Below are 56,883 nucleotides of genomic sequence, written 5' to 3' on the forward strand. Positions count from 1 at the left end.
GAAGTGCTGCATCACACCAGGCAGGTCGCAGAAGCGGACGTCAACGAACTTGACGTCGTTCTCCTCGATGTACTGCTTCACTTCGTCGGCGTTCTTGAACATCCAACTCCTCCTACTCCCGGTCCCGGGGCAGGGACGGGCTTTATAGCTCGTGGTGCGTCAGTGCGGTGCCGCACGCTGACCCGACCATAAGCAGACGGGATTTCCCAAGCATGACCCATTTGTTTCGCACAAGTTAACCAGGGTCCGGTCCAGGTCCCGTGGAGGAGCACCGGTACCGTGGTGGAGTGGACAACAGGCAAGCAATCGGTTCCTGGCTCTCCGGCCCGCGCGCGGCCGCCGAGGAGATGGGCGTCGACTTCGGTTATCCGGGCCAGCGGCTCGGTCTGCCCCAGTCGGGACCCGGCTCCGTGGCCCGCTTCGGACGCCGGCTGGGCGCCGTCCTCATCGACTGGATCGGCTGCCAGCTGATCGCGTACGGGCTCATCACCCACGGCGATCTGGCCGCCGCCGGGAACTGGACGCTCGCCCTCTTCCTCTCCCTGACCCTGCTGACCGTGGGCACCGTGGGATTCACCCCCGGCAAGCGGATGCTCGGCCTCCGGGTGATCGGGCAGGACGGCGGCCGCCTGGGCATCCCCCGCGTGATGCTGCGGACCCTGCTGCTGGCCCTGGTCGTCCCGGCCCTGATCTGGGACCGCGACGGGCGCGGACTGCACGACCGCCTCGCGGGCGCGGTCCAGGTCCGGATCTAGGTCCGGACCTGGATCCGGATCCAGCGGCACACCACCGGTACGCCACCGCCGGCGCGTAGGGGCGTACGCGTGCGGCGGCCGTGGCCGGAACGCACCGCTCGTATACACACAGGGGCGCCCCCGAGCCATCCGGCTCCGGGGGCGCCCCTGTGTGTACGAGGAGTTCGGTCAGCGCATCTTTCCGCCGCGCGGCATGCGCATGCCCTTGGGCATCGGGCCCTTCGGGACGGGCATGTTGCTCATGAGGTCGCCCATGGCCCGGAGCTTGTCGTTGACCTGCGTGATCTGCGGGCCGGACAGGACGCGCGGCAGCTTCAGCAGCGTGGTGCGGACCTTCTTGAGCGGCACCTCGCCCTCGCCGGTGCCCACGATGAAGTCGTGGACCGGGATGTCGGGCATGATCCGGGCCAGCTTCTTCTTCTCGGCCGCGAGCAGGGACTTGACCCGGTTCGGGTTGCCCTCCGCGATCAGGACCACGCCCGCCTTGCCGACGGCCCGGTGGACGATGTCCTGGTTCCGGTTCATCGCGACGGCCGGGGTGGTCGTCCAGCCCCGTCCCACGTTGTCCAGTACGGCCGCGGCAGCGCCCGGCTGCCCCTCCATCTGCCCGAAGGCAGCCCGCTCGGCCCGCCGCCCGAAGACGATCGCCATCGCGAGGAACGCCACCAGGAATCCCAGGATGCCCAGGTAGACCGGGTGGCCGATCAGGAAGCCGATCGCAAGGAAGACACCGAAGGTGACGATTCCCACGCCCGCGACGATCAGACCGACCTTCGGGTCGGCCTTCCGCGTCATCTTGTACGTCAGGGCGATCTGCTTCAGTCGCCCGGGGTTCGCAGCAGTCTCTGCGTTTGACTTCCTCGCCATAAGGCGAAGTTTACGTGTCCTGCGGGGTCCGGGTCGCCGCGGCCTCGAGTACGTGCTCGGTTTCCACGCGGTCCTTCGCCCGGCGGCGGTCCTCCAGGACGGCGGCCCAGGCGTTGCGCCGGGCACCGCTCATGAGCAGCGATTCCAGGCCGCGGAAGGCCTCGGTGAAGGACGGGATGGCGATGGCGCGGACTGGCGCGGCCTGCATGATGTCGACCCCTACTCTCGCTGCTCGCATCGTCGGCGTGTGCGGTGTGTGGATCCAGCGTCACTGACTGGTGTTACCAGGGCATGACCGGTCGGTCAAATGTGATCGACACGTTGCAAACACAGACGCGACCCGCCGGGCTCCTCACACGAAAAGAGCCTAGGGGCCGCGTCGATGCGGTGTTACCGATTGGTAGTTTTTGTGCGTGAGTTCACACTCACGCACAGTCAGGCAGCCGCCGGATCAGATGGCGGCGCCGTTCTCTGCGCCCGCGGTCGAGCTCCGCTTCTCCATCGCCTGGTTGTAGAGGCGGCCGGCGCGGTAGGAGGACCGGACCAGCGGGCCCGACATCACACCGGAGAAGCCGATCTCCTCGGCCTCCTTCGCCAGCTCCACGAACTCGGCCGGCTTCACCCAGCGCTCCACGGGGTGGTGCCGCGGCGAGGGCCGCAGGTACTGGGTGATGGTGATGAGCTCGCAGCCGGCCTCGTGCAGGTCGCGCAGCGCCTCGCTGACCTCTTCGCGCTCCTCGCCCATGCCCAGGATCAGGTTGGACTTGGTGACCAGGCCGTACGCGCGGGCCTGCGTGATCACGTCGAGGGAGCGCTCGTAGCGGAAGCCCGGGCGGATGCGCTTGAAGATGCGCGGCACGGTCTCGACGTTGTGCGCGAAGACCTCGGGGCGGGAGGCGAAGACCTCCTCCAGCAGCTCCGGGACCGCGTTGAAGTCGGGGGCCAGCAGCTCGACCTTGGTGTGGCCGCCCTCGCGGCCGGCCGTCTGCTGGTGGATCTGGCGCACGGTCTCCGCGTACAGCCACGCGCCGCCGTCCGCCAGGTCGTCGCGGGCGACGCCGGTGATGGTGGCGTAGTTCAGGTCCATGGTGACCACGGACTCGCCGACGCGGCGCGGCTCGTCCCGGTCCAGGGCCTCGGGCTTGCCCGTGTCGATCTGGCAGAAGTCACAGCGCCGGGTGCACTGGTCGCCACCGATGAGGAAGGTGGCCTCGCGGTCCTCCCAGCATTCGTAGATGTTCGGACAGCCGGCTTCCTGGCACACCGTGTGCAGTCCTTCGCCCTTCACCAGGGCCTGCATCTTGGTGTACTCGGGACCCATCTTCGCCCGGGTCTTGATCCACTCGGGCTTGCGCTCGATGGGGGTCTGGCTGTTACGGACCTCCAGGCGCAGCATCTTGCGTCCGTCGGGTGCGACTGCGGACACGACCGGCTCCCTGTGACTTCGATTCTTCGGCGCCCACCAGGGTACGCCCGTAAATTCGTACGCTCTTACGTCCGCCAACCGGGGGCCGCCCGGACGCATTCCCCCGAGCCGCTAGCCGGCCGCCGGCTCGATCTCGCGCGCCTTCAGCTCGGCGTGCTCCAGCACGTCCTTCAGGTGCCGTTCGACGACCGGCAGCACCTCGGCGATGGTGACCTCGCGGCCCAGTTCGTACGAGAGCGAGGTCACACCGGCGTCGCGGATGCCGCAGGGGATGATCCGGTCGAACCAGGTGCTGTCCGGGTTCACGTTCAGGGAGAAGCCGTGCATCGTGACGCCCTTGGCGACGCGGATGCCGATGGCGGCGAGCTTGCGGTCCTCGCGGCGCTGGCCGGCGTTGGACGGGGCGTACTCGGGACCGTGGAGCCGGGCGTCGAACTCGTCGTCACCCGTGCGCGCGTCCGTGGCGGGCACCGTGAAGTCCAGGGAGAGGCCGCCTATCCTCGGGCGCTCCTCCACGGGGTCGCCGAGCACCCAGACCCCGGAGCGGCCCTCGACCCGGGTGGTCTCCAGGCCGAATTCGGCGGCGGTGCGGATGAGGGCCTCCTCCAGCCGGCGCACGTGGGCGACCACGTCGACGGGGCGGGGCAGCTTCATGATCGGGTAGCCGACCAGCTGGCCCGGGCCGTGCCAGGTGATCTTGCCGCCGCGGTCCACGTCGATGACCGGGGTCCCGTCCAGGGGGCGCTCGCTGGGGTCGGTGCGGCGGCCGGCGGTGTAGACCGGCTCGTGCTCCACCATCAGGCAGGTGTCGTCGATCTCGTCCGCGAAGCGGGCCGCGTGCACCCGGCGCTGCTCTTCCCAGGCCTCGGTGTACTCGACGGATTCCGACCCGAAGCCCAGATGGACAAACCGAAGCTCAGTCACCGCAGCGCCTCCTCGTTGAACCTGCTGTGTGCACGTATCGCACTCCGGTCAAGAGTACGGCGAGCCGTGCGGGCCCCTTCAGGCCCCCGGCCCGGTCCCCGGCGGCGGGGCGGCCGGCAGCCGGCGGGGGCGCCTGCGGCCCGCGGGCGGGCGGTCCGGGTCCTCGTCGGCCCTCGGCAGTCTGCGGTGGCCCTCGGAGTGGTCGTTGACCCAGCCGCACACCCCGCACGCGTAACGCCCGTCCAGTCCCGCGATGAGGGTGCCGCAGCGGCGGCACTCGGCCTCGGTGATCTCGGGGGCGGGCAGCGGGGCGGTGGATTCCGCGGGCGGTTCGGGGAGGTACGCCCCGTGGGGACGGCGGGTCATGTGGCGCAGAGTACGCGGACCGAGTGGGTCGGTCCGTAAAGAGCCCTACCCATTCTGCACACGATCGGATGAATGTGGGGCAGAGAGGGCGGTGTGAGCGGAGTTGGCCGCTACATTCACGCCGTTCACAGGGCCGGGACTCCGGTCCGTCACGTACGGAAACCGTGGAGCCGATGACCGAACGACCTGCCCAGCGTGTCCCCAACCGGCAGCTCGCGGCACTGATCGCGGAAGCCGGGTTCTCCAACGCCGGGCTCGCCCGCCGTGTCGACCAGCTCGGTCTGGAACACGGTCTGGACCTGCGGTACGACAAAACCTCCGTGACCCGCTGGCTACGCGGCCAGCAGCCCCGCGGCACCACCCCGGCGCTGATCGCGGAGGTCTTCACGCGGCGGCTCGGGCGGCGGCTGTCCGCGCAGGATCTGGGCCTGGACGCGTGCGCTCCCGTGTACGCCGGGCTGGAGTTCGCGGCCACCCCGGAGGAGGCCGTGGACATCGCGAGCGGGCTGTGGCGCAAGGACTCCGGCTCGCACGCCGAGCTGCGCAAGATCGCCTTCACCCCGGCCGGACTGGTGGTGCCGAGCCGGGACTGGCTCATCGGGCGGGCCGACGAACGCGTCGGCCGCGGCGCCGACCCCGCCACGCACCGGGTCCCCGCCCAGGGCCGCACCTCGGTGCCCCGGCAGCGGCAGATCGACCGGGGGCCCGGACAGCGGGTGACCAGCGGGGACATCGCGGCGCTGCGCTCGGTCAGCGAGCTGTTCCGCACCCTGGACCACACCTACGGCGGCGGCCACGCCCGGCAGGCCCTGGTGCGGTACCTGGAGCACGAGGCCGAGCCGATGCTGCGCGGTACCTACGGGGAGACCACCGGGCGCCGGCTGTTCGCCGCGGCCGCCGACCTGACCCGGCTCGCGGGCTGGACCTCGTACGACATCGCCGCGCACGGGCTGGCCCAGCGGTACTTCGTCCAGGCGCTGCGGCTGGCGCAGGCCGCCGGGGACCGGCCGTACGGGTCCTACGTACTGATCACCATGAGCCGTCAGGCGGTCTACCTGGGGCACGGCCGGGAGGCGGTGCAGCTGGCCCGGGTCGCCCAGCAGGGCGTGGGCTCGGGCCCGCCGCCGGTGGTGCAGTCGCTGCTGCACGCCTCGGAGGCGCGGGGGCACGCGGTGCTGGGCGAGGTGCGGGCGGCGACGGCCTCGCTGGTGCGGGCGGAACGGGCGCTGGGCGCGGCCCGGCCGGGGGACGACGTCCCGCACTGGGCGCGGCTGTTCGACGAAGGGCAGCTGGCGGACGAGTTCGGGCACTGCCACCGCGACCTCCAGCAGTACCGGGCCTCGGCCCAGCACGCGGAGCGCTCGCTCCAGCTGCGGGCGCCGGGCTTCGCGCGCTCGCGGCTGTTCTGCCGGGTGGTGCTGGCCACGGCGCGGCTGGGGCTGGGCGAGCTGGACCAGGCGTGCGCGCTGGGGGCGGAGGCGGCGCAGCAGGCGATGGAGATGCGGTCGGTGCGCGCGGTGGAGTACGTACGGGACTTCGAGCGGCGGCTGGAGCCATACCGGGACGCGGCGGCGGTGCGGACGTACCGGGACCGGGTGTCGGCACTGAACTGACCCGCGGGCCCGGCCCCGCGGGGAGCCGGGCCCTTGGCCGGTGGTTCTCAGGCGGCCGCCGGGAGGGCGGGCTCCGGCCGGGCGGGCAGCGGGATCCCGAAGTCGCGCAGCAGGGCGGTCGAGGCGCGGCGGGCGGAGTGCAGGGCGCCCTGGACGGTGTTGGAGTCGCGGTGGTCGCCGCAGACGTAGAGCCCGGCCAGGACCCTGACGGGCCGTTGCCTGTCGTGGGGCGGGGGCATCGCCGGGACGGCCTCCGGGGTGTGGTGGACGGCCAGCAGCTCCCAGTCCCGCGTCCGGGTCTCGTACAGCCGGGCCAGCCGGGCGGCGACCGTCCGGGCGGGCGGCGGCGGGCCGTGCACGGTGGTGGTGACCAGGCTGCGGCCGGCGGGTGCCCGGGTGGGGTCGACGGCGCTCATCACGGTGGTGTGGGCGAGCGGCCACTTGGGGTCGGCGTCCAGGAGCAGGGAGCCGTCCCAGGGCAGGGGTTCGGGGGTGGCGTGGTGGATGACGGTGACCTCGTGGAAGGCCGGCACGCGCAGCCCCGGGAGGAGTTCGGCAGCGGCCCGGGCGCCGGTGGCGAGCAGTACGGCGCGACAGCCGAAGTCGCCGTGCTCCTCGGTGGTGACGAGGTTGGTCGCCACCGACCGCACCCGGATCCCGGTGCGGACCGTCCCGGGCGGCAGGGCGGCCGCGAGCATGCCGGGCAGGGTGGCGGCGCCGCCCTCGGGCACGGCGAGGCGGCCTCTGGCGAAGGTGCGCAGCGCGAGGTCGGCGACGCGGCTGGAGGTGGTCAGCTCCGGGTCGCGGAGCAGGGTGGACAGCAGGGGGCGCAGGACGCCGGTCACTGTGCGCGGGGGCAGGCCGCGGGAGCCGAGGGCGGCGAGGGCGGTGCGTTCGGGCCGGGCGAGGACGCGTTCCAGGGGCAGCGCCGCGAGCCGGCCGAGCGCGGCGCTGAAGCGGGCCTGGTCGAGGGAGCCGCTGGCGAGCGCGCGGGCGGGGGTCAGGGCCCCGGCCCGCTGCTGCCTGCCGTCGGCGCCGTGCACCAGGACGCCGGGGGCGAAGGGACGCAGGACCAGCCCGGTGAGGCCGGGGGTGCGGGCGGGTTCGGTGTAGGCGGTGTTGAGGAGCTGGCCGACCCGGTCGAGCCGGAACCCGTCGGCCGATTCGGTGGCCATGCGGCCGCCGGGGTCGTCGGCGGTCTCCAGGACGCTGACGGCGACCCCTGCCGCGATCAGGTGGTGCGCGGCCGCGAGTCCTGAGACTCCGGCTCCTACGATGACGACGTCCGCGTGATGTGCGGCATGGTGTGAGCTGCTGAGCACGTGCCCCTCCCCGAGGTCGGCGCGGCTGTGTGGGGATCCTCCTTCCCCCAACGAGCTCCAGGAGAACCCGAGTCCGGCTGGGGATTGCGCACAACTCCGGTCGCACGACGGTCGCACACGGGTCACGAACGGTCGCACACGATCACGCCCCTGCTCCCGCCTTTACCCGTTCATGGCCGCCCTGATCGACTCCTCGATGCCGGGGTACGTGAACACGAACCCGGACTCCATCAGCCGGGCGGGGCGCGCCCGCTGACTGCCCAGCACGTCCTGCGAGAGCTCCCCGAGCACGAGGCGCAGGGCGGGGGCGGGGACCGCGAAGAGGGCCGGGCGGCGCAGTACGCGGCCCATGGCGGAGGTGACCTCGCGGTTGGTCAGGGGCTGCGGGGCGGTGAGGTTGAAGGGCCCGGACAGCCCGGGCGTCTCCATCAGGAACCGCAGGGCGGCGACCTCGTCGTGCAGGGAGATGAACGACCAGTACTGGCGGCCGCTGCCGAGCCGTCCGCCGAGGCCGGCCTTGAAGACCGGGAACATCCGCCCCCAGGCCCCGCCCCCGCCGGCGACCACCAGCCCGGTGCGGGCGAACACGGTCCGGATCCCGGCCTCTTGGGCGGGGGCGGCGGCGGCCTCCCACTCGACGCAGACGGAGGGCAGGAACCCCTGCCCCGCGGGGGCGGACTCGTCCACGGCCCTGTCCCCCGTGTCCCCGTAGTACCCGACCGCCGACCCGCACACGAACACGCCCGGCGGGTCGTCGAGCGCCGCCACGGCCCGGGCGACGGCGGCGGTCCCCAGCACCCGGCTGTCGCGGATCTCCCTCTTGTACGCGTCCGTCCACCGGTGGTCCCCGACCCCGGCCCCGGCCAGGTGCACGACGGCGTCACACCCGCGCAGCCCGTCGGGGTCGACGTACCCGCTACGGGGATCCCACCGCGCCTCCCCCTCCCGCGCGGGGTCGCGCCGCACGAAGCGGACGGTGTCGTGGCCGTCGGCGTGCAGGGAGCGGACGAGGGCCCTGCCGATGAGTCCGGAGGCTCCGGTGATGGCGATGCGCATGGGCCCAGTGTTCCTTTTCTTGACGCGCCGCTCGCACCGCGTTCCTTTTCTTGACGCGCCACTCGCACCGCTCAGCGCTGGCGCGCTTCCCGGGCTTCGCGCCGCTGCGCCGGACTCCGTCCGGCGGACCCGGGGCGGGGTCGGTTGGTTGGTGGCTGGGGCCGGTGGGTCGTGTGCGGGTGGTTGGCCGCTGCGCGGGGCCGGCCCCTCCCCGCCCTTCACCCTCCCCCAGACTCCGTCCGGGGGACCCCCAGGCCTCAGGCGCCGGCGCGGCTGGAAAGGCTCCGGGGCTCCGCCCCGCCCCGGGCGCGGGGCGGCTTGAGGGGATCCGGCGCTCCGCGCCGGTGCGGGTCACTGCACGGCGCCACCGCGCCCGCGCCTCAAACTGGCTCGGCCGAATCCAGCCCCGCCGGCGTTTGAGGCGCGGGGGTCCGGGGCGGAGCCCCGGGGAACGGGCGAAGGGCGGGGTCGGGGACGGCCCCGCGCAGCGGCACCCGCACACCCGAAGGGGCTCAGGCCGACCCCAGCCAGGTGCCCACCGCGTACGTGACGCCCATCGCCAGGGCCCCGCCCACCACGTTGCGCAGGACCGCCCTCGGAACGGCGGCCCCGCCCAGCCGCGCGCTCGTCACCCCGCACAGCACCAGCGCCCCCAGCACCGCCACCACCGTCACCGGCACCCGCCACGACGCCTCCGGCAGGACCACCGCCAGCAGCGGCAGCACCGCCCCCACCGTGAAGGCGGCCAGGCTGGCGAAGGCGGCGTGCCACGGGTTCGCCAGCTCGTCCGGCTCGATCCCCAGCTCCACCCGGGCGTGCGCCCGCAGCGCGTCCCGTTCCGTCAGCTGCTCGGCGGCCTCCCGCGCCAGCTCCCGGCTCAGGCCCCGCGCGGCCAGCAGCTCCGTCAGCTCGTCCAGCTCCGCTTCCGGCTCTTCCGCGAGCTCCTGCCGCTCCAGGTCCAGCGCCGCCCGTTCGGAGTCCCGCTGCGAGCTGACCGACACGTACTCCCCCGCCGCCATCGACAGCGAGCCCGCGAGCAGCCCGGCCACGCCCGCCGTGAGGATCGCGGTGCGCGAGGTGGTGGCGCCGGCGACGCCGACGACCAGGCCCGCGGTGGAGATGATCCCGTCGTTGGCGCCGAGCACCCCCGCCCGAAGCCAGTTCAGCCGGGTGCTGATCGCCGCGCTCTGCGTTTCCGTCACGCCACCACTGTCGCGGCCCGCTCCCGGCAGGGCCACCCGGCGTGCGCGGCCCGGGCCGCGGTACCAGGGTGGAGGGGTGAGACGCGGACGGGAGGAGCCGGGCTGGCTGCAGGGGGCACCGCCGCCGCGCTGGGCCCGGATCGCGCCCGCGGTGGCTCTGGTCGGGCTCTGCCTCACCCAGTGGACCACCCGTGCGGCGGAGCTGGGCTACTTCCTGGCGGCCCTGCCCGCCGTGGCCGCCTTCGCGTACGGGCCCGGCGGCACCGCCGTCTTCGCCGCGCTCGTGCTGCTCCTGCTCGGCGTCCCCGAGCTCAGGGTGGGCCACGCCCGCGGCGCCGACCTGGCCACCGTGGCCACCGTCGGGCTGCTCAGCATGATCATCGCCTGGGTGCGGCAGCTCCGGGACACCCAGCTGGTCAGCGTGCGCACGGTCGCCGAGGCGGCCCAGCTGGCGGTGCTGCCGCCGGTGCCGGAGCGGGTGGGCCGGGTGCGCTGCGCCGGGCTGTACCGGGCCGCGCAGCGGGGCACGCTGGTCGGCGGCGACCTGTTCGACGTGCGGGCCGGGCCGTACGGCGTGCGGGCGGTGGTCGCGGACGTACAGGGGCACGGGCTGGCGGCCGTCGGAACGGTGGCCTCGCTGCTCGGCGCGTTCCGCGAGGCGGTCCTGGACGACCGGGAGCTCGCCGCGGTCGCGGCCCGGCTGGACCGGCGGCTGTCGGCGGACGCGGCCGCGGACTCCGTGGCGCACCCGGAGCTGTTCGCGACGGCGCTGCTGCTGGAGTTCCCGCCCGGGCTGGACCTCGTACGGATCGTGTCGTGCGGGCATCCGCCGGCGCTGCTGCTGCGGCGGTCCACGGTCACGGAGGTGGCCGTGGAGCCGGGGCCCCCGCTGGGCCTGGGACTGACCGGGCCGGCCCTCCCGGCGGTGGCCGAACTGGCGCTGCTGCCGGGCGACCGGCTGCTCGCGCACACGGACGGGGTCACCGAGGCCCGCGACGCGGCCGGGCACTTCTACCCGCTGGCCGTCCGGGTCCCGGTGCTGGCGAACGACCCGGCGGGCCTGGTCCCGGCGGTGTGGCGGGACCTCGCGGCCTTCACCGGCGGCGGACCGCGCGACGACGTGGCGCTGCTGCTGCTGTCACCGCACGCAACCGACTGACGCGTAGGGAGTCACCATGTCCATGCTGATCATCAAGGGCACGTTCAAGGCGAAAGACCTCCAGCCGGACGGCGACACCATCGCCTTCACCCCGGACGACGTGACGGACTGGAGGCGCGTACCCGGCGCCCACCAGGTCCTGCCGAAGCCCGACGGCCGTGTCTCCATCAGGCTGGAGGGCATCGACGCCCTGGAGACCCACTACGGGGACGACGCGTCGGGGGTCCGGCACCAGCCCCTGCCGCTGGCGCACAAGGCCGCGGGCGAGCTGCTGAAGTGGCTCGGCTTCAAGGACGTCCACCGTGACGACAGCGCGCCGAAGGAGACGGACCGGGAAACCGTCGTCGTCTCCGTCCCCGAGACCGTGCCCGGGTACATCCTCACCCGCGGGACCGACGTCTACGGCCGGTGCGTGGCCCTGGTGGGCCGCGGGAGGCCGCCCACCCTCAACGGCTACGAGATCGACGTCGACGTCGAGCAGCTGAAGAAGACGGCCAACCACCACATGGTGGCGCAGGGCCTGGCCTACCCGACCTTCTACACCGGCTTCCCCGACCACCTGCGCAACGCGCTGGCCGTCGCCGCCGAGGCGGCGCGGACGGCCCTGCCCAAGCAGGGCGTATGGGCCCTGGACGTGACCACCGACGGGTTCAAGGTCGCCGACATGGACTCGATCACGGCCGAGGACGGGGCCGTGATCCTCCCCAAGCTGTTCCGCCGGCTGAAGGACTACCTGGACCTGGACCTGCCCGGCGCGCCCCTGGCCTGCCTCCCCGCCTTCCTCGCCGGCTGCGCCGACAGGTACTACCTCCGGGGGACGGCCGACCAGCTGACCGGCCTGCAGCACGTGGTGCTCACGAACGGCGAGACCGTGAGGATGACGCGCCCGGTCGAGGAGATCACCTTCGACGAGGCGTGAGCGGCGGCCGGCCGGCGCACCGTGCGTCCGGCCGGCCCGTGCCTCAGCCGCCGTTGGCCACGATGAAGGCCCGGACCATCCGGCAGGTGACGTTCGACGGACGGCGGATCCCCACCCGGACCGCCATCGTGCGTATCTTGCGGTTGGTCGCGCGCTTGGCGTCGTACGTCCCCGAGTCGAGCAGGGAGATCGCGAGCCTCATCGCCTTCAGACGGCGGTTGTGGTTCTCGTACCACTCGCGGGGCAGGCCCGCCGGCAGCGGCTTCTTCTTGGGCATCGAAATGATCGCGGCAGCGGCCATCTACAGCCTCCCAAACGGTAGTTGGCTTCCTGTCGTTCTCCTTCGATTTTACCGGGGGGCACTGACAAAAGCGCTGGCCGGACGGAGTCTGACTACCCTTGCGGGCATGGAGATCTGGATCAATCCCGCCTGTTCGAAGTGCCGGAGCGCGCTGACCCTGCTGGACGCGGAGGGCGCCGACTACACGGTGCGCCGCTACTTGGAGGACGTGCCCTCCGAGGAGGAGATCCGCGAGGTGCTGGTCCGCCTCGGACTGGAGCCGTGGGACATCACGCGCACGTCCGACGCCCTCGCGAAGGAGACCGGCGTACGGGACCTGCCGCGCGAGGAGACCGACGAGGCGCGGGCCCGCTGGATCGCCCACCTCGCCGCCCACCCGAAGCTGATCCAGCGCCCGATCATCACCGCCGAGGACGGCACGGCGGTGGTCGCCCGCTCGGAGGAGGCCGTCCGTGACGCCCTCTCCCGCTCCGGCACCGGCCACGGATGAGCACCCAGAACTGAACAAATCCGGCAAATTCTGCCTGTTCTGCAACCGGACGGTACGTTCTCCCATCAGGACTGACAGGGAGATACCGCCGCTCGCCCGCCTGGGCAGCCCCGACCGCTCGGAGTGAAGTTCGTTGCAGCAGCAGTACCCGCAGACATCGCCGTACGGGCAGCAGTCGTACGGGCACCCTCCCATGGGCCACGGTCCCGGCACCGGCCCCGGCACCCAGGAGCTCTGCGTGCACTGCGGTCAGCCGCCGTTCGGCCCGCGCCGCCCGAAGCGCTCCAGGGCCAAGATCTGGGTCGGCGCGGCCGTGATCGCCGCGCTGCTCGCCGGCGGAGGCGGCTGGGCGTACTGGGGGACGGACTGGTTCGACGGCAACGGCGAGGACGTCACCTTCGCCAAGCCGAAGCCGCCCGCCAAGGAGGCCGCCTCCGGCGGCGCAGCCGCGACCGGACCCGACCCGGACGTATCGCTGCCGGCCGGCCCCGCCGCACAGTTCAAGCAGACGACCAAGCTCGACGACGGCACCCGAATATCCAAGACCCGCCTCAAGGGCGCCAAGTCCGGCTTCGAGGGCGACGTCTGGGTGTGGACGCCCAAGGAGTACGACGAACCGAAGTACGCCAACAGCGCCTTCCCCGTGATGATCGCCCTGCCCGGCGGCAACGGCTACCCCGACAACTACTGGGCGACCATGCCCAACATCGGCCTCCAGAAGGCGATAGCGGAGGCCTCCGCCAAGGGCACGGGCCTGCCCTTCATCCTGGTCATGCCGCTCCTCAACCCCGACAACAAGAACTACTACGACGGCTCCGACATACCCGGGCAGCCGAAAATGGGCACCTGGATCGCCGAGGACGTCCCCGACCTGGCCAAGGCTAACTTCCGTACGTACAAGTCCCGCGACGGCTGGGCCATCATGGGCAACTCCTCCGGCGCCTTCGTGGGCCTCAAGCAGGTCATGCAGCACCCGGAGAAGTTCCGCGGCGTGATCGCGAACGGCGGCGAGACGGCCCCCGACTCCCCCCTGTGGAAGAACAACAAGGCGGAGATGGACGCGAACGACCCCGCCAAGCTGGCCCAGAAGCTGATCCAGTCGAAGGGGCCGGAGGTGTACGTCAACTTCCAGTACGGGACGAAGGAGGGCGGCCGGGAACGGCTGGAGAAGTTCCAGCGCGAGAACGGCAAGGGCCCCGTCAAGATCGACCTCTACGAGATCAAGGGCGGCGACCACAACGGCTGGGACTACGTCCGCGGAATGAAGGAACAGGGCCTGGAGGCCCTCAGCAAGGTCATGAAGGGCCCGAAGCCGAACGCCGGCTGACGTCCAGGAGCCGGGCGACCTCCTGGGCTGCCGTCAGCGGCAGCGCGTGGTGCGAGACGCCGGGGAGTACGCCGACCCGCGCGGCCGGCAGCGCCCGGCGCGCGGCGTCGGCGGCCCGGCGGGCGTCGTGGCAGCGGGCCCGCCCGGCGAAGAGGACCTCCACCGGCAGCTCCCCGAGCCCGGCCAGGTCGGGGCGCGGGCCGGTGACCGGCCGCACGGTGGGGAAGGCGGCCGCCTCCTCCTGGACCCGCGTCCAGGCGGGGTCGAGCGCCGCCCCGCCGGCCTCCCAGGCCAGGAAGGACCGGATCCGCGCCGGGGTGGGCCGCACCAGCATGGGCAGCGCCCGCAGCACGTAGCCGGGACGCAGCCCGGCGAAGACCCGGGTCGGGTCGAGCAGGACGAGCCGGTCGATCCGGTCGGGCCGCCGCGCGGCGGCGTGGGCGGCGATCCAGGCCCCGTAGGAATGCCCGGCCAGCGTCACGGGCCCGCCGCCGAGGCCGCCGAGGCCGCCGAGCAGCGCGTCGAACCAGGCGGTGAGGTCCCCGACGCGGCGCAGCGCACGCCCGGGCGCCGGAACACTGAGCCCGGGTTCCCCCACCAGGTCGACGGCGTACACCCGCCGGCTCCGGCCCAGCCCGGCCGCGACGCAGGCCCCCCACGCGGTGGAGGTGGCCCCGCCACCGGGCAGCAGCACCAGCGGCGGGGCGCCGGCGGGCCCACAGCTGTTCACGCGGGTGACCCCGTAGGGGGTGGGCACGTCGACGGCCTCGACGGGGCCGGGCCACCGGGCGAGGGCCTCGTCGTAGGCGGCGCGGAAGGGCGTACGGGACATGGCCTGCTCCGATCCCTCGATGGGCGATAATCTCGCTCAGCGAGAGATATTAGGCGGAGGCACGGTGGGCGACAAGGACGGCATGGACGACAACCTGGAACTGGTGCACCTGCTGCGCGCGGTGACCGTCGAATTCGGTCTCCGCCAGGCGGAGTTCGCCGCCGCCAACGGCATGCACCCCACCGACGTACGGGCCCTGATCTGCCTGCTGGACGCGGCCCGAGCCGCCGAGCCCGCCACCCCGGGCCTCCTGGGCACCCGCCTCGGGCTCAACTCGGCCGGCACCACAGCGGTGGTGGACCGCCTGGAGCGCCTGGGCCACGTGGAACGCGTCCGCGACCTGGGTGATCGCCGCCGCGTGCTGGTACGCGTCACCCCGGCGGCGATCGAGCTCGGCCGGGCCTTCTTCGGCCCGATGCTGAACGGCGTCCTGGAGGCCCTGACCCCCCTCTCCCCCGCCGAGCGGGAGACGATCCGCGCGTTCCTGACGGCCGCGAGGGCGGCGTTCACCCCCTGAGGGCGCACTCCGCCAAGAAAGGTGACGGGCGGCCCTGAGCCGGCGGTGGCCCCCACCACCTGGGACACCTTCCTGGACGGGATCACGGCGGGCGGCTGACCCCGGACCGGATCAGAGCCGGTTCGGGGGTTTCCCGTCAGTCCCATCGTCCTTCCGTGTCGTGCCGGCCCGTCAAGGGCGCTCCCTTCGGTCGCGTCACTTCGTGATCGCCTTCGGCGACCCTTGACAGCCCGTCCCGCCCCGGAAAGCCGAAAGACTGACGGGAAGCCCCCAAAAGAACGGTCACGGGGCAGGAGAGGAGGGGCGGGTCCGTCAGCGACGAGGCGAGGGGCCGGGCGTTGGCCGGCCGGGCATCCGGGCCCTCAGAAGTCGGGATTCCGGGCCGGGGGCGCGGCTATGCGCACGAGAGGCTGATCAGAGCGACCTCCGGAGCCCCCGGACGCAGCAAATCGCTACGCGCTCCTGTCGTCTCAGCGTCCGACGACCGCCCGGGGCTGATACCCGCACCAGAGAGTGATCAGAGCAGTGTGGGAAGCGCAGGGGCGCGCCAGATCGCTACGCGCTCCTGTCGTCTCGGCGTCCGGCGACCGCCTTGGGCTGATACCCGCACCAGAGGGTGAACAGAGCGGCCTGGGGAGCCGACGGGCGCAGCAGATCGCTACGCGCTCCTCTCGTCTCGGCGGGCCGGCGGCCGTCCGGGGCTAGTCAGGCGGCACGGTTGATGAGGTACTCGTAGAGCACCTGGTGGCCTCCGGTGGTGGGGTGGATGCCGTCGGTGAGGAGATCCGCCCGCTTCCTGAGCGGCTCCCACATGTCGACGAAGTCGACGTGGTTCTCCTCGCACCAGGCTCGCAGGGACTGCCGGAGGGACAGCGCCCGCTCCTGGGTGAAGCACAGGCCCTCGTAGTCGCCGGTGCGCTCCTCGTCCAGCCAGATGGGGCCCAGGACCACGAGGCGCGCGTTGTGCGCGTGGGCTGTGGTCGCCAGCGCGTCCAGACCGGCCGTGATGTCCGCGAGCCCATCGACGTCCGGGGTCGCGAGGGGCACGGCGGAGTCGTTGATCCCGGCGGCCAGAAGGATGGTGTCGGGCAAGCGAGGAGCCAACAGGGAGGGCGTCTGGTCGCTGACGGCGGCCAGGGTGCTGCCCGGGATGGCGAGGTTGAAGACCCGGTGCGCCGCCTCGTTCTCGGCTATGTGAGAGGTCGCCAGGCGGGCGGCCCAGCCACCCTGCGGGTCGCAACGCCCGTAGGCGATGCTGTCGCCCACGATCACGATCCGCGCCGCCGGCCGGAGCGGCTTGGCGTCCAGGTAGGCCCAGGCGCTCTCCCCGGAGGAGAGGACCACCCGTCGTCGCGCGTAGTCGTCAACCTCGTAGTCATCAGCCGCAGCCAGCTGCTCATCCGTCAGCTCAAGGACGACGCCCTCGACCACGCTGCCGATCCTGCGTTCCAGGATCAGGTGTACGTCGAGACCACTCGCGGCGATCACGTCCGGATCGGTGATCTTCAGCGACCTGGTCGCGTACCCGGCCAGCGACGCGGGACGACTGGGCACGACCTGGCCGAAGAGGGCCGTCTGGACCTTCGGGTCCATCAGCGTGCCAAACGAAAAGAGGATGTGGGGGCGCGAATCGCTCACGATGAGGCTTTCTTCAGAAATCGATCAGCTGTGTGGATCAAGGTACCCACTCCCTCCTTCTGCGCGGATACCAGCCCGAGACGGCCGTCGGCCGCCGAAATCCGAGGAGCGCGTAGCGATCTCACGCGCCTGTCCGCTCCCTGAGCTGCTCTGATCACTCTCTGGTGCGGGTATCAGCCCCGGGCGGTCGCCAGACGCTGAGACGACAGGAGCGCGTAGCGATTTGCTGCGTCCGGGGGCTCCGGAGGTCGCTCTGATCAACCTCTCGTGCGCCTAGTCGCACCCCCGGCCCGGGACCAGGGATCAAGGGCCCGGACGCCCGGCCGGCCAAGGCGCGACCCCTCGCCTCGTCCCTGAGGGACCCGCTCCCCTCCCCCTGCCCGGTGACCGTTCATTTGGGGGCTTCCCGGCAGTCTTTCGGCTTTCCGGGGCGGGACGGCCTGTCAAGGGTCGCCGAAGGCGATCACGAAGTGACGCGACCGAAGGGAGCGCCCTTGACGGGCCGGCCCGACACGGAAGGACGATGGGACTGACGGGAAACCCCCAAACCGGCTGTGAGACCGCCCGAGGGGACCCCGCACCCCACCCCCACCCCCGCCCGCCTTCACACCGGCCCCACGCCCCTCCCCACTAGGGTGACCCGAGGAGTAAATGCACCCAAACCGCACCAAAGGACCGCCGTTGTGACCGAGCAGCCCACCCCGGCCGACACCCCGACCCCCCAGCACGCCACCCCGCCCCGCCGGGGGGCCGACTGGATGTTCGGCGGGGTGTACGGGACCGTGCTGGCCAGTGCGCTGTTGGCCGCGCTGGACGAGCGGGGCGGGGAGTACACCCCGCTCGCCGACGCCGCCTGGATCCTGGTCACCGCCGCCACCGGTGCCCTCGCACACGGGTACTCGCACCACATGGCCGACCACCGGGCCGGCTCCGCCACGCACCGGTGGCGGTGGCTGGCCCGGGCCCTGTGGAACGAGTGGCCGATGGTCGCGGCCACCCTCCCCACCCTCCTCCTGCTCCTGCTCGCCGAGATCGCGCACTGGGAGCCGTACGGGGTGACGGCGGTCGGGCTCGGCCTGAACACCGCGCTGCTGTTCGCCTGGGGGGCCTTCGTGGCGCTGCGGGTCGGCTACCGGATCACCTCGGCGCTGCTCATCGGCCTGGCCGACGGCGCGATCGGGCTGGCGATCATCGTCGCCAACGCCCTCATCAAGTAGCCAGCTGCCCCTCCGCCTCCGCCAGGATCTCCGTCAGCCGGGCCCCGAACTCCGCCCCGCGCGGATCCGCCACCCCGGTCCGGGCGGCGTCGAGCAGCGCGTCCAGGGCGCGCCCGTAGGCGCCCGGTACGTCGCTCCAGTCCGGCAGCGCGAAGACGCCCTCGGCCCCCCGCAGTTCCAGCCCCACCCCGGCGGCCGCCCTCGGCGCGCCCAGGCTGAGCACGGCGGTGCTGGCGGCCCCGGAGGCGTGCCGCAGGGCCAGCTGGACCACGTCGGACGGGCCCCTGGTGGCGGAGACGGCGGTGACCTCGCCGAGCACCGGGATCAGGACGGACAGGGCGTGCGGGCCGACGTCCCACAGGCCGCCCCTGGCCTTGCGCCAGGGCGAGTCGGCGTACGCGCTGGGCTCGCCGTCGGGCGGGAAGACGGCGCCGAGCCAGTGCGCGGAGGCGGTGAACCACCCGGAGCGCCCGGCCTGTTCGCGGACCCACCCGGCGGTGGGCTCGGCGAAGCGCAGCGTCAGGAAGACGACGGAGGCGACGCCGTGGGCCGCGGCGGCGTCGGCGACGGCACGGGCGTCCTCCACGGTCGTGGCGACGGGCTTGTCGAGCAGCAGGTGGCAGCCGGCGGCTGCCGCGCGCACGGCGAGCGGGGCCTGGACGTCGGGCGGCAGGGCGAAGGCCGCGACGTCGCAGTCGGCGAACAGCGCGTCGGGGTCTTCGTACACCTTCACCCCGTACGCGTCGGCGAGCTCGGCCGCGGCTTCGGGGCGCCGGCCCCAGACTCCGGCGAACTCGGAGCCGGTGTGCGCGGCGAGGGCGGGGGCGTGGGTGCGGCGGGCCCAGGGGCCGGTGCCGAGCAGGCCGACGCGGGGGCGGGGACGGTGGGGGCGGTCGCCCGGACCGTCTCCGGCAGAGTTCAAATCGTACGAAATGCTCACCTGCTCAGTGTGCCGCACCCGGACGGATGTACGGTGACCGACTCGATCAAGCCACCCGACCTGCGGCGTAAACCCCGGTAACACGGGGTTCACACATGGGCAACGGATGAGAAATCGCCACGGGGCACGCTGCGGTCAACACCGCAGCGTCCCGCAGCGCCCGCAGAGTCAGCACCCGCAGAGTCAGGATGGCCCCGTGAGCTACAAGGCTGAGTACATCTGGATCGACGGCACCGAGCCGACGGCGAAGCTCCGCTCCAAGACGAAGATCCTCGCGGACGGGGCGGAGCTGCCGGTCTGGGGCTTCGACGGTTCGAGCACGAACCAGGCCGAGGGCCACGCCTCGGACCGGGTCCTCCAGCCGGTGTTCTCCTGCCCGGACCCGATCCGCGGCGGGAACGACATCCTCGTCCTGTGCGAGGTCCTCAACATCGACATGACCCCGCACGAGTCGAACACCCGCGCGCTGCTGCGTCCGGTCGCGGAGAAGTTCGCCTCGCAGGAGGCCATCTTCGGCATCGAGCAGGAGTACACCTTCTTCGACGGCACCCGCCCGCTCGGCTTCCCGGTGGGCGGCTTCCCGGCGGCGCAGGGCGGCTACTACTGCGGTGTCGGCGCGGACGAGATCTTCGGCCGCGACATCGTCGAGAAGCACCTGGACCACTGCCTCGCCGCCGGCCTGGAGATCTCCGGCATCAACGCCGAGGTCATGCCCGGCCAGTGGGAGTTCCAGGTCGGCCCGCTGGGCCCGCTGGAGGTCTCCGACCAGCTGTGGATCGCGCGCTGGCTGCTGTACCGCACGGCCGAGGACTTCAACGTGTCGGCGACGCTGAACCCGAAGCCGGTGAAGGGCGACTGGAACGGCGCGGGCGCGCACACCAACTTCTCCACGAAGGCGATGCGCGAGGACTACCGCGCGATCATCTCGGCGTGCGAGGCGCTGGGCGAGGGCAGCAAGCCCCTGGACCACGTCAAGAACTACGGCGCGGGCATCGACGAGCGCCTGACGGGTCTGCACGAGACGGCCCCGTGGAACGAGTTCAGCTACGGCGTCTCGGACCGCGGCGCGTCGGTCCGCATCCCGTGGCAGGTGGAGAAGGACGGCAAGGGCTACATCGAGGACCGCCGCCCGAACGCGAACGTGGACCCGTACGTGGTGACCCGCCTGATCACGGACACCTGCTGCACGGGCCTGGAGAAGGACGGCCTGGTCTGACCGGCCACCCCCGAACGGACCACCCCTGAACCGGCCGCACACGACAGCGGTGCCGGCGGCGCCCGCCTCCCCTCCCGGAGGCGGGCGCCGCCGTTGTCAGTGGCGCCTGTCACCGTGTCCTCATGAACACCGAGCACACCGGAGACACCGGGCACGCCGACGACGCGATCCACCCGGTCAGGGTCCACACCGAACCCGGCCGCCACCACGACCTCTCCGGCCCCGGGAGCCGCGAGCCGCTGTCCGCGCTCGTGGCGGGGATAGGCGGGGACGGCGACCGGTTCCTCGTCGTGAACCGGGTCCCGGACGACCCCGACGTCTACGTGCAGGTCTGGCACGAGACCGGCGGTGACTACCAGTTGGAGCACCGGTCGGGCGCGCCCGACCGGCACTTCCAGGCGTTCGTGGACAGCGCGGAGGAGGTGGTGGAGGTGATGCTCCGCTGGGCGGCCCGGGAGAAGGACTGGGACCGCGGGCCGGCCTGGGAGCGGCTGGACTTTCCGGTCGAGGAGGTGGCTCCGCTGGACCCGGGGGTGGAGGAGGAGCTGACCGGGGCCGTGCGGGGCTGGCTGCGCTGCGGGTACGACGACCGGGCGGTGCTGACGGAGAACGCCGAGGAGTACCTGGTGTCCGGCGACGACCGGCCGGTGTCCCGGGCGCAGGCGGCGGACCTGGTGGACCGGCTGTGGCGGGAGCGGGTCGCGGAGCAGGCCGGCTGGGTGGGCGAGACCGACCCGGAGCGGCTGGCCCGGGCGTTCGGGGCGCTCGACGCGAGCGGGATCACCGCGCGGGAGAACTTCACCTGCTGCCGTACCTGCGGCCTCGGCGAGATCCATGCCGAAGGCGAGGAGGACGCGCGCGGCTTCGTCTTCTTCCACTCCCAGTGCACGGAGGGGGCGGCCGACGGCGGGGACCTGTACCTCCTCTACGGGGGCTTCGAGTCCGGCGAGGAGCTGACCGCCTCCGTGGGGCGGGAGGTCGTCGCGGCGCTGGACGGCGTGGGGCTGTCGTGGACGTGGGACGGATCGGCCCACGATGCGATACGCGTGACGGGGCTGGACTGGCGGAAGCGACTTTCGGGCTGACGGTATGTCGGGATTGTGACGGCCCGACGACGACGTAACGACGGAATATGAGATTCCGCTCCATCAGGTGAGACGCATCCTGCCCCGGGCCCCGTGTTTCTGCTTCAATGGCGCGCATGGCCAGCCATTCGTACTTCCCGACAGGTCGCAGCGACCTCGAGCCGTTCTGGCCGTCCCGTCAGGATCACGACTTCGACCGGGTGTGTTGCCGCGCCGAGAACGCGCCGGCCCTCTAAAGCCTCCGGGACCCTCTCACCAGACCCGCCCCGGGGCCTTCGGTCTGCGCGGTACGCAACGACTACGTGCTCTCGCACATGCACACGTACGTCTTCTGCCGATCACTCCGCGTGAAAGAGCTGACCACTCATGACGAACACCCGTTCCTTCGCTTCTGCCGCCTCCGCTGCGACCTCCGCCCCCCTGCCCTTCCCGCCCAGTCCCCGCCACCGGCTGCGCGCCGTGGACCGGGACGAGGTGGCCCGGGTGGTGGACCTGCTCCCGCCGGGCGCCACCTGGCTGCCCGCGCCCCAGCACGCCGTTCCCACACTGCCGGGCCAGCCCCCGATGGTCGGCTACCTGGTCCTCGTACCGGCCGACCAGCAGCAGATCGCCTTCGCCCCGCAGTCCGTTCCCATGTCCGTGCCCGTCGCCGGGCCGGTCCCGCACGCCCAGCCTGCGTCCGAGCCGTCGACGACCACCGGAGACGCGCTCGTGCGGATCGACTCCGCGCAGCGCACGGCCGAGGTCGACGGCGAACAGCTGGACCTGACCTACCTGGAGTTCGAGCTGCTCGCCCACCTGGTGGCCCACCCTCACCGGGTGCACAGCCGGGACCAGCTGGTCACCACGGTCTGGGGCTACGGGCACGTCGGCGACGGCCGGACCGTCGACGTCCACATCGCCCGGCTGCGCCGCAAGCTGGGCGCGGCGCACCGCGGCGCGATCCAGACCGTCCGCCGCGTGGGGTACAAGTACGCGCCCTGAAGCCCGGCATGACGGTGGGCCCGTACGCGTTCGCACGCGTACGGGCCCACCGCCGTTCAGGCCTCCGTCACGCGGCGGCCTTCGCCCCCCGACGGCGCGCGGCGAGGCCGACGGCGAGGTCGATCACGAGGAAGGCCACCAGGCTGATCCCCAGCAGCGGGACGAACCAGCCGACGACCGCCGTCGCGCAGGCGAAGGGCAGCAGTACGGTCACCGGCAGCTTGCGCCAGGCGCCGCGCGGCTGGGCACGGCCGACCGAGCGGCGGTCCTCCTTGGTGGGGCGGCGCATCCACCACATCCGGTAGCCCCAGACGACGAGGAACATCACCGCGACGGCGAGGGCGGCCAGCGCGATCTGGTTGGCGAGGCCGAAGGTCAGGCCCATGTGCAGGTCGATGCCGAAGCGGGTCAGCTGGGCCAGCAGCGGGTAGTCGGCGAAGCGCAGCGTGTCCATGACCCGGCCGTCAGCGGGGTCGACCGCGACGGAGTCCAGGTGCACCGGCAGCGTCTTGTCGTTCTCCTTGACGACGTAGCCCTTGCCCTTGGCGGGCAGGGTGACGCGCAGGCTCTCGGTGACTCCGGCGGCCCGGGCGGCGTCCACCGCCTTGTCGATGCCGATGTCGGTGACGGGGGCCGGCGGGGGCATCTCCATGCCGTCGGTCATGACGTGCCCCGCGTGCTCGTCGCCGCCGTCGGCGCCCGCGCCCGCTGCCGCGCCCGCGCCGGGCTTCAGCTTGGCGGAGACGGAGGGGGTGGCTCCGCCGAGCTGGTCCTGGAGCCGGCCGATGTTCTCGCCGGCGTAGTTCGACCAGGTCAGGCCGGTCGCGGAGAGGCCGACGAGCCCGACGGTGGCCCACAGGCCGACGGTGCCGTGCCAGGAGAGGGTCTTGCGGCGGCCGGTGGCCTTGCGGTCGGGCAGGACGAGGTCGGCCTTGCGGGCGCGGCGGCGGCCGACCCAGAGGGCGAGGCCGCCGAGGGCGACCACCCAGAGCCAGCTGGCGGCGAGTTCGCTGTAGTTGCGGCCGAACTCCCCGAGCTGGAGGCTCGCGTGGAACTCGCTCAGCCAGGCCCGCAGCGGCAGCGCGTCACCGGAGGTGGTCAGCTGTCCGCGCACGTCGGTGGTGTAGGGGTCGACGAAGACGGTGAGGGTCTCGCCCTCTCCGAGACCCGGCTTCTCCATGATGACCCGGGTGGTCGCGTCCGCTTCGGGCGCGGGCCACACGCCGAGCACCTTGCCCTCGGGGGCGGCGGCCCGCGCGGCCTTCACCTGGGTGCTGAGCGGCACGGCGCGTTCGCCGACGCTGTCGACGGTCAGCTCGTGGGAGTAGAGGATGCGCTCGGCCTGCCAGGAGCCGGCGTACAGCAGTCCGGTGGCGGCGGCGAGGAAGAGGAACGGGGCTATCAGCAGTCCCGCGTAGAAGTGCATGCGCAGGAGCAGCGGCCGCAGTGCGGCCCAGCCCGTGCCCGTGCCCGTGCCGGTGCCGGTGGGGCGGGGGGACTTGGCCGGGGTTTCGGCCGCTTCGGCCGCTTCGGCCGCTTCGGCGGCCCGCGCGGGGCCGCCCTGAAGTTCGTCAAGGGACATGTCGGTCCTAGGGTTCGGCGAAACAGGGGGACCGGCCCCGGGTTCCGCTCCCGCCAACGCCCGGGAGCGCGCCGTCAGGCGCGCGCGGGGTGCGGAACGGGTGTCGCCGGTGCGGCTCCGGCCGGTGCGTGCGCGTGCGAAGGGGCGCACCGGCGGCCCGCGGCGACGCGGTGTGCGTACGCGGCGGGGCTCTGGCGACACGGCCTCGGGGCCGTGCTGTGGGTGTCTCGCCACCCGGGCGGGCCGCGGCGGACCGCGGTGTGGGCGTGTACGGCTCCGCGCAGCCGGCGCGGGCGTTCGTACGCGGGGCGGTGCGCGGGCGGGGCCGGCGCGGGGGCCGGCCGGGTCCGCAGCAGCGCGAGTACGCGGGCGAGCGGCCGGGCGGCGAGCAGCGCGGTGGCGCCGAGGGCTCCGGCGAGCCGGAAGACGGCGGCCTCGCCCCAGGCGAGCCAGGCGGCGCAGAAGAGCCCGGCGAGGACGTGCGCGGCGATCATCCCGAGACCGCCGTGCCCCGCCATGCCGGCCATGTCGGCCATGTCGCCGCCCAGGCTGTCGGCCATGTCGCCCGTGCCCGCAATGCCGTCCGCCACCGCGGCGGTGCCCGCGGGGGCGTCCATCCGCATGCCGGGTACGTGGTGGTGTCCGGGCATCAGCTCGGGCACGTGGCCCGGCACCGGCGCGGGGGCGTGGGCGGGGTGCCCGTGTCCCGAGGCCTGGCCGGCGGAGAAGGCGAGGTGCAGGGCCCCTTGTGCGGCGAGCAGGGCGGCGGTGATCCCGGCCGGTCCGCAGCGCCGTCCGGCGGCGGCCCAGGCGAGGGCCCCGGTCACGGCGAAAGCGGCCAGCAGGCTGCCGAGGGGGACATTCATCCCGGACATGTACGAATGCCCCACCGCACCCAATGCCACGCACACGGCCGCGAACATCGCGGCCCGCGTACCGCGCATCGGCGCACGGGGTGGGGATTCAGTCATGTTCCGGTCATGGTCTCACGGGGCCCGCCGCCGCCCGCAAGAGGGCCGTATCCGATCATGGACCGGTGAATCCATTGCCATGGTCATGGTCATTGCCGCTGGGAGCGGCCTACGCGGGCGGCGTCCAGCTCGGCGCCCACGCCCTGGAAAGGCTGGATCCGACCGAGCGGGAGCGGGTGCTGCGCGGCTGCTCGACGAACGTCGACAACCTCGACACCGGCCGCTGGGAGACCCTGCTGAGCAGCGCCTTCGTGGTCGAGGAACCCATGCCGCTGCCGTACGCCCTGCTGCTGGTCGCGGTCCTGGGCTACGCGGAGTACGCGTACGGGGCGTGGTGGACGGCCGCGGTCTTCCTCTTCGGGCACACCACGGCGACCCTCCTCGTCTACGGCGTCCTGCGCCGCACCGCCGACCGGCGGACCCGTCGGGCCCTGGACGTCGGCACGAGTTACGGGTTCAACGCCGTCCTGGGCGCCCTGACCTCGGCGCTGCCGCGCGGGGCGGTGCGCAACGCGGCCCGGGCGGGCCTGCTGGCCGTCGCCGCGCAGCCGGTGCTGCGGCGCGGGCGGACCTTCACCGACGCCGGCCACCTCGTGGCACTGGGCGTGGGGATAGGGCTGTCGGTCGCCGTCGATTGTCTTTCCGGATCAAACCGTCGGAAAATCGCACATACCTAACAACATGAACGAGCAGTACCGGGCGCCACCCGCATCCGCACCACGCCCTGACACGCCACGCCCGGACACGCCACGCCCGGACACGTCACGCCCGGACACGTCACGCCCGAACGAGCCTCACCGCTGGAGCCGCCACGATGACCGCCACCCCTTCCACCACCGTCGCCAACCTCCGCGACCTCGGTGGCACCCCGCTCGCCGGCGGCCGCACCGTCCGCCCCGGCCTCCTCCTGCGCGCGGGCGCCCTCGACCGGCTCGACCTCGACGCCGACCCGGCGGTGGCGGCACTGGGACTGCGGACCGTCATAGACCTGCGCAGTGACGCCGAGCGGGCCGACCACCCCGACCGGATACCCGACGGGGTCCGGCTGCTGGTGCGCGACGTGCTGGCCGACAAGATGAGCGACCACCGCATGCCGGCCGCCACCCAGCTCAAGGACCTCCTCGGCGACCCCGCGGTGGCCGAGGAGCACCTCGGCGGCGGCAAGGCCCAGGCCCTGTTCGGCTCCGTGTACCGCTCCTTCGTCAGCACCGGGTCCGCGCACGCGGCGTACCGCACGCTGCTCACCGAGGCCGCCGACCCCGACGCGGGCCCGCTGCTCTTCCACTGCACCGCCGGCAAGGACCGTACGGGCTGGGGCGCGACGCTCGTCCTGTCGCTGCTCGGCGCCGACGACGACACCCTGATGGCCGAGTACCTGTCGGTGAACCCGGCGGTCAAGCAGGCCTTCGCCCCCATGATCGAGGGCTTCACCGCCGCGGGCGGGGACCCGGACATCGCCCTGGCGCTGATCGGGGTGTTCCCCTCCTACCTGGAGGCGGGCCTGGACGAGGTCCGCGTCCGCTACGGCTCGATGGAGAAGTACGTGCACGAGGGCCTCGGCGTCTCCGAGGAGACGGTGGCGGCGCTGCGCGCGAGGCTCGTCGCCTGAGCGGTCCCGCCGACGGGCCGGGCCGGGTCAGGCCGGGCCGCGCCGCGCCTTACCGACTGAAACCCCGGCAACCCACCGCGTACACCTCGAAACCCGGAATTCGCCCGAACGGGTAAGCGAAGACGGGTGACCATCCGACGATTCGCTCGTTCTGCTGAACGTGACTGCGCCGGATACCGCCACCCGCCCCCTGCCCCCCGACGTCGAGCAGGCCGAGGCCGCCATCGTCGAGCACTACCCGCGGCTGGTGCGGCTGGCCTACCTGGTGCTGCCGCCCTCCCTCGGCCGCAACCGGCGGGTGCTCACCGCCCACTCGCTGACCCAGCGGGCACTGCCGCGCGGGCGGCGGGGCGCCGACCCGGCGGCCGTGCAGGGCGGGGTCCCGGCGCAGCGCGGCGGGCTGGGCGGTCCCGAGTCCGGATACGCGTACGTCCGGCTGCGCGTGCTGCGCTCCGCCCTGGAGGCGGGGATCCCGCTGACCTTCAAGGCGCTCCCGCTGCGCGGGCAGCTGCCCGCGCTGCTGCCGCAGGTGTGGGGGCTGCGGCTGTTCCCGCGCGCGGGCGGGGCCGAGGAGCTGGCGCTGGACCAGTGGCTGGCCACCCTGAACGGCCCGGGCCGCGCGGCCTGCGTACTGCGGGCGCTGGAGGGGCTGGACGGGCCGGAGGTGCTCCGGGTGCTCGCGGAGGCCGGGGTCGCCGACCCGGCGGCGGCGGTCGCGGAGTCCGGGGATCCGGCGCACGACGGCCTGTTCGCCTCCCCCGAGTTCGACCCGTGCGTGCTCCAGGCCCGGCCCACCGACCTGCTGCGGCGGCGCCGGCTCGCGCGGGCCGGGCTGGCCGCGGCGGCCGCGCTCGCGGTGTGCGGGGCGCTGCTGGCACTGCCGGGCGGCGGCTGGGGCTCGGACGGGCCCGCCGCCCCGCTGTACGCGCGCAACGCGGCGGCCGAACAGGCCCTGGACCCGGCGCAGCTGCTGCGGGCGGCGCCCACGGTGTGGCGTACGTCCTCCCGTACGGACTACTCCGCCTGGCCGGCGCGCGGCGACCGCGCGCAGGACGCCGAGCTGCTGCGCCGGGCGCTCGCGGTGTGGGCCCGGCCCGGCAAGGAGGTGGTGGTCTCGGCGACCCCGGGCACCCCGTCGGGGCCGCCGATGGGCCCGCCCCAGCTGCTCTTCGCGGGCACGGTCGACCAGGCCGTGGTGGTCCTGCTGCACGACGGGCTGCGCGTGGTCCGGTACGCCGAGCCGCGCAACGGGACGGCGGGCGCCGCCCTCGACTTCGCCCGGACCGACGGGGCGACGGCGGACACGGCGACGGCGCTCGTACTGAGCCGGGTCGACGGCAACGTCCGCTACCTGACGGCCCCCTGGGTGACCGGGGCCTCCCTGCGCGACCTGCTCAAGCCCGGGGAGGAACCGACCGCGCTGAAGCTCACCCCGGACGGGGTCACCCCGCCGGTGCTGGGCCCCGCCCCGAACGGCGAATGCACCAGCTGGACCGCGCTGTCCCTGACCGGCGACGGCGCCACCCGGCTGGTGACCGACCTGGGCGAGCTGACCCCGGTCCGGCTGACCTCGGGCGCGCCGGGCGCCGCGCGGGACGTGACGGAGGCGGCGGAGCTCGGCGAGTGGTCGAAGACGGCTTGTCTGCTGCCGTCGGTCCGCTCGCACGGGGTGCGTTCCGTCAACGCCTGGACGTACGCGAAGCAGCCGCTGCCCGAGGGCGACGGGACGGCCACCTGGCTGTGCAGCCGGGCCGAGACCTGGCGGGGCACGGCGGACCGGGTGCAGGCCCAGTTCCTGGCCCCGGGCGCGCCGCTGGCGGCCCAGGCGGCCAAGGCGGAGGGCTCCCCGGCGTGCGGGCCGCGGGAGCCGCGGGTGCTGGCCGGGGTGCTCTGGAAGTCCCGCGCGGGGCAGTGGTACGTACTGGCGGCGGGCAGCGCGCAGTTCGCCTCGCTGTCGGCGTCGGGCGCGGGGGTGAGCGGGAGCGCGAACGGCAACCGGCTCGCGGTGAAGGCTCCGGAGGGGGCGCAGGTGGACCTGTCGGGGAAGCTGACGGACGGCAGCAAGGCCGGGGCGCTCCGGTAGGGCCGGGTACACCAGCAGCCGAAGCCCCCCGGACCGAGGTGCGGTCAGCCTCAGCGGGACGTGCGGAGGGAGCGGGTGGATGCGACGTGCCGCGGTCCGGCGGTTGCGGAGGTGGCGGGCTCCGCAGCCGGGGCCGGGGCGTCTGCCCTGCATGCGGTCAGCGGCTGGGCGCTGCTCTTCCCGAAGCGGCAGGCGGTGGCCGTCAGCTGGATGGTGATGAACTCGGCGATCTGGCCCCCGTACTCGATGCGTCGGCCGCCGATGGTGATGTCCCCGACGGTGTACCCCTTGTCGAGCGGGACCTCGTAGACGGCGCGGACCGGATGTCCGGCGTCGCCGCGTACGTACTTCCAGTAACTCTTGGGGTCGGATCCGTCCGGTGTTTCCCAGCCGTCGGTGGCGAGGTCGCCGAGATAGAGGCCCACCGGGTCGGTCAGGGTGATGTCGGCCCCTTGACGTGCCAGGGAGTTGACGCCCGCGCCGATGAGCGGGTCGCTGTTTCGGCTCGCATCGCCGTATTTGCTGCACTTGATCAGTTCGTCCTCGGCGGTGTACTCCCTGCCGTCGATCACCCGCCGGATGGTGGCTGCCGCCGCCAGTTGGATCTCGGCTTCGATGGTGTTGCTCTTCTGGATCAGGTGCATCGCGCCGCGGCTGGTCGAGTTGTTCCACACATTACGGGGGTCGTATGTCTCACCGTCGGGAAACAGTTCTCGTTCCGTGACGTCAGGACTGATGTGCGTCCGGTAGAGCTCCAGGAGCTTGGCGCGGTTGTTCTCGGCGATCGACACCCAGTACTCCGGGCCCTCGCAGGTGAAGGTGACGCGGGTGATCTTCCCTTCGGCGTTGCGGCTGACGCTCCACTCGCAGTACTCGTCCTGGACGTCGCGGGTGGAGTCGGCGAGTTCCCAGGCCTGCGTGTCGGAGACGGAGGCATCCGCGACGGCTCGGGGGAAGGCGGTCCACCTGACCGACACGTCCTGGGCGTCGTCGGATGTGGCGGTCTTGGTCGCGTTGTAGAACTGGGGCCGGGGACCGTCATGGAGCACCCCGTCGGCCGGGCCGGGCCCTTCGATGGCCTCGTCAACGAATTGACTGATCTTTGCGTGCCATTTCTTTCGGCCGTCTTCATCGAGGTCTGCCAGGTTTCCCGGGGGGTTGTACAGGTCGAGTGTGGCCATGGTGACTCCTCGGTCGGGGCGCGTGCTTCCGTGCTCACTGATTCGGTGGGGCGAGTTCCCTGACGGTGCCGTCTTCGCACATCGCCAGGAGTGGAGCATTGCCGGGGATGTTGGTGTGCGGCGTCGTCAGGCAGAATTCGTGAAGTTTCATGCTGCGGAACTGCCTGCGCCGGGATTCAGCGAGCCGTACGTAGTCGTCGAAACCGGCTTGCGTCCGGATGCGCTCCGCAACCACTTTCAGGTAGGCATCCACGCGCCGGGTGAAGCCGGTCGGCCATTCCTCATCAGAAAGGCGCCAGTGGGCGGCGAATTCGCCTTCCGGGCTCTCGGCGGGAAGATTCTTCTCCTTGACGGCCTCCGTGATCGATTCCGCGATCCGCTGACCGAGACCGGACCCGTCAGTGGGACTGCTGGGAACGTACTTCATGAGCTGTTCCCGGGAGGGGCTGAAGACGGGGTTCGGGAAATCGACCATGAGCATACATGCAGCGAACTTGGCCGAAAGCAGTCCAGTGCTCACCATCTGATTGATTACTTCGTTGTCCTCGAATGAGGCCTCGGGTACCACGAAGGCGAAGAAGGCGTCGCCCGGTTGCCGGAAGTCGCCTTCTCTGAGATGCAGGCCGAATCGGTCCAGGCTGTCGACGTATTTGTCAGCCGGCATGCGGGGCGGTGCGGCAGTCACGCGCAGGGGCAGGTTGTCGAGGAGGGCCTCGGCGTTCAACCAGAATCCCATCGGGAGGACCAAGGGCGGGTCGGTCGGGGTGACGGCCCCGCTCTGGCTGTCGGTGGACGCGAGGTTGACGGTGGTGGTCGTCAGCAGCTGTCGCAGCAGGTGGTGCGGCGACATGACGACGCCGGTGGCGGTGACCTTGGCCAGGCGTGCCCTGGTCCACCGCCGCACCAGCGCCTTGACGGTCTTCTCCAGTTTCTCCGCACCGTCCACGCGGCCGTAGAGCGGGTCGCCCCTCAGCGGATCGGCGGGGTCCACCTGGATGGTCGCCCGCTGGGACTGCCAGTTCATCCAGGGTTCCTTCAGCTCCTTCATCACGACGCTGCCGTTCACGTGACTGTCGAAGCAGCTCTTTCCGCGGGAGTCCGGCTCCAGCGCGTCCCAGGAGTTGCCTGCCCACAACCAGGTGGGCCCGATCCGCATGTAGTAATTGAAGACTTCTTTCCGGCTGTCCCAGGAAACGACCTGCAAGAACGCCTGTCCGGGGTCACCCGTCGCCTGCGTGGCGACCAGCAGGTCCACTTCCCTCTCGCGCACCCTGTCAGTGATGACGAAGCGCATGTCTCGGTGCAGACCCGGCGCGGAGGCGGGTGCGATTTGACCCGCCTCGCTCACCAGGTACACCTGGCGTGCCGGGGGATCCCTTTCGGGAAATTTCGAGAGCAGCTCCTGGACCGTGAGAGGGAAGACACCGGCGCGGAAGAGATCGGCCATCGGGTCCCCGAACCCGGCCAGTTCCTCTGCGCTCAGGATGCGCGCCTGGCGGTCCCTTCCCGCGACTCTGGCGTACAGCCGGCCCGGCTCCAAGGCGATGCCGCCGGCATCGCAGCCCTCCTCCGTCGCAGCAGCGTCCAGGCCGGCCTCCCCCGTACCGCCGCGCGGCTTCCCGTCCGCTGTCGGCCGCCTCCACGCAGTGGCCCTGCGAGCCTGGTGAGGAGGTTCCTCCTGCATGACAGTCCCCTTCTGACGGCGAGCTGTTCGCGCTTTCCCATCCCCCGTCACGGAGCCCCCGTCACGGCGACCGCACGCCCGTCACCCCGATGGCCCGGCTCCTGCCGCCGTGTGGGCCAGGGGGTGGCCCGGGGCCGCGGCGGGGCCGAGGTGACCCTGATAATTGTCGACGGCGGAGGGGTTTTCCTGACGGTGACCCGTCAGTACATTGACACCATGTCTAATAGGCCGCCCGCCCCCGCCCCCGTGGCGTCGGAACACATAGACCTCGAACCCCGCAACGTGTCCTTCTCCTGGGAGGACACCCCGCTGCACTGGCTGCCCGGCGAGCCCTTCGCCGGGCACACCATCAACGTGCTGCACCTGTTGCTGCCCGCCGGTGAGCGCTGGTTCGTGCACGTGTACAAGCAGGCCCTCCCGCACATCACGGACGAGCGGCTGCGGGCGGACGTCATCGGCTTCATCGGGCAGGAGGCGATGCACGCCGCCGCGCACGACGACGTGCTCCCCCACCTCAAGCGCCTCGGGCTGGACCCGACCCCCTACACCGCCCAGGTCGACTGGATGTTCGAGAAGCTCCTCGGCGACCGGACCCTCCCCCCGGGCCGGGCCCGCAGGTGGTGGCTCATGGAGCGGGTCGCGATGATCGCCGCGATCGAGCACTACACCGCCTTCCTCGGCGACTGGGTGCTCAACGCGAAGGAACTGGACCGGCGCGGCGCCGACCCGATGATGCTGGACCTGCTGCGCTGGCACGGCGCGGAGGAGGTCGAGCACCGCTCGGTGGCCTTCGACCTCTTCATGCACCTGGACGGCAGCTACCGCCGCCGGGTGCGGACCTGGGCCAGCGCCTTCGCCGCCCTGCTCTTCCTCTGGCAGCGCGGCGCCCGCTTCTTCGTGGAGAACGACCCCCAGCGGCCCGGCGCCAAGGCCTCCTACGGGCAGTTCCTGCGGGCCGGCCGCAAGGGCGTCCTGCCCTCGGCCGGGGCGATGGCGCGGTCCATCCCGACCTACCTCTCCCGCACCTACCACCCCTCCCAGGAGGGCTCCACCGCCCAGGCGGTCGCCTACCTCGCCTCCTCGCCCGGCGCCAACGGCGGGGTGCGGCCGTGAGGCGGGCCCTGGCCGTCACGGCGGTGGCGGGGGCCGCCCTCCTGACCCGGCGCGCGCTGCTCAAGCGGATCGGCCGCTCCCCCCTGTGGCCGCTGCCCGCGCTGGAGAACCCGGTGTCCGGGTACTCGCCGCGCCGGACCCTGCACGCCCGGATCACCTCCCGCACCGAGTCGGCCGAGGGGGTGCTGCGGCTCGTGCTGGAGTCCGACGAGCTGCCGGCCTGGACCCCGGGCGCGCACGTGGACCTGACCCTGCCCTCGGGCCTGGTGCGCCAGTACTCGCTGTGCGGCGACCCGGCCGAGGCGGGGCGCTGGACGATCGCGGTCCGGCTCGTCGCCGACGGCCGCGGCGGCTCCCGCGAGGCACACGAACGGCTGGTGGAAGGCACCGAGCTGCGGGTGCGGCCGCCGCGCAACCGGTTCGAGCTGGAGCCCGCGGCCTCGTACGCCTTCGTCGCGGGCGGCATCGGCATCACCCCGGTCCTGCCGATGCTCCGCGCGGCGACCGCGGCCGGCGCCGACTGGACCCTGCTGTACGGGGGCCGCTCGCGCGCCTCGATGCCCTTCCTCCCCGAACTCGCCGCCTACGGGGACCGGGTGACGGTCGCCGCGGAGGACGAGACGGGCCTGCCCGACCTGGCCCCCCTGTCCGGGATCCGGCCGGGCACCCTGGTCTACTGCTGCGGCCCCGAACCCCTGATGCGGGCGGTCACCGAGGCCGTCCCGGACCCGGACGCGGTCCGGCTGGAGCGCTTCGCGGCGGCGGCCCCCGCCGAGGCGAAGCCCTTCACGGTGGAACTCGCCCGCACCGGCGCCGCGGTGGAGGTCGCGGCGGACGAGTCCGCGCTGACGGCGGTGCGCCGGGTGCTGCCCGACACCCCGTACTCCTGCGGGCAGGGCTTCTGCGGGACCTGCCGGCACCGGGTGCTCTCGGGCCGGGTGGACCACCGCGACGAGCTCCTCACGGACGGGGAGCGCGCGGACTCGATGCTGCTGTGCGTCTCCCGCGCGGACTCGGACCGGCTCGTACTGGACCTGTAGCGGCGGGCCTTCACCCGTACGGCCCACCCCCGCCCGGGAAGTAGGGTGTCGGCATGACAACCGGGGTGCGGCGCAGGATGGGTGTCGAGGAGCGGCGGCAACAGCTGATCGGGGTGGCCCTGGAGCTGTTCAGCCACCGCTCCCCCGACGACGTGTCGATCGACGAGATCGCGGCGGCCGCCGGGATATCCCGCCCGCTCGTCTACCACTACTTCCCGGGCAAGCTCAGCCTGTACGAGGCCGCGCTGCGCCGGGCCGCCGACGAGCTGGCGGCACGGTTCGTGGAGCCTCAGGAGGGCCCGCTGGGGCCCCGGCTGCTGCGGGTGATGGGCCGGTACTTCGCCTTCGTCGACGAACACGGGCCCGGCTTCTCGGCGTTGCTGCGCGGCGGTCCGGCCGCCGGGAGCAGCCGGGCCAACGCGATGATCGACGAGGTCCGGCAGGCCGCGTACGAGCAGATCCTCGTGCACATCGGCGTGCAGGACCCGCCGGCCCGGCTGGAGCTCGTCGTGCGCTCCTGGGTGTCGCTGGCCGAGTCCACCGCGCTGCTGTGGCTGGACGGGCGGCGGATCCCGCGGGCCGAGCTGGAACTCCAGCTGGTGCACGACTTCGCGGCGCTGGCGGCGGTGAGCGCCGCGTACGACGCGGAGATGGCGGGGATCCTCGTACGGATCCTGGCGGACGAGCCGGCGGACGGGCCCTTCGGGGAACTGGTCGGGCGGCTGGCGGTCCTCGTCCCGGGGACCGGGCAGGGAGACTGAGCGGTCGCTCGGCTGGCGATAATGCCCGCGTGATCATTGACGACGGGATGTTGTTCCGGGCGGCCGGGGAGAAGGACGCCGCCACGCTGGTGAAGCTGTACGACCAGGCCGCCCGGTGGATGCTCGGCCAGGGGATCGACCAGTGGAAGCCGGGCGACAAGGACGCCGAGCACTTCCGCGCGCGGATGCGCGACGGTGAGGTCTGGCTCGCCGAGGACGCCGACGGGCGGCTCGTGGGGGCGTACGAGCTCTGGTGGTCCGACGAGGAGGCCTGGGGCGTGCAGCCGCCGGTGGCGGGGTACGTGCACCGGCTGATGGTGGAGCGGAAGGCCGCGCCGCCCGGGGCGGGCATGCGGATCCTGGAGCACGCCGAGTACCGGATCGCCCGGACGGGGCGGGAGCGGGCGCGGCTGGACTGCGTGTCCACCAACCCGAAGCTTCTGGCGTACTACCGGAGCGCCGGCTACCGGGTGGTCGGCGAGTTCCCCTCGAAGGAGGGCAAGGACGGCCGGGTGTACGGGGTGATCCTGCTGGAGCGGCGCCTCGACGTCTGAGCGGCGGTGCCGGAGTTGCTCCGGCACCGCCGCTCAGCGCGGCCGGGTGGCGGTCAGCCGCGCTTGAACACCGCGACCGTGCGCGCCGGGGCGGTGAACTCCCCCGTCGCCGGGTCGTACACGGACCGCTTCACCACCGGGTCCGCACCCGCCGCCTGCACGGGGTGCAGGGCGTAGCCGGTGCCGGCGAGGGCGGGGACGCGCTGGCGCTGGTCGGCGGGGGTGGCGTTGAAGACCACCACCAGGTCGCCGAGGGCCATGGTGAGGACGCCCGGGGTCTCCTCGGGCCCGGACAGCGGGAAGGACAGCCGCTGCTGTACGGCCTCGGCCGTGGTGAGGGCGAAGGCGGGCTCCGTCGTACGGATCCGCAGCAGGTCGCGGTAGGCGGCGGAGGCCGCGGTGATCTCCGGGCAGCCGGGGGCCGGGCCGGTCAGCAGGGGCTTCGCGTAGGGCCACTTGGCGCGGTTGTCGGCGGCGGGCGGCAGGCCCCGGCCGAAGCCGTTGCCCTCGCGGCAGTCCCAGTGCAGGGCGTTGAACCAGTCGCCGCTGTCGAAGGAGTTGCGGTCCAGCGACTTCGAGCGGAGCAGGTCGGTGCCCGCCTGGGAGAGGGCCGGGCCCTGGGAGAGGGCGGCGGTGGCCATGGCGAGGACCTGCATGCGGGCCCGGTCGGCGGTGGGCGTGCCGGCGGGCAGCTTGTAGGCCAGGGCGTCGTACAGGGACTCGTTGTCGTGGGCGTCGGCGTAGGCGAGGGCGTCGCCGGGGGCGGCCGCGTAGCCGGCCGGGGCGCCGTTGTAGTCCACCCCGGCGCCCGTGGTGCGGCGGCCGGCGGAGTCGGTGAAGGCGTACCCGGCGAGGTTGCCGGAGAGGCCGACCTTGAGGAGGTCCTGGGCGTGCAGCAGGCGGGCGCGCTGCTCGGCGGGGGTGCCGTTGGCCTGGGATCCGTTGGGGTCGGTGAACAGGCCGGAGGCGAAGCCCTGGACGCGGGGGTCCTCGTCGAAGGGGCCGCCGCCTCGGACGGCGTCACGGGCGCGGTCGGAGAAGGTGGCGATGCCGGTGCCGGCCATGTTCTTCTGCGTGGCCTGCACGAAGCGGGCGTCGTCGGCGACCTCGCCGAAGTTCCAGCCCTCCCCGTAGAGGACGATCTTCTTGCCGTCGACCCCGTCCTTGGCGACGGTCAGCCCGTCGAGGGCCTTGCGGACGGCGAGGACGTTGGCCTTCGGGTGGTGGCCCATCAGGTCGAAGCGGAAGCCGTCGACCTTGTACTGCTTGGCCCAGGTGACGACGGAGTCCACGACGAGGCGGCCCATCATCGCGTTCTCCGGCGCGGTGTTGGAGCAGCAGGTGGAGGTGGCGACGGAGCCGTCGGCGAGGAGCCGCTGGTAGTAGCCGGGGACGATGCGGTCGAGGACCGACTTGTCCGACTGCCCGGAGGCGACGGTGTGGTTGTAGACCACGTCCATGACGGTGCGCAGGCCGGCGCCGTTCAGCGACTGGACCATCCTGCGGAACTCGACCGTGCGGGCGGTGCCGTTCGGGTCGCTCGCGTACGAGCCCTCGGGGACGGTGTAGTGCAGCGGGTCGTAGCCCCAGTTGAAGCCGTCCTTCGCGGCGGCCGCGGCCGTACAGGCCTGCTGCTCCTCGGAGTCGGGGGCGTACGCCTTGAGGTCGCAGGCGGGTTCGGTGCGGGCCTTCGGGGCCTCCGGGACGGTCCCGAAGTCGAAGGCGGGCAGGAGGTGGACGTAGGAGGTGCCGGCGGCGGCCAGCTCGCTCAGGTGCCGCATGCCGGCGGAGCCGGTGTCGGTGAAGGCCAGGTACTGGCCGGGGTGCTTGGTGGTGGCGTCCGCGATGGAGAAGTCGCGGATGTGCAGCTCCTGGATCTGGGCGCTGGTGAAGGGGACGGGCGCGGGCTTGCGCAGCTCCTTCCAGCCGGGCGGGGCGAGCTCGGGGTCGGCCAGGTCGACGGCGAGGCTGCGGGTGGAGTCGGTGGTCAGGGCGGTGGAGTAGGGGTCGGTGACCAGGTTGCGGACGATCTGGCGGGTGCTGGGAGCCCAGACGGTGACGGCGTAGCGGTAGGGCTTGCCGGTCCAGGAGCGTTCGCCGCGCACCGACCAGACGCCGGTGGTGTCGTCGCGGCGCATGGGGACGGTGCGGCCGTCGATCTCGAGGGCGACCTGCTGGGCGGTGGGGGCCCAGACGGAGAGGGTGGGGCGGCCGTCCTTGAAGACGGGGCCGAGGGGGCTGTCGTTCGCGTACAGGTCGTCGAGGACGCCGGCGAGCTGGACGCCGGTGGCGGCGAGGACGGCCCCGTTCGCGGCGCGGGCGCTCGCGACGAGCTGGCCGCGCAGGGCCTCGCGTACGCGGTCGCGGTCGCGGGGGTCGACGGTGAAGGCGCCGTACGCGGCCAGGTGCGGGAACTTCTGCTTCTGGGCGGGGGTGAGCGCGGAGCGGTTCAGCCGCAGCCACTGGGCGCCGGCTTCGTGCAGGACGCCGTTCCCGGTGGTGATGCCGCCCTCGCGGGAGGCGAGGAGCTGGAGGGAGGCGGCGGTCTGCGGGGCGTTCCAGGCGAGGGTGTCGCGGTCGATCCAGACGGCCTCGGCCTTGGTGAGGTCCAGGGCGGCGGAGGAGCCGGCGGGCTGCGGGAGGAGGTACTTCTCGCGGCCGCCGAGCATCCACACCTCGTGACCGGTGGCCTTCAGGTCGAGGGACTGGTCGGCGGGGAGGTCCTTCTGGTCGCCGTTGTGGAGGATGTAGCTGAGGGAGGTGGCGCCGGGGGCGAGGGGGACCTCGTAGACGGCGCCGTAGGAGTCGGTGCGGGTGGGCAGGAGCGGCTTGGACCAGTCGGTGGGCGTGGCGGCGCCGGTCCACACGTGCAGGCCCCAGCCGTCGTGGGCGCCGTCGGGGCGCTGGTAGTGCAGGACGGCCTTGGCCTGGTCCTGCGGCGGGTAGGCGGGGCGGTCGGCGCGGGCGGGCTCCTTGCCCTGTTCGAGCCAGATCTCGCCGGTCCTGGTCAGGTCGAGGGTGCGGTCGGCGGCGACGTCCTTGTTGCCGTCCTTGTCGATGACGAGGTAGCCGAGGGAGGAGGCGCCGGGCTTGAGGCGGACGTGGGCGAAGGCGCCGTAGGCGTCGCGGCCGGTGAAGGGGTGTCCCTCGGGCCAGGGGGTGGCTTCGCCCTCGGCGAGGTCGCCCCAGGCGTACAGGCGCCAGTTCGTGTAGTCGCCGTCGGGGCGGTTGTAGTGGACGACGGCGTAGTCGCGCTGGGTGGCGGTGGGGGGTGCGGTCGGCGGGGTCTGCCCGGTGGTGGAGGCGGCGAGCGCGGACGCGGTGCGGCCGGCGGAGTCGACGGCGACGGCCTTGTAGCGCAGGGGCGTACCTGACGGGGTCGCCGGGTCGACGGGCTGGGTGATCCTGTAGGGGGCGTGGTCGGCGGAGCCGAGGACCTGCCACTTGCCGGTGCCGGTCTGCGCGGCGAAGACGACCCGGGTGAGGGCGCCGGGGCCGGCGCCGCCCGTGACCTCGGCGGACAGCTCGACGGTGCCGGTGGCGCCGGGGGCGGGGGCCTTGAGGGTGAGGGCGGGCCCGGCCGCGGGGGCGGGCAGGGGTGCGGTGGCCTGGAGGACGACGGTGCCGAGGGCGGGCAGGTCCAGGGTGAGCTTGCCGGCCGGGGAGGCGGTGACGGGGGCGGGGGCCGCGTAGGGGGTGCCGCCGGGGCCGGTGGCCCCGTACAGGGGGCGGTAGGAGGCGCCGGGCGGGGCGTCGACCTCGACGGTACGGGCGGTGCCGCTGTTGTTGGCGGCGACCAGGTACTCGGTACGGGTCTTGGGGTCGGTGCGGGCGAAGGCGTACGCGGAGCCGTCGGCGAGGCGCTCGCTCTGGATGCCGTCGCGCAGGGCCGGGTGGGCCTTGGCCAGCTTCGAGAGAGCACTGATCTGCATGTAGAGCGGGTGCTCCGGATCGTATGCATCGCTCTCGTGCGTGCGCGCCGTTCCGAGCTGGTCGTCGTCCAGGTAGTCGGCGACCTTGGTGGCGAAGAGGGGCGCACGCGCGTCCTTGTCGCCGCCGGAGCCGGTGAAGCCCTGTTCGTCACCGGAGTAGATCACCGGGTTGCCCCGGGAGAGGAACATCAGCTCGTTGGCCAGCCGGTACCGGTCGAGCAGCTCCCGCTCCCCCGCCCCGGGCCGGTCCTGCTTCAGGAAGGAGGCGAAGCGGCCCATGTCGTGGTTGCCGAGGAAGGTCACCTGCTCGTAGGCGTTGGCCTTGTCGGAGCCGTACTTGTAGTCGTCGGCGAGTACGGCGCCCAGCCGGCCGGCGGGCGCGCCCTGGGAGGCGTACGCGCGGATGGCGTCCTGGAGCGGGAAGTCGAGGGTGGCGTCGAGGCGGCCGCGGGTGACGTAGGGGGAGGTGACGGCCGTGTCGGCGGAGTACACCTCGCCGAACATGAAGAAGTCCGGACGGCCGCGCCGGGCGGCGTACTTGTCGAGGGCGGTCGCCCACTGGGTCCAGAAGCCGGTGTTGACGTGCTTGACCGTGTCGATGCGGAAGCCGTCGATGTCGTAGTCCTCGACCCACTTCTCGTAGATCTTCTCCATCCCGCTGACGACCTCGGGACGCTCGGTCCACAGGTCGTCGAGGCCGGAGAAGTCGCCCTGCTCGGAGGACTCCCCGGCGAAGGTGGAGTCGCCCCGGTTGTGGTACATCGCCGGGTCGTTGAGCCAGGCGGGGACCTTGAGGTCCTTCTTCCCCTCGGGCACGAAGGGCGTGCGGGGGAAGGACCGGGCGGCGTCGACGGCGGGGAACTTCCCCTTCCCGCCGGCACCGCCGCCGTATGCGGAGTCGTCGAAGGGGACCCCGTCCTTGGTCAGGTAGGGGAAGGCCCCCTTCGACAGGTACTCGTGCGAGCCCTCGCGGTAGTCGACGACGTCGGCGGTGTGGTTGGTGATGACGTCGAAGAAGACCTTCATCCCCTTCCGGTGCGCCTTGTCGATGAGCCGCTCCAGGTCGGCGTTGGTGCCGAAGTGCGGGTCGACCTGGGTGAAGTCGGTGATCCAGTAGCCGTGGTAGCCGGCCGAGGCTTCCGCGCCCTTGCCCTGCACGGGCTGGTTCTTGAAGATCGGCGCCAGCCAGATGGCGGTGGTGCCGAGCCCCTTGATGTAGTCGAGCCGGTCGGTGAGCCCCTTGAGGTCCCCGCCCTGGTAGAAGCCCTTGTCCGTCGGGTCGAAGCCGGTCTCCGGGCGGCCGCCGGCCAGCCCGCCCCGGTCGTTGCGCGGGTCGCCGTTGGCGAACCGGTCCGGGAGCACGAAGTAGAACTGCTCGCGGGTCAGGTCGTGCCGGGCGGGCTCGGCGGCCAGTTTCGCGTCCGACGGCGGTGCCGGGGCCTGCGCGGCGGCCGCCGCGGGGAGGGCGGGCAGGAGCGTCACGGCCAGGGCGGCGGCGACCGCTCCCGCGGCGGGGCGTATCAAGGGGTCTCTCCTCGGAGTCGGGCTGCGCGGTCGGGGGTCAGTTGCGCCAGGTGTCGGTCAGCGTGACCTCGCCGTTGGCGGGGACGGTGGCGCTGCGGTTGGCCCCGCTCTCCCAGGCGACGTTCCCGGAGGCGTCCTTGCGGACGTACTTGTAGGCGAAGGAGGTCCCGGCCGGGAGGGTGACGTCGAGCTTCCACACGGGGTAGGCGGCCGGGTCGAGCTTGAGGGCGGCGGCGGTGTTCCAGCCGCCGAGCTCGGGGCGGTCGCCGGTGACGTAGACGTCCTGGCCGGGGGCGGTGGCGGCGTTCACGGCGAACGAGGCCCCGGCGGCGGTCGCGTCGCACGTACGGGCGCCGACGTGCAGGGCGAGGGCGGTCTGCGGCTGGAGCGTGGCGGTGAACCGGCCGCCGGAGTCCACGCTCACGGTGCGGCCGCTCTGCACGTCGCAGTAGCTCCCGGAGGGCAGGGAGGTCTGGAAGGTCCGGGTCAGCGCGGAGCCCTCGTGGTTGACGGCGACGTACGCCTTGGCCCCGCGTCCGAAGGCGATCTGGTCACCGCCGTTGTCCCACCAGTCGGTGACCCCCTGGCCGCGTGCGGCATTGCGGAATCCGACCATGGAGGAGATCTGCGGCCAGGCGTGCTGGCACTTCCACCCGTCGGAGTAGCAGGCGTTCACGGTGCCGCCGTTGGGCGGGCCGGCGTCCTTGTCGGTCCACTCGTACCCGGAGTGCACGTCGGGTGAGCCGTAGGGCCAGGCCAGCATGAACACGCTGGCGAGGGTGTAGTCCGAGCCGTTCTTGTAGGTGAGGGTCTCGCCGTTGCGCTCGGTGTCGTGGTTGTCGACGAACACCCCGGACTTGCCGGAGGCCATGTACCCCCACGCCTCCCCGAAGTTCTTCAGGTAGGCGAGGTTCTCGTTCTGGAAGACCCGCTTCAGGTCCCGGGCGTACCGGAACTCCTGCACGTCGCCGGAGCCGAGGTACTCGGCCGGGCTCACCGCCTCCCCGGCCCCGTATATCGCCTCCTGCTTCCAGTACACGGAGGGGTTGCTCAGCCGGGACTTGATGTTGGCGAGGTCGGCGGCGGGCATGTGCTTGGCGGCGTCGATCCGGAACCCGTCGACGCCGAGGGAGAGCAGGTCGTTGAGGTACCCGGCGATCCGCCCGCGCACGTACTCCTCGCCGGTGTCGAGGTCGGCGAGCTTGACGAGCTCGCAGTTCTGGACGTTGGCCTTGTCCTGGTAGTTCGAGATCTCGGCCCGGCAGTCGTCCATGTCGGCGCCGGAGTAGAGCCCGGGGTAGGAGTACTTGCTGTACGCCGACCCGCCGGTCCCGGAGAGGACGGCGCCGGGGTCGTCCGGTCCGGCCATGTGGTTGATGACGGAGTCGGCGACGACCTTCACCCCGGCGGCGTGACAGGCGTCGACCATGCCCTTGAAGGCGGCCCGGTCCCCGAGCCGCCCGGCGATCTTGTAGCTGACGGGCTGGTACGAGGTCCACCACTGGGACCCCTGGACGTGCTCCTGCGGCGGCGACACCTGCACGTACCCGTACCCGGCGGGCCCGAGGCTGTCGGCGCACGCCCTGGCGACGTCGGCGAACCGCCACTCGAACAGCACGGCGGTGACGTCCTTCTCCCCGGGCGGAGCCGCCGAAGCCTGCGGCGCCTGGGCGGTGAGGGAGGCGGCGGCGAGAGCCGCCGTCGCCAGCGCGGCTCTGCCGGCGCGCGCGGATACGGATCGAGCCATGTGGGGGTCCTCCTGGCGGGAAGGTGTGGGGGGTTGCACGCGACCGTAGGGGGCGCCCAGGAGTGTTGCAAGAGTTTGCGCAAGAGATTGCAGAATTGTTTCCGATCACGCGCGGCCAGCGGGCGAGACGGGCACCATGCCCGTGATCAGCCGCGGCGGGGCATTCCCCGCCGGCGCCACACCCCCCGGCGCCACGCCCCGAGAGCCGTGTCCCGAGAGCCGCGTCCCCCTGGGCGGTCTCACAGTCGGTTTGGGGGTTTCCCGGCAGTCTTTCGGCTTTCCGGTTCGGGCCGGTCCCTCAAGGGCGCTCCCTTCGGTCGCGTCACTTCGTGATGGCCTTCGGCCACCCTTGACCGACCGACCCGCCCCGGAAAGCCGAAAGACTGCCGGGAAACCCCCAAAAGAACGGTCACGGGGCAGGAGGAGAGGGGCGGGTCCGTCAGCGATGAGGCGAGGGGCCGGGCCTCGGCCAGCCGGGCATCCGGGCCCCTGGATGCCGGATTCGGGGCCGGGGACGCGACTAGGCGCACGAGAGGTCGACCAGAGCGACCTCCGGAGCCCCCAGGCGCGCCAGATCGCTACGCGCTCCTGTCATCTCAGCGTCCGGCGGCCGTCTGTGGCTGATACCCGCACCAAATGACGACAAGAGCAGCGCGGGAAGCGCAGGGGCGCGCCAGATCGCTACGCGCTCCTGTCGTCTCAGCGTCCGACGACCGCCCGGGGCTGATACCCGCACCAGAGGTCGATCAGAGCAGTGTGGGAAGCGCAGGGGCGCGACGGATCGCTACGCGCTTCTGTCGTCTCGGCGTCCGACGACCGTCCGGGGCTGATACGGACCGGTCAGCCGGTGACTTCGGGCCTGACAGCCGGCAGGGCGACCGCCTTCTCAGGATCGACGACGGAGTCCTCCGTGGCGGTCACCCTGCCAGACGCCGGTTCTACCGGGCGAGGAACGTTCCCAGCTGCCCGGCGAGTTCCTCCGGCGCGTCGAGCGCGATGAGGTGGGCGGCGGTGGGGAATTCGACCAGGGTCGCGCCGGGGATCTCCGAGGCGTAGCGCCGGGCGATGTCCTGGAAGTCGGCGACGTCGAGCTTGCCGACCCCGACGAGCGTGGGAACGGAAACGGCGGCGAGGTCACCCCTCCCCGGCCCCGCCCCGTGCTCGTCACGGACGGCCATGTTCACCAAGGAGGTCCGCATCGGCTCACGAACCCGGTCGGCCAGACCGACAGCCACGTCCGCCCACTCTCGCGCCGGTCCTCGCAGCCACATGTCCAGGTTGATCTGCGTGGCGGCGTCCACGTCACCCACGGCCAGAGCGGCCGTCTCCGCCCCGTCGTAGGCGTGCATCTCGGCGGACCAGTCGTAGCCCGGCCAGGGCGCGGCGAACAGGGCCAGGGAGTGCACCCGGCCGGGGTGGGCGAGGGTGAAGTCCACGGCCACGCGGCCGCCCCAGGAGGCTCCGACGAGGCGGACGCGGTCGTACCCGAGGTGGTCCAGGAGGCGCCGCAGATCGTCGGCGTCGCTGTACGGGCCGGTCGGCGGGGCGGATTCACCGAAGCCGCGCAGGTCGTAGCGGACAACCGTGTAGTGCTCCGCCAGGCCGGGCACGACGGCGTCCCACATCTGGTGGTCGGCGACGCCGGCGTGCACGAGTACGACGGGCGGCCCGTCACCTGCGACGACGTACGAAAGGTGGCCGAGATCATCGGCAAGTGTGATCATCCGCAGATGCTTGCACGCGCCACCCGACCAGCGGAACCGCACCAAGGCGAAACGATACAGCTGCGGGCATTGGAGTGAACGGCCGTTCCCAGCCCCGCTCGCGGACGGTTGGACCGGCCGACGCGCGGACCGACCGGCGCGTCCGTCCATTGATCCTTAGGGGAGTCATGCGCATTCGTTCCGCTGTCACCGCGTCCGTCCTGGCTGCCGGCATCCTCCTGGGCGGGGCCGGTGCCGCCCTGGCCAACGACGGAGTCGAGATCGACTACTTCGACGGTGGCCGCAAGGGCTACTCGTCGAACTGCACCTCCTTCGCCGCGGTGCCCCACAACCTCCCGGCCTTCGCCGGCCCGGTCTACCACTCCAGCTGCGTCAAGGAAGGCGAGAAGGAGTGGGCGGAGGGCTCCCACCTGGGCGCCTGACCCGGAGCGGCCCGCGGGGGCGGCCCGACGGCAACGTCGGCCGCCCCCGCGGCGTTCTACACCGCGTCGAGACGCAACGTGAGCTGCTTCCCCCGCTCCCGAGGCGTCCAGCCGTGACGGTCCAACGCCCGGCGAACGACCACCTCAACGAGCCCCGGCGCGATCACCGTCCCGTGCTCGACCCACGTCACCATCCGCTGCCCGTCCGCCTCCCCGTGCTCGACCACGATCCCCAGCCCGGGCTCGTCATCGGGCGCGACCACCCACCGGTACCGCTCGCCGTCCACGACGATCGTCCGCGTGCCCTTCTTCGCGATGCCCATGCCGCGCAGGCTCTCACAGCAGACGAAGCGGGACGGTAGCCGTCTCAGGCTGCGCCGGTACCGGCTCCAGCGTGCTTCCCGGCCGGTCTGTTCGTCCTCTGGTGCGGGTATCAGCCCAAGGCGGTCGCCGGACGCCGAGATATGAGGAGCGCGTAGCGATCTGGCGCGTCTGGGTGCTCCGCAGGTCGCTCTGATCAACCTCTCGTGCGCATAGCCGCGCCCCCGGCCCCGAATCCGGCATCCAGAGGCCCGGATGCCCGGCCGGCCAAGGCCCGGCTCCGTCGCCTCATCCCTGACGGACCCGTCCCTCCAACCATGGACCGTGCCGTTCTTTTGGGGGCTTCCCGGCAGTCCTTTGTCTTTCCGGGGCGGGCCGGTCGGTCAAGGGTGGCCGAAGGCCATCGCGAAGCGACGCGACCGAAGGGAGCGCCCTTGAGGGACCGGCCCGAACCGGAAGGACGATGGACTGCCGGGAAACCCCCAAACCAGCTGCGAGACCGCCCGAGGGGGTACGGCCCCAGCCCACCGGCCCGCACCCGGGGAGGCGGGTGGGCAAACACCGCCCGGCCCCCACCCCTCGCGGGGGAGATGGCGGGCCCGAACCGCAGGGCGACGCACCGCGAGCCGCACCGCGAGCCAACGCACCGCGAGCCAACGCCGCCCCCGCCCCACCGCGCCCCCTACCCCCGGGCCATTCCCGTCGAGCCCCGTACCACCAGCTCCGGCTGGAAGACGTACTCCGTGCGCTGGACCGGGGTCCCGGCCACCGCCTCCAGCAGGGCTCCCACCGCCGCCGTGGCCATCGCGCGGACCGGCTGGCGGACCGTCGTCAGCGGGGGATCCGTGAAGGCGATGAGCGGGGAGTCGTCGAAGCCGACCACCGAGACGTCCTCCGGGACGCGCAGGCCCCGCTCGCGGGCGGCGCGGATGACGCCGAGGGCCATCATGTCGCTGGCGCAGACCACGCCCGTGCAGCCCCGGTCCAGCAGGGCGCCGCCCGCCGCGTGGCCGCCCTCGACGGTGAACAGGGTGCGCTGGACCAGCCCTTCCTCCGCCGCCCCCGGCCGCGCGGCCAGGAACCCCTGCTCCTTGCGCGCCGAGGGGACGTACCGCGTCGGCCCGATGGCGAGCCCGATGCGCCGGTGGCCGAGCTCCTCCAGGTGCCGTACGGCCATCTCGGCGGCCGCGCGGTCGTCCGGGGAGACGAAGGGGGCGCTGATGGCCTCGTTGAAGCCGTTGATCAGCACGAACGGCAGCCCGCGCGCGGACAGCCGCTGGTAGCGCGCGGGATCGGCCGACGCGTCCGCGTGCAGCCCGGACAGGAAGACGATCCCGGTGACCCCCCGCTCCTCCAGCTGCTCGACCAGTTCGTCCTCCGTCGCGCCGCCCGGGGTCTGGGTGCACAGCACCGGCGTGTACCCCTGCCCGGCCAGTGCCTGCTCTATGACCTGGGCGAACGCCGGAAAGATGGGATTGGTCAGCTCCGGGATCAGCAGCCCCACCAGCCCGTTGCTGCGCCGCTTCAGCCGCACCGGCCGTTCGTAGCCGAGCAGGTCCATGGCGGCCAGTACCCGGTGCCGGGTGCCGGCGGCCACGCCCGCCTTGCCGTTGAGTACGCGGCTGACGGTCGCCTCGCTGACCTGTGCCTGCGAGGCGATGTCCGTCAGCCGCAGCGGGGAACTCACCCCTGCCACCACACCGCCGTGTCACCCGGCAGGACGTCGGGGTCGGCGAGCGGCCCGCTCGCCAGCAGCACGGAACCGGCACCGGCACCGGCACCCGCACCGGATATCCGCACCGCGGTCCCCGTCGTGTTGGCCGCGCACACGAGGCCGCCGCGGCGGAACATCAGCACGCCTTCCGGCGCCTCCAGCCACTCCACGGCGTCGCCCGCGCCCAGGTCCGGGTGCTCGCGCCGGATCCGCAGGGCGGTGCGGTACAGCTCCAGCGTGGAGTCCGGGTCCCCGGTCTGCGCTTCGACGCTCAGCCCGGCCCACTCCGCCGGCTGCGGGAGCCAGCTGCCGCCCGTCCCGAAGCCGTACGGGGCGGCGTCGCCCGACCACGGGAGCGGGACGCGGCAGCCGTCGCGCAGCCCGTCCTGGCCGTTCGCCTTGAAGAACGAGGGGTCCTGGCGCACCTCGTCCGGGAGGTCGGTGACCTCGGGCAGTCCGAGCTCCTCGCCCTGGTAGACGTACGCGGACCCGGGCAGGGCCAGCATGAGCAGCGCGGCCGCGCGCGCCCGGTCGAGGCTCCCGAAGCGGGTCCGGTGGCGGACCACGTCGTGGTTGGACAGCACCCAGGTCGTCGGGGCGCCGACCGGCCGCATGGCGTCCAGCGACGCGTCGATGGTGGCGCGCAGCGCGGCCGCGTCCCAGCCGGTCGTCAGGTAGTGGAAGTTGAACGCCTGGTGCAGTTCGTCGTGGCGTACGTAGAGGGCGGTGCGCTCGACGTTGGGGGCCCAGGCCTCGGCGACGCCGATCCGGTCGCCCGCGTACTCGTCGAGGACGGTCCGCCACGCCCGGTAGATCTCGTGGACGCCGTCCTGGTCGAAGAAGGGCAGCACCTGGTTGCCCAGCAGCTTGAGCTGTTCGTCCCTGCCCAGGTCCGGCAGTCCGGCCGCCTTGACCAGGCCGTGCGCGACGTCGATCCGGAAGCCGTCGACGCCCAGGTCGAGCCAGAACCGCAGTACGGACCGGAACTCGTCCTGGACGGCGGGGTGTTCCCAGTTGAAGTCGGGCTGCTCGGGCGCGAACAGGTGCAGGTACCACTCCCCGTCGGCGACCCGGGTCCACGCGGGGCCGCCGAAGATGGACTCCCAGTCGTTCGGCGGCTGCTCGCCCGCCTCGCCCTTCCCCGGCCGGAAGTGGAAGCGTTCGCGCAGGGTGCTGCCGGGGCCTTCCCGGAGCGCCTGCTTGAACCATTCGTGCTGGTCGGAGCAGTGGTTGGGGACGAGGTCGACGATGATCCGCATGCCCAGCGCGTGCGCTTCGCGGATCACGGCGTCGGCGTCGTGCAGGGTGCCGAACATGGGGTCGATGGCCCGGTAGTCGGCGACGTCGTAGCCGGCGTCGGCCTGCGGGGAGGCGTAGAAGGGGCTGAGCCACACGGCGTCGACACCCAGGTCGCGCAGGTAGGGCAGCCGGCTGCGGATGCCTTCCAGGTCCCCCATGCCGTCCCCGTCGGAGTCGGCGAAGCTGCGCGGATAGACCTGGTAGATCACCGCGTCTCTCCACCAGCCGGGCTGGGTCCCGGTCTGGGTGGGGAGCGCGTCGGCGAGGTGCTGGGTCATGGTGTCCTTGAGAGATCGGGCCGGTAACACGAAGAGGGGAGCGCCGGGTGGTCAGCCCTTGGTGGCGCCCGCCGTCATACCGGCGACGAGGTGACGCTGGGCGAAGAGGAAGAAGACCGCCGCCGGGATGGCGATGAGGACGGATGCCGCGCTCATGGCGCCCCAGTTGGAGGTGTACTGCGTGACGAAGGTCTGCAGGCCGCCCGCGAGGGTGAGGTTCTCCTCGCCGACCATGAAGGCGGAGGCGTACGCGACCTCGCCCCAGGCGGTGATGAAGGCGTAGAAGCCGGTCACGGCGAGGCCGGGCTTGGCGAGCGGCAGGATCAGGCGCCAGAAGGTGCCGAAGGGGTTGAGCCCGTCGACGCGGCCGGATTCGTCGATCTCGACCGGGATCGTGTCGAAGAAGCCCTTCATCATCCAGGCGCAGAACGGCACGGCGATGGTGAGGTACGTGATGATCAGGCCGAGCGGCTGGTTGAGCAGCCCGAGCTCTCCCATCAGGTTGTAGAGCGGGACGATCAGGATGGCCATCGGGAACATCTGCGTGATGAGCAGGGTCCACATCAGCGGCTTCATGCCGGGGAACTTGAAGCGGCTGACCGCGTATCCGGTGGTGGCGGCGATGAACACACCGAGCACGGTGGTGACGCCGGCGACGAGGACCGAGTTCCAGAACCAGCTGAGGAAGTGGCTGTCCTCCAGCAGGTAGGAGTAGTTGGCGAGCGTCGGTTCCTTCACGAAGTCCGTGCTGATCGCGTACTTGGCCGGCTTGAGCGAGGTCAGCAGGATCCACAGCACGGGGAAGACGGCGATGACGGACGCGACGACGAGCGTGGCGTGCAGTCCGAAGGAGGCGAGCGGGGACCGCGCGCCGCGCGGGCGGGCGGCCTGCTTCGAGGCGGTCTCGTTGGTGGTCACGGTCACCACACCTCTCCCTGCTTGCGCAGCGAGCGCCGGTAGACCAGCGCGAAGATCATGAGCAGGCCGAGGATCAGCACGCCCCAGGTCGCGGAGCCGGCGAAGTCGCGCGGGCTCGCGATGAAGGCCTCGCGGAAGGCCTGGGTCACCAGGATCTCGGTGGAGTCGCCGGGGCCGCCCCGCGTCAGCAGGAAGATCACCGGGAACATGTTGAAGGTCCAGATGGTGGAGAGCAGGATCACCGTCATGCTCACGGCGCGCAGTCCGGGCAGGGTGATGTGCCGGAAGCGCTGCCAGGGGCCGGCGCCGTCCATCTCGGCGGCCTCGTAGAGCTCGGCCGGGATGGACTGGAGGCCGCCGAGGAGGGCGACCATCATGAAGGGGATGCCGAGCCAGACGTTGACGGCGATGACGGCCACCTTGGCCCAGGTGGGGTCGTCGAGCCACGGGACGGCGGAGATGCCGCCGCCGTCGAGGATCTTGTTGAGGATGCCGTTGTCGCGGTTGAAGAGGAACCGCCAGGCGAAGACGGAGACGAAGCCGGGTACGGCCCAGGGCAGGATGAGCGCCATGCGGTAGGCGGCGCGGCCCCGGAACTGCCGGTTGAGCATGGTGGCCAGGGTGAGGCCGAGGACGAAGGTGATGGAGACGCACGCGACGGTCCACACCACCGTCCAGACCAGCCGCTGCCAGAAGACGGGGTCGCCGAGGACCTCCGTGTAGTTGTCGAGCCCGACGAACCGGTACGTGGCGTCGATGTGGCGCACGCCGATGGTGCGGGCGACGTTGCGCTCGTTGGCGTCGGTGAGCGACAGGTAGACGCCGCGTACGAGCGGCCAGCCCACGATCACGCCGAGGACGAGCACGACCGGGGCGATCATGGCCCAGGCGTACCAGTGCGTGGCGAGGGCGCGGCCGAGGCCGCGGTTGTTCCCGCCGTCGCTTCCACGCTTGCTTCTGGCAGTCGTGCGGCTGGGGCCGCGGGCGGCGAGGGGCGTCTCGCCGTCCGCGGCCTTCGCCACCGACCGGCTGGTGTCAGCAGCCATCGTCCGTACTACTTCCAGCCCTTGAGGATCTTGCGGAACTCGGCGCCGGCCGCCTTGGCCGCGTCCTCGGGGGTCGAGGCGCCGGTGACGGCCTTGGTGTACTCGACCTTGAGCGGCTCGAAGAGGGAGCCGTTCTCCGGGATCCAGGCGCGCTGGACGGCCTTGTCGACGGCCGGCTTGAAGAACTGGACCATCTCGCTGCTCTTGACGTCCGGCTGCTCGTAGGCGGCGGTGCGCGTGGGCAGCAGGCTCAGGTCCTTGGCGGACTGGACCTGGACCTCCTGGGAGGTCATGTACTCGACGAAGGCGTGCGCGGCGGCGGTGTTCTTGGAGCCGGCGTAGACGGCGAGGTCGTGGCCGCCCTGCGGGGCGCCGGCCTTGGCGGAGCCGGCCGGGACGGGGGCGACGCCGAGGTTGGACTTGTCCTTGAACTGGTCGCCCGCGTAGCTGTCCGCGACGGCCCAGGGGCCGTTGATCATCATCGCGACCTCCCCGGACTTGAAGGCGGTCTGCATGTTGGTCCAGCCGTCGGTGGCGTTGGTGACCGCCGCACCGGAGGTGACCAGGTCGCGGGCGGCCTTGAAGCCCTTGACGCCGGCCGCGTTGTCGACGGTGACCGTCTTGGTCTTGGCGTCGACGAGGTCGCCGCCCTCGCCGTAGATGAAGGGCAGGAACCAGTAGGAGTCGTCGCCGCGCAGGTAGAGGCCGGTCTTGCCGCTCTTGGCCTTGATGGCGGTGGCGGCGGTCTTCAGCTCCTCGAGCGTCTTGGGCGGCTGGACGCCGGCGTCGGCGAGCATCTTCTTGTTGTAGAAGAGGCCGAGGGTGTCGATGACCTGCGGGACGGCGTAGGTCTTGCCCTCGAACTTGCCGCTGGCCGCGGCCTGCGGCAGGAACTCGGCGTCGATCTTCTTCGCGGTGTCGGCCGGGACCTCGTCGAGGTAGCCGAGCGAGGCGAAGTCGGCGACCCAGCCGACGTCGGCGCGGATCACGTCGGGCGCGTCGGCGCCGCTGCTGAAGGCGTTCTTGACCTTGTTCTGGGCGTCACCGTAGGGCACGTTGACGTACTTGACGGTCACCTTCGGGTGCTTCGCGGTGAACGCCTCGGCGATCTTCTGGAAGCTCGCCTTCTCGGCGTCGTTCGAAGTGTCCCACCAGGTGACGGTGCCGGACAGCTCGCCGCCGGCCTTCGTCTCGCCACCGTCGTCCTTGGTGTCCCCACCGCAAGCCGTCGCCGCGAGCGCCAGGGTCGCGACCAGCGCGGTGGCCGCTATGCCACGCCGCATATGAACTCCTTCGATGATCCCGGCCGCGCCCTCGCGGTCCCGAGTTGCGAGGAACGTAACAAGCCTGAAAGCTGACCGAAAGACCTTGCGGCAATTTTCTGCAAGCGGAGGGGATCGTTACATCCGTGTGTCCCTACGGTTGCCGCAGCTTGCTGTTAGTTCGAGTCCGCTTCGATTGCACAGGCCCGCAACCACGGGGCGTGCAGGCGCGTTGACTGCGGTATGAACCACGAGTTGACGGCCGTCCCGCTTGCAAGAGCTTCCAGCAACGCTTTCAGCGGTGACTCCGGCGACCCGGCCGTGAGCGGCGGCTGGTGGCGCGATGCCGTCATCTACCAGGTGTACGTCCGCTCCTTCGCGGACAGCGACGGCGACGGCGTCGGGGACCTGCGCGGGGTGCGCGAGCGGCTGCCGCACCTGGCCCGGCTCGGGGTGGACGCCGTGTGGCTGACCCCCTTCTACGTGTCCCCGCAGGCGGACGGCGGCTACGACGTCGCCGACTACCGGGCCGTCGACCCGCTCTTCGGCGACCTCGCCGATGCCGACGACCTGGTCCGGGCCGCGCACGCGCTCGGCCTGCGGGTGATCGTCGACGTGGTGCCGAACCACACCTCCGAGGCCCACCCCTGGTTCCGGGAGGCCCTAGCGGGCGCGCCCGGCGCCCGCGAGCGGTACCTGTTCCGGCCGGGGCGCGGCACGGACGGGGAGCTGCCGCCCAACGACTGGGAGTCCGTCTTCGGCGGCCCGGCCTGGACCCGGGTGCCGGACGGCGACTGGTACCTGCACCTCTTCGCCCCCGAGCAGCCCGACCTCGACTGGGAGCACCCGCAGGTCGCGGAGGAGTTCGAGTCGGTGCTGCGCTTCTGGCTCGACCTGGGCGTCGACGGCTTCCGGGTGGACGTGGCCCACGGCATGGTCAAGGCCCCGGGCCTGCCCGACATCGGCCGGGGCGCGCAGGCCACCCTGATCGGCACCGAGCCGCTCCCCTTCTTCGACCAGGACGGGGTGCACGCCATCCACCGCTCCTGGCGGCGGCTGCTCGACTCTTACGGGGACGGGCGGATCGGGGTCGCGGAGGCGTGGGCGCCGACCTCGGAGCGGCTCGCGCTGTACGTACGGCCCGACGAGCTGCACCAGGCCTTCAACTTCCGGTTCCTGAACTGCCCCTGGGACCCGGCGGCGATGCGGACCGTGATCGACGAGTCCCTCGCCGCCACCGCCTCCGTGGGCGCCCCGACGACCTGGGTGCTGTCCAACCACGACGTCGTACGGCACGTCACGCGGTACGGGGGCGGGGCGCGTGGGCTGGCCCGGGCGCGGGCGGCGGCGCTGCTGATGCTGGCCCTGCCCGGGTCGGCGTACGTCTACCAGGGCGAGGAGCTCGGCCTGCCGGAGGTCGTCGACCTCCCGGACGGGGCCCGCCAGGACCCGGCGTTCCGCCGCGGGCGGCGGGGGGCGGGGGCCTCCGCCGAGGGTGGGTCCGGGTCCGGGGCGGAGGCCGAGGGGCAGGACGGGCTGCGCGACGGGTGCCGCGTACCGCTCCCCTGGTGCGGTGAGGAGGCCCCGTACGGCTTCGGCCCCGGCGGCAGCTGGCTGCCGCAGCCCGCCGGCTGGGCGGGGCTGAGCGTCGCCGCGCAGACCGGCGATCCGCACTCCACGCTGGAGCTGTACCGCGCCGCCCTGGAGCTGCGCCGGGCCATGCCGGGCCTGGGCGCGCCGGAGTCGGGGCGGGGCGGGTGCCCTGAGGAGTGGCCCGGGGCGGGGGCGGGACCCGCGGTGTTCGCACGGGGGATGCGCTGGCGGCCCGCCCCCGACGGGGTCCTCCTGTTCACCCGCCCCGGCTTCGCCTGCACCCTCAACACCCGGCCCACCGCCGTGGAGCTTCCCTCCCCGGGCCGGCCGGTGCTCTCCAGCGCCCCGGTGGAGACCGATGGCCGCACGGTCCGTCTTCCCCCCGATTCCTGCACGTGGTGGGCGATGTGAGCCCGCTACCGGTACAGTCCAATCCCGTGACCGCACGGCTAGCCGACATCGCAGCCCAGGCGGGAGTCAGCGAAGCCACAGTCAGCCGCGTGCTCAACGGCAAGCCCGGTGTGGCCGCGGGCACCCGTGAGTCCGTGCTGGCCGCGCTCGACGTGCTCGGCTACGAGCGGCCCGTACGGCTGCGGCAGCGCAGCGCGGGGCTCATCGGGCTGATAACCCCCGAGCTGGACAACCCCATCTTCCCGGCGCTCGCGCAGGTCATCGGCCAGGCGCTGACCCGGCAGGGGTACACGCCGGTGCTGGCGACGCAGACGCCCGGCGGGTCCACGGAGGACGAGCTGACCGAGATGCTGGTGGACCGGGGGGTCTCCGGGATCATCTTCGTCTCGGGGCTGCACGCCGACACCACCGCCGACATGGGCCGTTACGACCAGCTCCGGGCCCAGGGCGTGCCGTACGTCCTGATCAACGGTTTCTCCGACAAGGTGCGGGCCCCCTTCGTCTCCCCCGACGACCGGGCCGCGATGCAGCTCGCGGTGACCCACCTGACGGCGCTGGGGCACACCCGGATCGGCCTCGCGGTCGGCCCGAAGCGGTTCGTGCCGGTGCTCCGCAAGATCGAGGGCTTCCGGGTCGCGATGCGGGACCGGCTCGGGCTCGGCGAGGCCGAGGTGGAGGAGCTGATCCAGCACTCCCTGTACACGCTGGAGGGCGGTCAGGCCGCCGCGGCCGCGCTCGTCGCGCGGGGCTGCACGGCGGTGGTGTGCGCGAGCGACATGATGGCGCTCGGCGCGATCCGGGCCGCCCGGCAGCAGGGGCTGCGGGTTCCGCAGGACGTGTCGGTGGTCGGCTTCGACGACTCCCCGCTCATAGCGTTCACCGATCCGCCGCTGACCACCATCCGGCAGCCGGTGCAGGCCATGGGGCAGGCGGCCGTACGGACCCTGCTGGAGGAGATCGGCGGTACGCCGGCCCCCCACAGCGAGTTCGTGTTCCTGCCCGAATTGGTGGTCCGCGGCTCGACGGCCTCGGGGCCGGCGCAGCGGCGTACCCCCTAGGGGTTACCGGGTAGTCCCAGGGGCGGAGGAGGGGCGTGGAAGACCGTCCCGAGGGATGATCGGAGGGGGTAACGCATCTGGCAGACTCTCTGCCCATGGGTGAAGCGAGCGTGAAGACACTGGAAACTCCCCCAGCCACCGCCGGGGGCACCGCCAGGACGGACGTCTCGTCAGCCACCGTGACGGGGGACGACACCCGTCCGGAGCCGGATGCCGCGCTCCTGACCCGGCTGCGGACCCCGCGCCGGCCGCGGATCTGGTTCGAGGTCCTGCTGATCGCCGTCAGCTACTGGACGTACTCGCTGATCCGCAACGCCGTGCCCGAGCAGAAGGCGGCCGCGCTCGCGAACGCCGACTGGATCTGGTCCGTGGAGCGCGGGCTCGGCATCGCCGTGGAGCAGTCCGTCAACCACGCCGTGAACTCGGTGACGTGGCTGGTCGTCGGTATGAACTACTACTACGCGACGTTGCACTTCATCGTGACGATCGGTGTGCTCGTGTGGATCTACCGCTTCCATCCCGGGCGTTACGCCGCCACCCGCCTCGTCCTCTTCGCCACCACGGGCGTCGCCCTGGTCGGCTACTACCTCTACCCGCTCGCGCCGCCCCGGCTGATGAACGGGGGGCACTTCATCGACACCGTGCTGGTGCACCACACCTGGGGTTCCATGGCCTCGGGGAACCTCAAGCACATGTCGAACCAGTACGCGGCGATGCCCTCCATGCACATAGGGTGGTCGCTCTGGTGCGGGCTGACGATCTTCGCGGTGGCCTCCGCGCCGTGGGCGCGGATCCTGGGGCTGCTGTACCCGACGGCGACCCTCGTCGTGATCGTGGCCACCGCCAACCACTTCTGGCTCGACGCCGTCGGCGGTGTGCTCTGCCTGGCCTTCGGGTACACCGTGTCCCGCGCCTGGTACGGATCGCTGCCGCACCGGCTGCCGCGCCGGCCGGTACCCACCGGACCGCACCCGGTGTCGGAGCTGCTGAACCGCCTCCGCCGGGCCTAGCCCCTGTGTGTGATCCGGCCGCCTGACATCGTCAGGCGTACGGGGGCCTCCGCGAGTTCGTCGGGGGCGGCGGTGACCGGGTCGAGGGCGAGGGCCGTCAGGTCCGCGCGGCAGCCCGGGGCGATGCGGCCCGCGACGGCCTGTTCGCCCGCCGCGAGCGCCGCGTGGGAGGTCATGCCCTCCAGTGCCATCAGCCCGGTCAGGGCCCGGCCGCCGGATGCGGCGCCGCGGGGGCGCAGGGCGGTGGCGAGGACCTGGCGTGCGTCGTGGTGGGCGATGGGCCAGTCGGAGCCGAGGGCGAGGACCGCGCCGGCGTCGCGCAGGTCCCGGCAGCGCCAGGCGCGGCCGGCGCGTTCGCTACCGAGCCGCTTCGACCACTCGTCGGTGTGGTCGGCGCGGGTGTACGCCGTGTGCGGGGGCTGCATGGAGGCGATCACCCCGAGCTCGGCGAACCGCTTCAGCTGGTCGTCGGGGACGGTCTCGACGTGCTCGATCCGGTGCCGCATGCGGGCCCCTTCGCCGAGGGCCGCGACCGTGTCCAGGACGTGCCGGACGGCGGCGTCGCCGATGGCGTGGGTGGCGGTGCGGACCCCGGCCGCGTCGAGGAGGCGTACGGCCCGCGCGTACGCGTGCGGGTCGGGCCAGAAGGCCTCGGTGCCCTGGCCGTGGCAGTCGGCGTGCTCCAGCCAGGCGGTGCCTCCCTCGACGGTGCCGTCCATGAAGAACTTGACGCCGCCGACCTGCCAGTGGCGTCCGTGGACGCCCTGGAGCCCGATCAGCCGGGCCAGTTCCTCCTCGTCGGCGCCGGGCATGCACCAGGGGGCGAGGCGCAGCCGCAGCGGCAGGTCGGTCTCGTACTCGACGGTGGCGAGGAGGGCGGGTACGTCCCCGTCGCCGAGGTCCATGACGTGGGCACCGGTGAGCCCGGTGGCGGCCATGGCGTCGAGCAGGGCGAGCAGGCGGGCGCGGCGCTCGGCGGGGGCGGGCTTGGGGGCGAGGGCGCCGGCCAGGGACATCGCGGCGTGTTCGACGAGGTGGCCGGTGGGGCGGCCGTCGCCGTCGCAGACGATCTCGGAGCGCTGGCCGAAGGCGCGGGGCCCGGTGATGCCGGCGGCGGCCAGGGCCGGGCCGGTGGCGAGGGCGGAGTGGCCGTCGTAGAGGCGCAGGAAGGCGGGGGTGCCGCCGAGGACGTCCTCGACGAGGTCCCGGTCGACGGGGCGGCCGCCGAAGGCGTTGTGGTCGAGGCCGAAGCCGAGGACCCAGCCGCCGGTGCGGTCGGCGGTGCGCAGGGCGGAGCGCAGCTGGTCGAGGTCCCGGACGTGCGAGAGGTCGGTTCCGGTGGCCGTCTCGACGCCCCAGACGGGGTGGCTGTGCGCGTCGGTGAGGCCGGGGGTGAGGGTGGCCCCGCCGAGGTCGAGGACCTGGGTGGCGGGGCCGAGCCAGTCGCGTACGTCGGCCGCGTCGCCGACGGCCGCGATCTCGCCGCCGCGTACGGCGACCGCGCCGGCTTCGGGGCGGGCGGGGTCGAGGGTGCGGACGCGGGCTCCGGTGAGGACGGTGTCGGCAGCGGGCACGGCGGCGGTTCTCCTTCTGGGCTCGGGAGGCCATCATGTCGCGCCGGCACCGGCGGTGGCAGGCGTGCGTTCACATCCATTCATTGCAATGAACCAGGATCCGACCTTGCGTTCAAATCAGATCCGTTGCAACGATTTCCCCTACTTGACCTGCAAATACCGCCCGCCCCACCCGTCATTCGATTGCCCGGTCAGTGAACGCTGCATAGCTTTCCCCTGTCGCGAACGAATCCGAAGGATCAGGAAGCGAGGCATTCCCATGCGCATCGTGCTGGGTGAATTCATCAGCCTGGACGGCGTCGTCCAGGCGCCGGGG

Annotated in this window: 50 protein-coding genes (2 of these 50 cut by a window edge); 23 read left to right on the top strand and 27 right to left on the bottom strand. The window is 72.5% G+C overall.

Annotated features, from left to right (window positions below; all coding sequences use genetic code 11):
- Positions 1-102, bottom strand: the 5' end (the start) of a protein-coding gene (gene glnA, locus ACZ518_RS14375) for a type I glutamate--ammonia ligase (RefSeq protein ID WP_007263729.1). The gene continues 1,308 nt to the left of window position 1, outside the view; the window shows 102 of its 1,410 coding nt (coding positions 1-102); it begins with the start codon at positions 100-102; its stop codon lies off the left edge, out of view.
- A gap of 185 nt (positions 103-287) precedes the next feature.
- Here glnA and ACZ518_RS14380 point away from each other — a divergent pair, with 185 nt between their 5' ends.
- A complete protein-coding gene (locus tag ACZ518_RS14380; protein WP_469113325.1) occupies positions 288-755 on the top strand; it encodes an RDD family protein in 468 nt (155 codons plus the stop codon).
- Between the two features lie 168 nt (positions 756-923).
- Here ACZ518_RS14380 and ACZ518_RS14385 read toward each other — a convergent pair whose 3' ends face one another.
- The 5 genes from ACZ518_RS14385 to ACZ518_RS14405 form a co-directional block, all read right to left on the bottom strand.
- A complete protein-coding gene (locus ACZ518_RS14385) occupies positions 924-1,622 on the bottom strand; it encodes a DUF4191 domain-containing protein (RefSeq protein ID WP_469113326.1) in 699 nt (232 codons plus the stop codon).
- A gap of 10 nt (positions 1,623-1,632) precedes the next feature.
- Entirely contained in the window at positions 1,633-1,830 is a 198-nt protein-coding gene (locus ACZ518_RS14390; RefSeq protein WP_125595526.1) for an SCO2195 family GlnR-regulated protein, read from the bottom strand.
- A gap of 243 nt (positions 1,831-2,073) precedes the next feature.
- A complete protein-coding gene (gene lipA / locus ACZ518_RS14395; RefSeq protein ID WP_469113327.1) occupies positions 2,074-3,048 on the bottom strand; it encodes a lipoyl synthase in 975 nt (324 codons plus the stop codon).
- 111 nt (positions 3,049-3,159) lie between these two features.
- Complete coding sequence (gene lipB / locus ACZ518_RS14400; RefSeq protein WP_469113328.1) at positions 3,160-3,972, bottom strand: lipoyl(octanoyl) transferase LipB; 813 nt, start codon at positions 3,970-3,972, stop codon at positions 3,160-3,162.
- 78 nt (positions 3,973-4,050) lie between these two features.
- Positions 4,051-4,338, bottom strand: a complete 288-nt coding sequence (locus ACZ518_RS14405; protein WP_469113329.1) for a hypothetical protein — start codon at positions 4,336-4,338, stop codon at positions 4,051-4,053.
- 173 nt (positions 4,339-4,511) lie between these two features.
- On the opposite strand from ACZ518_RS14405, the gene ACZ518_RS14410 reads away from it, so the two are divergent.
- Positions 4,512-5,951 carry a regulator gene (locus ACZ518_RS14410; protein WP_469113330.1) on the top strand — a complete coding sequence of 480 codons (1,440 nt, stop codon included), beginning with the start codon at positions 4,512-4,514 and terminating at the stop codon, positions 5,949-5,951.
- Between the two features lie 47 nt (positions 5,952-5,998).
- Here ACZ518_RS14410 and ACZ518_RS14415 read toward each other — a convergent pair whose 3' ends face one another.
- The 3 genes from ACZ518_RS14415 to ACZ518_RS14425 form a co-directional block, all read right to left on the bottom strand.
- Complete coding sequence (locus tag ACZ518_RS14415) at positions 5,999-7,273, bottom strand: FAD-dependent oxidoreductase (RefSeq protein WP_469113331.1); 1,275 nt, start codon at positions 7,271-7,273, stop codon at positions 5,999-6,001.
- A gap of 162 nt (positions 7,274-7,435) precedes the next feature.
- Complete coding sequence (locus ACZ518_RS14420) at positions 7,436-8,329, bottom strand: TIGR01777 family oxidoreductase (RefSeq protein WP_469113332.1); 894 nt, start codon at positions 8,327-8,329, stop codon at positions 7,436-7,438.
- Between the two features lie 512 nt (positions 8,330-8,841).
- On the bottom strand, positions 8,842-9,531 hold the full coding sequence (locus ACZ518_RS14425) for a VIT1/CCC1 transporter family protein (RefSeq protein WP_469113333.1): 690 nt from the start codon (positions 9,529-9,531) through the stop codon (positions 8,842-8,844).
- Between ACZ518_RS14425 and ACZ518_RS14430 the strand changes: the two genes are divergently transcribed.
- A complete protein-coding gene (locus tag ACZ518_RS14430; protein ID WP_469113334.1) occupies positions 9,449-10,690 on the top strand; it encodes a PP2C family protein-serine/threonine phosphatase in 1,242 nt (413 codons plus the stop codon). The two genes, ACZ518_RS14425 and ACZ518_RS14430, sit on opposite strands and share 83 nt — an antisense overlap.
- A gap of 16 nt (positions 10,691-10,706) precedes the next feature.
- The gene (locus tag ACZ518_RS14435) at positions 10,707-11,609 is read left to right on the top strand and encodes a nuclease (RefSeq protein WP_469113335.1); all 903 of its coding nucleotides are present in this window, start codon (positions 10,707-10,709) and stop codon (positions 11,607-11,609) included.
- Positions 11,610-11,652: 43 nt separating this feature from the next.
- Here ACZ518_RS14435 and ACZ518_RS14440 read toward each other — a convergent pair whose 3' ends face one another.
- Positions 11,653-11,910 carry a hypothetical protein gene (locus tag ACZ518_RS14440; RefSeq protein WP_469113336.1) on the bottom strand — a complete coding sequence of 86 codons (258 nt, stop codon included), beginning with the start codon at positions 11,908-11,910 and terminating at the stop codon, positions 11,653-11,655.
- Between the two features lie 106 nt (positions 11,911-12,016).
- Here ACZ518_RS14440 and ACZ518_RS14445 point away from each other — a divergent pair, with 106 nt between their 5' ends.
- The gene (locus tag ACZ518_RS14445) at positions 12,017-12,400 is read left to right on the top strand and encodes an ArsC/Spx/MgsR family protein (RefSeq protein ID WP_469113337.1); all 384 of its coding nucleotides are present in this window, start codon (positions 12,017-12,019) and stop codon (positions 12,398-12,400) included.
- A 133-nt stretch (positions 12,401-12,533) separates the two neighbouring features.
- Positions 12,534-13,727: an alpha/beta hydrolase gene (locus ACZ518_RS14450; RefSeq protein WP_469113338.1), complete on the top strand. Its 1,194-nt coding sequence runs from the start codon at positions 12,534-12,536 to the stop codon at positions 13,725-13,727.
- Here ACZ518_RS14450 and ACZ518_RS14455 read toward each other — a convergent pair.
- Positions 13,696-14,559: an alpha/beta fold hydrolase gene (locus ACZ518_RS14455; RefSeq protein ID WP_469113339.1), complete on the bottom strand. Its 864-nt coding sequence runs from the start codon at positions 14,557-14,559 to the stop codon at positions 13,696-13,698. The genes ACZ518_RS14450 and ACZ518_RS14455 overlap by 32 nt on opposite strands.
- Before the next feature lie 19 nt (positions 14,560-14,578).
- Between ACZ518_RS14455 and ACZ518_RS14460 the strand changes: the two genes are divergently transcribed.
- Entirely contained in the window at positions 14,579-15,076 is a 498-nt protein-coding gene (locus ACZ518_RS14460) for a MarR family winged helix-turn-helix transcriptional regulator (RefSeq protein WP_469113340.1), read from the top strand.
- Between the two features lie 705 nt (positions 15,077-15,781).
- Here the strand turns inward: ACZ518_RS14460 and ACZ518_RS14465 are convergent.
- Positions 15,782-16,714: a GDSL-type esterase/lipase family protein gene (locus ACZ518_RS14465; RefSeq protein WP_469113341.1), complete on the bottom strand. Its 933-nt coding sequence runs from the start codon at positions 16,712-16,714 to the stop codon at positions 15,782-15,784.
- Between the two features lie 683 nt (positions 16,715-17,397).
- Between ACZ518_RS14465 and ACZ518_RS14470 the strand changes: the two genes are divergently transcribed.
- Positions 17,398-17,931 (top strand): hypothetical protein, encoded by a 534-nt coding sequence (locus ACZ518_RS14470; RefSeq protein WP_469113342.1) that lies wholly within the window; start codon positions 17,398-17,400, stop codon positions 17,929-17,931.
- Here ACZ518_RS14470 and ACZ518_RS14475 read toward each other — a convergent pair.
- Positions 17,924-18,853: a Gfo/Idh/MocA family protein gene (locus ACZ518_RS14475; protein WP_469113486.1), complete on the bottom strand. Its 930-nt coding sequence runs from the start codon at positions 18,851-18,853 to the stop codon at positions 17,924-17,926. The genes ACZ518_RS14470 and ACZ518_RS14475 overlap by 8 nt on opposite strands.
- A gap of 214 nt (positions 18,854-19,067) precedes the next feature.
- Between ACZ518_RS14475 and glnII the strand changes: the two genes are divergently transcribed.
- From glnII to ACZ518_RS14490, 3 genes are all read left to right on the top strand, one after another.
- Positions 19,068-20,087 carry a glutamine synthetase gene (glnII, locus tag ACZ518_RS14480; protein ID WP_469113343.1) on the top strand — a complete coding sequence of 340 codons (1,020 nt, stop codon included), beginning with the start codon at positions 19,068-19,070 and terminating at the stop codon, positions 20,085-20,087.
- A gap of 122 nt (positions 20,088-20,209) precedes the next feature.
- Complete coding sequence (locus ACZ518_RS14485; RefSeq protein ID WP_469113344.1) at positions 20,210-21,172, top strand: DUF6891 domain-containing protein; 963 nt, start codon at positions 20,210-20,212, stop codon at positions 21,170-21,172.
- Positions 21,173-21,538: 366 nt separating this feature from the next.
- Positions 21,539-22,156 (top strand): winged helix-turn-helix domain-containing protein, encoded by a 618-nt coding sequence (locus ACZ518_RS14490; RefSeq protein WP_469113345.1) that lies wholly within the window; start codon positions 21,539-21,541, stop codon positions 22,154-22,156.
- A 67-nt stretch (positions 22,157-22,223) separates the two neighbouring features.
- On the opposite strand, the gene ACZ518_RS14495 is transcribed toward ACZ518_RS14490, so the two are convergent.
- Positions 22,224-23,738, bottom strand: a complete 1,515-nt coding sequence (locus ACZ518_RS14495) for a PepSY-associated TM helix domain-containing protein (RefSeq protein ID WP_469113346.1) — start codon at positions 23,736-23,738, stop codon at positions 22,224-22,226.
- A gap of 74 nt (positions 23,739-23,812) precedes the next feature.
- Positions 23,813-24,709, bottom strand: a complete 897-nt coding sequence (locus ACZ518_RS14500; protein ID WP_469113347.1) for a hypothetical protein — start codon at positions 24,707-24,709, stop codon at positions 23,813-23,815.
- Positions 24,710-24,801: 92 nt separating this feature from the next.
- On the opposite strand from ACZ518_RS14500, the gene ACZ518_RS14505 reads away from it, so the two are divergent.
- The 3 genes from ACZ518_RS14505 to ACZ518_RS14515 all read left to right on the top strand — a co-directional run bounded on the left by ACZ518_RS14505 (position 24,802) and on the right by ACZ518_RS14515 (position 28,401).
- Positions 24,802-25,386, top strand: a complete 585-nt coding sequence (locus tag ACZ518_RS14505; protein WP_469113348.1) for a rhomboid-like protein — start codon at positions 24,802-24,804, stop codon at positions 25,384-25,386.
- 137 nt (positions 25,387-25,523) lie between these two features.
- The gene (locus tag ACZ518_RS14510; RefSeq protein WP_469113349.1) at positions 25,524-26,318 is read left to right on the top strand and encodes a tyrosine-protein phosphatase; all 795 of its coding nucleotides are present in this window, start codon (positions 25,524-25,526) and stop codon (positions 26,316-26,318) included.
- A 160-nt stretch (positions 26,319-26,478) separates the two neighbouring features.
- A complete protein-coding gene (locus ACZ518_RS14515) occupies positions 26,479-28,401 on the top strand; it encodes a hypothetical protein (RefSeq protein WP_469113350.1) in 1,923 nt (640 codons plus the stop codon).
- 50 nt (positions 28,402-28,451) lie between these two features.
- On the opposite strand, the gene ACZ518_RS14520 is transcribed toward ACZ518_RS14515, so the two are convergent.
- Both ACZ518_RS14520 and ACZ518_RS14525 read right to left on the bottom strand, forming a co-directional pair.
- Complete coding sequence (locus tag ACZ518_RS14520) at positions 28,452-29,582, bottom strand: hypothetical protein (protein ID WP_469113351.1); 1,131 nt, start codon at positions 29,580-29,582, stop codon at positions 28,452-28,454.
- 34 nt (positions 29,583-29,616) lie between these two features.
- A complete protein-coding gene (locus ACZ518_RS14525) occupies positions 29,617-31,266 on the bottom strand; it encodes a hypothetical protein (protein ID WP_469113352.1) in 1,650 nt (549 codons plus the stop codon).
- Positions 31,267-31,482: 216 nt separating this feature from the next.
- On the opposite strand from ACZ518_RS14525, the gene ACZ518_RS14530 reads away from it, so the two are divergent.
- From ACZ518_RS14530 to ACZ518_RS14545, 4 genes are read left to right on the top strand one after another with little or no spacing between them, the layout of a single operon-like run.
- Positions 31,483-32,379: a metal-dependent hydrolase gene (locus tag ACZ518_RS14530; protein ID WP_469113353.1), complete on the top strand. Its 897-nt coding sequence runs from the start codon at positions 31,483-31,485 to the stop codon at positions 32,377-32,379.
- Positions 32,376-33,419 (top strand): PDR/VanB family oxidoreductase, encoded by a 1,044-nt coding sequence (locus ACZ518_RS14535; RefSeq protein WP_469113354.1) that lies wholly within the window; start codon positions 32,376-32,378, stop codon positions 33,417-33,419. The genes ACZ518_RS14530 and ACZ518_RS14535 overlap by 4 nt, the downstream gene beginning before the upstream one ends.
- A gap of 53 nt (positions 33,420-33,472) precedes the next feature.
- The gene (locus ACZ518_RS14540) at positions 33,473-34,180 is read left to right on the top strand and encodes a TetR/AcrR family transcriptional regulator (RefSeq protein WP_469113355.1); all 708 of its coding nucleotides are present in this window, start codon (positions 33,473-33,475) and stop codon (positions 34,178-34,180) included.
- Positions 34,181-34,209: 29 nt separating this feature from the next.
- On the top strand, positions 34,210-34,734 hold the full coding sequence (locus ACZ518_RS14545; protein WP_469113356.1) for a GNAT family N-acetyltransferase: 525 nt from the start codon (positions 34,210-34,212) through the stop codon (positions 34,732-34,734).
- A gap of 53 nt (positions 34,735-34,787) precedes the next feature.
- On the opposite strand, the gene pulA is transcribed toward ACZ518_RS14545, so the two are convergent.
- From pulA to ACZ518_RS14560, 3 genes are all read right to left on the bottom strand, one after another.
- Complete coding sequence (pulA, locus tag ACZ518_RS14550) at positions 34,788-40,190, bottom strand: pullulanase-type alpha-1,6-glucosidase (RefSeq protein ID WP_469113357.1); 5,403 nt, start codon at positions 40,188-40,190, stop codon at positions 34,788-34,790.
- 37 nt (positions 40,191-40,227) lie between these two features.
- Positions 40,228-41,937: a carbohydrate-binding module family 20 domain-containing protein gene (locus tag ACZ518_RS14555; protein ID WP_469113358.1), complete on the bottom strand. Its 1,710-nt coding sequence runs from the start codon at positions 41,935-41,937 to the stop codon at positions 40,228-40,230.
- Positions 41,938-42,875: 938 nt separating this feature from the next.
- Positions 42,876-43,661: an alpha/beta fold hydrolase gene (locus ACZ518_RS14560; protein WP_469113359.1), complete on the bottom strand. Its 786-nt coding sequence runs from the start codon at positions 43,659-43,661 to the stop codon at positions 42,876-42,878.
- 167 nt (positions 43,662-43,828) lie between these two features.
- Between ACZ518_RS14560 and ACZ518_RS14565 the strand changes: the two genes are divergently transcribed.
- Positions 43,829-44,083 carry a hypothetical protein gene (locus ACZ518_RS14565; RefSeq protein ID WP_469113360.1) on the top strand — a complete coding sequence of 85 codons (255 nt, stop codon included), beginning with the start codon at positions 43,829-43,831 and terminating at the stop codon, positions 44,081-44,083.
- 56 nt (positions 44,084-44,139) lie between these two features.
- On the opposite strand, the gene ACZ518_RS14570 is transcribed toward ACZ518_RS14565, so the two are convergent.
- The 6 genes from ACZ518_RS14570 to ACZ518_RS14595 form a co-directional block, all read right to left on the bottom strand.
- On the bottom strand, positions 44,140-44,406 hold the full coding sequence (locus tag ACZ518_RS14570) for a hypothetical protein (RefSeq protein WP_469113361.1): 267 nt from the start codon (positions 44,404-44,406) through the stop codon (positions 44,140-44,142).
- A 680-nt stretch (positions 44,407-45,086) separates the two neighbouring features.
- Positions 45,087-46,100, bottom strand: coding sequence for a LacI family DNA-binding transcriptional regulator (locus tag ACZ518_RS14575; RefSeq protein WP_469113362.1), 1,014 nt, complete (start codon positions 46,098-46,100; stop codon positions 45,087-45,089).
- On the bottom strand, positions 46,088-47,695 hold the full coding sequence (locus ACZ518_RS14580) for a glycoside hydrolase family 13 protein (protein WP_469113363.1): 1,608 nt from the start codon (positions 47,693-47,695) through the stop codon (positions 46,088-46,090). Before ACZ518_RS14580 ends, ACZ518_RS14575 begins: the two co-directional genes overlap by 13 nt.
- A gap of 51 nt (positions 47,696-47,746) precedes the next feature.
- Complete coding sequence (locus tag ACZ518_RS14585; protein WP_469113364.1) at positions 47,747-48,619, bottom strand: sugar ABC transporter permease; 873 nt, start codon at positions 48,617-48,619, stop codon at positions 47,747-47,749.
- A complete protein-coding gene (locus ACZ518_RS14590) occupies positions 48,616-49,659 on the bottom strand; it encodes a carbohydrate ABC transporter permease (RefSeq protein WP_469113365.1) in 1,044 nt (347 codons plus the stop codon). The genes ACZ518_RS14585 and ACZ518_RS14590 overlap by 4 nt, the downstream gene beginning before the upstream one ends.
- 8 nt (positions 49,660-49,667) lie before the next feature.
- The gene (locus ACZ518_RS14595; RefSeq protein ID WP_469113366.1) at positions 49,668-50,942 is read right to left on the bottom strand and encodes an extracellular solute-binding protein; all 1,275 of its coding nucleotides are present in this window, start codon (positions 50,940-50,942) and stop codon (positions 49,668-49,670) included.
- Positions 50,943-51,164: 222 nt separating this feature from the next.
- Here ACZ518_RS14595 and ACZ518_RS14600 point away from each other — a divergent pair, with 222 nt between their 5' ends.
- The 3 genes from ACZ518_RS14600 (at position 51,165) to ACZ518_RS14610 (ending at position 54,993) form a co-directional block, all read left to right on the top strand.
- The gene (locus tag ACZ518_RS14600) at positions 51,165-52,925 is read left to right on the top strand and encodes a glycoside hydrolase family 13 protein (RefSeq protein ID WP_469113367.1); all 1,761 of its coding nucleotides are present in this window, start codon (positions 51,165-51,167) and stop codon (positions 52,923-52,925) included.
- Positions 52,926-52,951: 26 nt separating this feature from the next.
- Positions 52,952-53,983 carry a LacI family DNA-binding transcriptional regulator gene (locus tag ACZ518_RS14605; protein WP_469113368.1) on the top strand — a complete coding sequence of 344 codons (1,032 nt, stop codon included), beginning with the start codon at positions 52,952-52,954 and terminating at the stop codon, positions 53,981-53,983.
- 95 nt (positions 53,984-54,078) lie between these two features.
- Positions 54,079-54,993, top strand: coding sequence for a phosphatase PAP2 family protein (locus ACZ518_RS14610; RefSeq protein WP_469113369.1), 915 nt, complete (start codon positions 54,079-54,081; stop codon positions 54,991-54,993).
- Here the strand turns inward: ACZ518_RS14610 and ACZ518_RS14615 are convergent.
- Entirely contained in the window at positions 54,990-56,567 is a 1,578-nt protein-coding gene (locus tag ACZ518_RS14615; RefSeq protein WP_469113370.1) for an amidohydrolase, read from the bottom strand. The two genes, ACZ518_RS14610 and ACZ518_RS14615, sit on opposite strands and share 4 nt — an antisense overlap.
- 259 nt (positions 56,568-56,826) lie before the next feature.
- On the opposite strand from ACZ518_RS14615, the gene ACZ518_RS14620 reads away from it, so the two are divergent.
- On the top strand, positions 56,827-56,883 hold the 5' end (the start) of the coding sequence (locus ACZ518_RS14620) for a dihydrofolate reductase family protein (protein WP_469113371.1). 537 nt of this gene lie beyond the right edge of the window; 57 of the gene's 594 nt are visible here — the first part of the coding sequence; its start codon is at positions 56,827-56,829; the stop codon falls past the right edge of the window.

The organism is Streptomyces sp. NPDC033966 (genome assembly GCF_055575955.1).

Excerpts from the sequence above, each read along its gene's own strand:
- ACZ518_RS14385 (WP_469113326.1), bottom strand. The coding sequence starts at position 1,622 with ATGGCGAGGAAGTCAAACGCAGAGACTGCTGCGAACCCCGGGCGACTG.
- ACZ518_RS14390 (WP_125595526.1), bottom strand. The coding sequence starts at position 1,830 with ATGCAGGCCGCGCCAGTCCGCGCCATCGCCATCCCGTCCTTCACCGAG.
- ACZ518_RS14405 (WP_469113329.1), bottom strand. The coding sequence starts at position 4,338 with ATGACCCGCCGTCCCCACGGGGCGTACCTCCCCGAACCGCCCGCGGAA.
- ACZ518_RS14410 (WP_469113330.1), top strand. The coding sequence starts at position 4,512 with ATGACCGAACGACCTGCCCAGCGTGTCCCCAACCGGCAGCTCGCGGCA.
- ACZ518_RS14420 (WP_469113332.1), bottom strand. The coding sequence starts at position 8,329 with ATGCGCATCGCCATCACCGGAGCCTCCGGACTCATCGGCAGGGCCCTC.
- ACZ518_RS14430 (WP_469113334.1), top strand. The coding sequence starts at position 9,449 with ATGATCCCGTCGTTGGCGCCGAGCACCCCCGCCCGAAGCCAGTTCAGC.
- ACZ518_RS14435 (WP_469113335.1), top strand. The coding sequence starts at position 10,707 with ATGTCCATGCTGATCATCAAGGGCACGTTCAAGGCGAAAGACCTCCAG.
- ACZ518_RS14440 (WP_469113336.1), bottom strand. The coding sequence starts at position 11,910 with ATGGCCGCTGCCGCGATCATTTCGATGCCCAAGAAGAAGCCGCTGCCG.
- ACZ518_RS14445 (WP_469113337.1), top strand. The coding sequence starts at position 12,017 with ATGGAGATCTGGATCAATCCCGCCTGTTCGAAGTGCCGGAGCGCGCTG.
- ACZ518_RS14455 (WP_469113339.1), bottom strand. The coding sequence starts at position 14,559 with ATGTCCCGTACGCCCTTCCGCGCCGCCTACGACGAGGCCCTCGCCCGG.
- ACZ518_RS14460 (WP_469113340.1), top strand. The coding sequence starts at position 14,579 with ATGGGCGATAATCTCGCTCAGCGAGAGATATTAGGCGGAGGCACGGTG.
- ACZ518_RS14485 (WP_469113344.1), top strand. The coding sequence starts at position 20,210 with ATGAACACCGAGCACACCGGAGACACCGGGCACGCCGACGACGCGATC.
- ACZ518_RS14490 (WP_469113345.1), top strand. The coding sequence starts at position 21,539 with ATGACGAACACCCGTTCCTTCGCTTCTGCCGCCTCCGCTGCGACCTCC.
- ACZ518_RS14495 (WP_469113346.1), bottom strand. The coding sequence starts at position 23,738 with ATGTCCCTTGACGAACTTCAGGGCGGCCCCGCGCGGGCCGCCGAAGCG.
- ACZ518_RS14500 (WP_469113347.1), bottom strand. The coding sequence starts at position 24,709 with ATGACTGAATCCCCACCCCGTGCGCCGATGCGCGGTACGCGGGCCGCG.
- ACZ518_RS14510 (WP_469113349.1), top strand. The coding sequence starts at position 25,524 with ATGACCGCCACCCCTTCCACCACCGTCGCCAACCTCCGCGACCTCGGT.
- ACZ518_RS14520 (WP_469113351.1), bottom strand. The coding sequence starts at position 29,582 with ATGGCCACACTCGACCTGTACAACCCCCCGGGAAACCTGGCAGACCTC.
- ACZ518_RS14525 (WP_469113352.1), bottom strand. The coding sequence starts at position 31,266 with ATGCAGGAGGAACCTCCTCACCAGGCTCGCAGGGCCACTGCGTGGAGG.
- ACZ518_RS14530 (WP_469113353.1), top strand. The coding sequence starts at position 31,483 with ATGTCTAATAGGCCGCCCGCCCCCGCCCCCGTGGCGTCGGAACACATA.
- ACZ518_RS14540 (WP_469113355.1), top strand. The coding sequence starts at position 33,473 with ATGACAACCGGGGTGCGGCGCAGGATGGGTGTCGAGGAGCGGCGGCAA.
- ACZ518_RS14555 (WP_469113358.1), bottom strand. The coding sequence starts at position 41,937 with ATGGCTCGATCCGTATCCGCGCGCGCCGGCAGAGCCGCGCTGGCGACG.
- ACZ518_RS14560 (WP_469113359.1), bottom strand. The coding sequence starts at position 43,661 with ATGATCACACTTGCCGATGATCTCGGCCACCTTTCGTACGTCGTCGCA.
- ACZ518_RS14565 (WP_469113360.1), top strand. The coding sequence starts at position 43,829 with ATGCGCATTCGTTCCGCTGTCACCGCGTCCGTCCTGGCTGCCGGCATC.
- ACZ518_RS14570 (WP_469113361.1), bottom strand. The coding sequence starts at position 44,406 with ATGGGCATCGCGAAGAAGGGCACGCGGACGATCGTCGTGGACGGCGAG.
- ACZ518_RS14580 (WP_469113363.1), bottom strand. The coding sequence starts at position 47,695 with ATGACCCAGCACCTCGCCGACGCGCTCCCCACCCAGACCGGGACCCAG.
- ACZ518_RS14590 (WP_469113365.1), bottom strand. The coding sequence starts at position 49,659 with ATGGCTGCTGACACCAGCCGGTCGGTGGCGAAGGCCGCGGACGGCGAG.
- ACZ518_RS14595 (WP_469113366.1), bottom strand. The coding sequence starts at position 50,942 with ATGCGGCGTGGCATAGCGGCCACCGCGCTGGTCGCGACCCTGGCGCTC.
- ACZ518_RS14600 (WP_469113367.1), top strand. The coding sequence starts at position 51,165 with ATGAACCACGAGTTGACGGCCGTCCCGCTTGCAAGAGCTTCCAGCAAC.
- ACZ518_RS14610 (WP_469113369.1), top strand. The coding sequence starts at position 54,079 with ATGGGTGAAGCGAGCGTGAAGACACTGGAAACTCCCCCAGCCACCGCC.